Raw genomic sequence first — 46,479 nt, forward strand, 5'->3', positions numbered from 1 at the left:
GCGCAGGCCGTGGCCGCCCTCGCGCGTCAGGTGCAGTCCGCCTGGCTCGGCCGTGAACGCCACGCCCTGCTCTTGCAGCCACGCGATCGCGCCGCATGCGCGGGAAATGATGCCCCGCGTGGCGGGCAGATCGCACAGGCCAGCGCCAGCGACCAGGGTGTCGCGCACGTGCGCCTCTACGCTGTCGTCCGCCGCCAGCGGCGCGGCGATGCCGCCCTGGGCGCGGTTGCTGGCGCTGTCGCGCAGCTCGCCCTTGGATACCAGCGCGACCCGCCGCCGCGGCGCGAGTTCCAGCGCGGCGGCCATGCCGGCCAGCCCGCTGCCGATGATGATGACGTCGAATTCCATGAGCGAACCTCCCGTATTCCCTATGCCGGCCCGACGCTGGCGTACAGCGGCGTGTCTTGCGCCAGGTCGCCGCTGGCCTGCACGCGGCGCTTGCGCCGCTCCGCGAAGTCCAGCATGCGGTCGATCGGCGCCTTGGCGCGCAGGCCGAGCGCCGGATCCAACGTGATTTCGTTGCGGCCGTGCGCCAGCGCCTCGGCCAGATTGGTCAAGGCATTCATGGCCATCCAGGGGCACTGCGCGCAGCTCTTGCAGCTGGCGCTGTCGCCGGCCGTGGGCGCGGCCAGGAAGGTCTTGCCGGGCGCCAGCGCCCGCATCTTGTGCAGGATGCCCTGGTCGGTCGCCACGATCAGCAAGCCGGTATCGAATTTGCGCGCGGCCTCGATCAGCTGCGTGGTCGAGCCCACCACGTCCGCCTGCGCCAGCACCGCCGCGGGCGACTCCGGATGCGCCAGCACCTTGGCCTGCGGATGTTCGGCGCGCAGCAGCTCCAGTTCGACGCCCTTGAACTCGTCATGCACCAGGCATGAACCTTGCCACAGCAGCATGTCGGCGCCGGTCTGGCGCTGCACGTAATCGCCCAGGTGCCGGTCCGGCGCCCAGAGGATTTTCTCACCGCGCGCATGCAGATCGGCGATCACGTCCAGCGCGATGGAAGAGGTCACGACCCAATCCGCGCGCGCCTTCACTTCGGCGCTGGTGTTGGCGTAGACCACCACCGTCCGGTCCGGATGGGCATCGCACCAGGCCGCGAAATCGGCGGCGGGACAGCCCAGATCCAGCGAACACGTGGCGTCCAGGTCCGGCATCAGGATGCGCTTGTCCGGGCTCAGTATCTTGGCCGTCTCGCCCATGAAGCGCACGCCGGCCACTACCAGCGTGCGGGCCTCGTGATCGCGCCCGAAGCGTGCCATCTCCAGCGAATCGCCGACGCAGCCGCCGGTCTGTTCGGCCAGTTCCTGCAGTTCCGCGTCGACGTAATAGTGGGCGACCAGCACGGCGCGCTCCCGCGCCAGCAGTTCGCGTATGCGCGCCACGCAGGCTGCGCGCCCGGCGGCTGGCAGGGGTTCGGGCACGCGGGCCCAGGCCTGGCCGACGGCGCTGGGGCAGCTGGGCGTGGCAGGCAGATCGAATTCGACATACCGGCGGTTGGGGGTATCCATGGACGCGTCTCCTCGCGGAATTATTATGCTCATTTTGAGCATTTAATGGTCAAAAAAAGGGCACGATTTATGCTAGTGTTGAGCATAAATCGTGTCAATCTCTTTTTTTGTCGGAGACCCCGCGTCCGTCCGGCCGCTCTCAGATAAAGATCGAACCGCGCATATATAGCGCCGCGTGGCCGCTGATGATCACCCGGCCGTTGTCCAGCACCTCGCAATGCAGCTGGCCCTTGCGCGCGCCGCCCTGCTGCGCGCTCAGGCTGCGCTTGCCCAGGCGTCGGGCCCAGTATGGCGCCAGCGAGGTATGCGCCGATCCGGTCACCGGATCCTCGTTCACGCCCACGCGCGGCCCGAACCAGCGCGACACGAAATCGAATTTCCCCGACGGCGCCGTCACCGCCACGCCACGCGTATCGAAGGCCGCCAGCGCGGCGAAGTCCGGTTTCAAGGCATCGATCAGCGCTTCATCATCGATTGCCACCAGATAATCGTCCGTCTTGCAAAACGCCTGCGCGCCCGGCAGGCCCAACGCCTGCAGCAAGCCCGGCGGGATTTCCTGCGCTTCGGGCTGCTTGGCCGGGAAATCCATCGCCAGCCGGTCGCCCGCGCGGCGCACCTGCAATTCGCCGCTGCGCGTGGCAAAGCGCAACACGTCATCTGTTGCGCCCAGTTGCTCGAACAGCACCCAGGCCGACGCCAGCGTGGCATGGCCGCACAAGTCCACCTCCACCGCGGGCGTGAACCAGCGCAGTTCGTAGACATCGCCCTTGCGCACGAAGTAGGCGGTTTCGGACAAATTGTTCTCTTCGGCGATGCGCTGCAGCGTTTCGTCCGGCAGCCAAGCCTGCAGCGGCACCACCGCGGCGGGATTGCCGCCGAAGGGCGCGGCGGTGAAAGCGTCTACCTGATAGATGTCGAGTTGCGGCATGGCGGATCCTGGTTGAGGGTTGAGGTTGCGCGTTGCAACGCAAGCCGGCATTTTCCTATGAAAACGCCGGCGCCGATCCGGCAGTCCTCTCCGCTACACCGTGCGCACGAACAATCCCCTCAGCTTGCTCCAGAAGTCTCCGCCCAGCACGAAGAAACTTGCGATTAGCATGATGTCTCCGGCCAGCTGGGCCTGCCACAGATTGGGCCGCAAGCCCGGCCACATTTCGTCGATGTACGGTTCCAGCACCGAAGTCAGGATGGGCAGGAAGAACATGACCAGGCCGATGGCGTGGCGCACGGGGCCGACCTTCTGCGCGGGAGCGAGTTTCCTGGCATGGCCGAACACCATGGACTTCAGCCGCTGAAAGCCCTCCTTGCCCATGACGGCGATGCAGCTCAGCAGCAGCACCTTGTTGGCGATGAACACCGTGCCGGTGAGCGCCGCGATGCGCGGGCCGGGCACGTCCAGGTAACCCGCCACCGGGATGAGAAACCACAGGGCGAAGGCGATGATGAACAATCCTATCCCGCATTTGAAGCGCCATCCCGCCGCGGGCGCGGGTTGGGCTGGTTCGTCTGGCAATGACATGGCTGCCTCCTGGTTCAAGCGTCTGAAGGGACTGCGGTTGAAGGATTCTGCTCCGGCTCCTGGCCGCCCGAGGCACGGACGCGCGGTTCGAGCAGGCGCAGCATCAGGCAGGCGTAGAGCGTGACGCCGATGAACAAGCCCATGCGCACCGCGAATGCGGTGTAGACGTCCTTGCCGGCGGCGCTGTCCTGCACCGATTGGCCCAGCAGGATGACCAGCGTCACCAGCGTGTTCAGCCAGAAGCTGGGCGGATGCCGGGTCGGGCTCAGCCGGTAGAGCTTGCGTGCGGCCACGAGGCCGAACAGCAGCATCCAGAGAAAGAACATCCACAGGCTCACGAACAGGCTCAGGGCGCACCAGAAAGCGACCGCCAGCGCGCCGCCCAGCAGGGTCGAGCCCAGCAGTTCGCGGGCCGCGCCGTGCGCGGCGGTGACGCAACTCTGCCGCCCCAGGCTGACCGACTTCAGGATGATGGGCATATAGCCCAGCGGGTCGGTCAAGGCCAGCAGGAAGGCAGGCATCACCACCAGCGAGGCGCGCAGGGCCATGCGGCTAGCCTCGTCCGGCGGCAGGACCGGAGCCGCGGGCGGCGCGGGCGCGGCCGACGGCTCAGGGAACAACAGGTGGCAGCCGCCCAGCGCCAGGACGGCCACCAGCAATCCTTTGCCGAGCGCCTCGATCACCAGGGCGGCCAGCGCGAAATCGACCGTGCCGGCGGCGGAAATCATGGTCAGGCCGATGATGAGAAAAGTCGACAGCAGGTTATTGCCGCCGCGCAGCCCATGGCGGAAAGCGAAGTAAAGGCAAAGGGCGACCAGCAGCACGCCGCTCAAGGGGTAGTAGCGCAGCAAGGGGCTCAGCAGCAGGCCGATGGCAGTGGCGAGCAGCGCCATCAGCATCAGACCCAGGCCGCTCTTGAACGACAGGGGCCGGTTCATCGAAGCCAGCAGCAACACGCCCAGCACCGGCGCGACCATGGGAATGGGCAGGTCCAGGCCGAAGCTGATAGCCGTGCAGCAGGCGGTGCCCACGCCCACGCGCAATGCGCGCCGGCCACGGGGATCGGGATCAGTATGCATAGGAAAGCCAGCTCATCAGCCGCATATACCCGCGACCGAGTAGATTGAGCGGATTGCCGGAATTGGGAAAGGCCATGACCTCGGCTTGCCCGCCCACGCGCACACCGCTCAAGGGCGGCAGGTCGCCGGGATCGAATTCGACGATGACGGGAAAGCGCTGCGCCGGCCGCAGCCAGTCGCGGCTGTTCTGCACCGTGGGCAGGGAGCCCGGCGGCGTGCCCGGCCCCACGTTGACGCCATATCCGACGCTGCGCACGCGGCCCTTGAAGATCTGTCCGGGCAGCGCGTCCAGAATGATCGCCACCGGCGTGCCCGATTCCACATGGCCCAGGTTGTTCTCCGTCATTTCCGCACTGATCCAGACGTCATGGATGGCGATCAGCGTCATGACCGGGTTGCCGGCGGCGGCGAACTGCCCGGCATCGGTGCGCAGGTCGGTGATCAGTCCCGCCGAACGCGCCCGCACCTGCGTGTTGGCCAGGTCCAGTTCGGCCTTTTCCAGGGCGGCGGCGGCGCTGCGCAGCTTGGCATTGTCTTCCTCGCTGCCGCCTTCCTGCTCGCGCGCGCGCTGCACCTCGGCGCGCGCCGCCGCGACCTGGCTGATGGCTTGCGCCAGGTTCGCCCGCGCGATTTCCAACCGGCGCAGCGAGACGGTGCCCTGATCCTCGCGGTACAGGCGTTCGAGACGGGTGCTGTCCTGGCGCGCCTTCAGTTCATTGGCTTGGGCGGCGCGCAGGGAGGCCTGCGCCGAATCGATGCCCGCAGTGCTGGCGCCGATCTGCCTGCGCGTGGACTCCAGGTCGGCGCGGGCGCGGTCGACGGCAATGCGGTAGTGCTCGGGGTCGACGTCGAACAGGACCGCGCCGGCCTGGACGTCCTGGTTGTTGCGCACGTGCACCCGCGTCACGCGCCCCGCAACCTCCGACGCCACCGGCACGACAAAGGCCTGCACCCGCGCCTGCTGGGTGTACGGCGTGTAGCGGTCGGCCAGCAGATACCAGGCCAGGCTCAGGACGATGAACAGGACAACCCATCGGACGCCCTTTTTCGCGGGATCCGGCGCAGGCGCGGTGGCGGGCGGGGATTTCGAGTCACTCATCGGATCGCACCTTTTGCGCGGACAAGGCGGCGTCGGAGGCAGGCGCCGGTTCGGACAGCAGATCGCCCCAGTCGGTGCGCTGCCGCATCTGCTCGCGGGTCGCCGGGTCGAGCACCGGTTCCGCGCTGTACCAGCCGCCGCCCAGCGCCTTGTACAGGGCGATGAGGTCGCTCACCGCGCCGCCGCGGTTCACCACGTAGGCGTCCTGCTGGACCGCCAGCGCCTGCTGCGCGTCCAGCACGCGCTGGAAATCGGTATAGCCCTCGCGGTAGAGCGCGTTGGCCAGCGTGAGCGAGCGCCCGGCGGCCTGCGCCGACTGCTGCAGGATGCCGTCGCGCTCCAGGGCCTTGATCAGGCCGCTGGCCGCATCATCGGCTTCGCGCGCCGCCTGCCGCACGTCATCCTGGTAGGCCACGATCAACTGCTGCAGCCGCGCGTCCTGCACGCGCACATTGTTCTGCAAGCGGCCGTGGTCGAACACGTTCCAGCTGAGGGCGGGGCCGGCCAGCAGCGCCATGCCGCCCGCCGTGCCCGCCAGCGACGTGGCGGACCAGGCGATGCTGCCCAGCAGGGTCAGCGCAGGATAGAGGTCGGCCGCAGCCACGCCCACTTGCGCCGACTGCGCGGCGATGCGCAGTTCCGCGGCGCGGATGTCGGGACGCCGCAGCAGCAGGTTGGCGGGCACGTCCTGCAGCACCGCCCGGCCGATCAGCGGGACCACCGCCGTCTTGTCCTCCAGTTCCGGCATGGGGCCGGGCGGGCGGCCGACCAGGACCGCCAGGGCGTTGCGGGTCCGCATGATCTGGCTTTCGAATTCGGGGATGGTACCCAGGGTGCTCAGGTACTGCGTCCTGGCCTGCTGCAGGTCCAGTTCATCGGTCTCGCCGCTGCGGAACAGCTTTTGCGTGATCTCGTAGCTGCGTTTCTGGATGCCGGCATTGTCGCGGGCGATCCGCAGCCGCGCCTCGGCGGTGCGCAGCGCGTAGTAGCTCTCCGCCACCTGGGCATGCAGCAGCACCAGCACGTCATCGCGATTGGCCTGGGCTTCGAAGTAAAGCGCGTCGGCGGACTCGATGGCTCGGCTGAAGCGGCCCCAGAAATCGAGTTCCCAGCCGATGTCAAAGCCGGCACTGTACTGCCAGAAGCTGCTGGGCCGCGGATTGCCTTCGGCCGAGCGCGAGGACCGATGCTGGTACAGGGCGTTCGCCCCGACCACCTGAGTTTGCGGATAGCGTCCGCTCTGGGCAATGCCGAGCTGCGCGCGCGCTTCCATGATGCGCAGGCCCGCGATGCGCAGGCCCGCGTTGTTCGCGTCGGCCTGGGCGATCAGCGTTTCCAGGACAGGATCGCCGAAGACCCGCCACCACTGGCGGGCATCCGGCTGCAACTGCTGGCGGCTGGCCTGCTGCAGCGCAGGCGTGCTCCAATCCGCGGCCCAACCGGTGCGCTGGGGCTCGAAGTCCGGCCCGACACGCATGCAGCCGCCCAGGCAAAGCATGCCGATCAGCAACAGCCGGTTCGAACAGGTCAGCGGCGACATCGGGTATCGGGTCCGTGCAGAGCCTAACCGCCATGGTCCACCAGGCAGCTCCGATCCTGCTGGAGCGCAGTGTGCGAATTGATTCTATTGGCCTTTTCCGCTTCAAGCCAGAGGATCATTTTTCGGAGGAAGCACTAGGTAAAAAGCACTGCTGCGGCCTGCCCGTGTACAAGCGCCAACGGTCGGCGCTACAGTAAAAGATTCGAACGCTTCGACCGTTTTCCCGCAGCATATTCTGGAGTGACGTCATGACCGCTCGGAAGAAGGCAGCAGCAGAAGAAAAGCCACCAGTACAAGCCAAGCTCTCGGGAAAAAAATACGCGGAAGAACTGGCGAGGCTGCACGTGGAGCTGGTCAAGCTCCAGGAATGGGTCAGCCAGACCGGCGCCAAGGTCTGCATTCTTTTCGAAGGACGCGACGGCGCCGGCAAGGGCGGAACGATCAAGGCCATCACCGAACGTGTCAGCCCGCGCGTCTTCCGTGTGATCGCCCTGCCCGCCCCATCGGACCGCGAAAAAACCCAGATGTACATGCAGCGCTACCTGCCTTACCTGCCGGCGGCGGGCGAGGTCGTGATCTTCGACCGCAGCTGGTACAACCGCGCCGGGGTCGAACGGGTGATGGGTTTCTGCACCAAGGACGAGGTCAAGATCTTCCTGAAAGGCGTGCCGCTGGTCGAACGCGCCATCGTCGGTTCGGGCATCATCCTGCTCAAGTACTGGCTGGAAGTCAGCGAAGAAGAACAGACCCACCGGCTGCAGGCCCGCATCACGGATGAGCGCAAGATCTGGAAGCTGACCAGGATGGACCTCGATTCGTACGGCCGCTGGTATGACTACTCGCGCGCCCGCGACGATATGTTCGCGGCCACCGACACCAGCGTGTCGCCCTGGTTCGTCGCGCAGTCGGACGACAAGAAAAAGGTGCGCCTGAACATCATCAGCCACCTGCTCGCCCACATTCCATACAAGCGCATGCCGCGGGCCAAGGTGAAGCTGCCCAAGCGACAGAAGGCCGGCGGCTACCGTGATCCCGGACATCCCTTGAGGATGGTGCCCGCGAAATTCTGAGCGGCCCGCGCCTCTGTCGCCCACAAACTCCCTAGGAGAACGATCTTGGCTGCCCTGCTGATCAACCACGTGGAAGCAAGCACCTCCGACGAAGATATCCGGAGCTTTCTCATGAAGTACGGCTTTCCGTCCTTCGACCGCATCCAGCGCGTCCCGAGCGAGGGCGAGCGGCCCGCCGTCCTGGTGACATTCGACGGCGCCGGCCCCGAAGAGCTGCGCGTGCTGGCGCCCCGCATACATCAGGTGTTCTGGAAGAACCACACGATCGCCGTGCTGGTGATGCGGGAGCCCATTGAATAAGTGGCTGCATCGGAAGGCCCCCGCTCCCAAATCGTGACCAGATGTGCTTTTTAAGGGTTTCCCCCAGGATTTCTGCTGTCGATTTCCGGTCCACTGGTACGTCGTGTCAGTACGCACAACTTTTTTCAAAGGCGGACTTACCATGACTACCGGAACCGTAACCCTGCATCGCGTCATGCGCGCGCCGGCTGAACGCATCTACCGGGCCTTCCTGGAGCCCGACGCGATCGCGCGCTGGCTTCCCCCTTACGGCTACACCTGCCTGGTCCACCAGCTGGACGCCAAGGTCGGCGGCATGCACAAGATGTCGTTCCGCAACTTCGGCACCGGCCACAGCCACGACTTCGGCGGCGAATACCTGGAGCTGGTGCCGGGCCAGAAGATCCGCTACTCCGACCAGTTCGACGATCCCAACCTGCCCGGCCGCATGCAGACCACCGTCACCCTGCGCCAGGTTTCCTGCGGCACGGAGGTGAACATCGTGCAGGAAGGCATACCGGCGGCGATACCGCCAGAAATGTGCTACCTGGGCTGGCAGGAATCGCTGGCGCAGTTGATGCGGCTGGTCGAACCGGAAATTCCCGAGTGAGCGGCGGAACGTAGCGGACCAGGCTTGCCCGGCTTCACTTTTTTCTTGCGATGAACTGGACCACGCATGCCGGCCCCGTGTGGAATGTTCCCTCGACCACGTCGCGTTCGATTTCCTGCGCAAGCAGCACCTCGCAATTCGGGAAGTCCTGCTCCAGGTCCGCGCGCGCCATGAGCATGTCGGCATCCGGGGGGCCGCCCGTGCCCCGGCCGAGCTGGGCCTTCCGGTATGCCTCCAGCAGGATGATGCCGCCCGGCTTGAGGGACAGTTCGGCCAGGCGGTGCACTCTCCTGCGCAAGCCGCCGGGCATGTGGGCGAAGATCGACACGACGGCGCCGAAGGATCCTGGCGGCGGTTCGTACTCGGCGAAGTCCGCGGTTTCGGTGCGGATCGACACGCCCTTCGCGGCCGCCAGCCGGCGCGCCTTGGCGAGCCCGACGGCGGAACCGTCCACGCCGAGCACGTCCAGGCCCAGCGAGGCCAGGAAGACGGCGTTGCGTCCCTCCCCCTCGGCCACGCTGAGCACCGGCCCGGAAAGCAGGCCCGCGTGCTCAGCCAGGAAGGCGTTCGGTTCGGTCCCGTACACATACTCGTCAACGGCGTAGCGTTCATCCCACATATGCTTGAACTCCCTGATGTCTCGTCATGGCCCGCAGCAAGGGAACATATCCTGTCCGCCTTTTGCCGGAATGCAGATAGTCTTCCACTTCAAGTCGACTTGAAGTCAAGCGAATCACGTGGCCGGACCGACCGCGCGCCCTCCCACCAACGAAGGAGCCCATGCATGGCAGAAAAACCCTCGCTCAAGTCGGCAAAAACCCTCAAGAAAGCCGGCTCGCAACCCGTTTTGCTATCCGGCGGCAATCCACAAATTGCCAAGGGCGCGGGCGACGCGCCGGTGCAGGCCTACATCGCGGCCATGCCGGGCTGGAAGCGCGACCTCGGACGCCGCCTGGACGCGCTGATCGAGCACGCCGCGCCCGGCGTGCAGAAGGCGGTGAAGTGGAACTCGCCGCTGTATGGCATGGAAGGCCAAGGCTGGTTCCTTAGCGTTCACTGCTTTACCAAGTACGTGAAGGTGGCGTTCTTCCGCGGCGCAAGGCTGCTGCCCGAGCCGCCGGGACCGTCCAAGAGCGAGGACACGCGCTATCTCGACATCCGCGAGGACGACGAGCTGGACGAGGCGCAGTTCTCGGACTGGGTGAAGCAGGCCAGCGCGTTGCCGGGCGAGCGGATGTAAAAGCGGCGGCTGGAGCCCTGCCCGACCCGGCAGTTGCCGTGGGACAGGACGTTAGCGCCGGGGCTGGCGCTTCCTCCCGGAGGCGGCGCGCGGCGCTGCCGCGCCCGACAGCAGATCCTGCACCAGTTCGATGACCCGCTCCGCGGTCGGGGAAAGCGTGCGGCGCGCTCGGTGGATGACGCTGTAGGTCAGCGGGCCGGCGGCCGGATAGGACAGCGGCAGCGGCTCCAGCACGCCCTGCGCCAGTTCGGCCGCGATGGCCTCGCGCGTGCAGAACAGCACCACGTCGCTACCCAGCGCCACGTCGCGCAGCGTGGCGACGCTATCGCATTCGAAGGCGATGGGCAGGTCTTCCGGCCGCGCCACCTGATACAGCCGGGCCAGGTACTCGCGCGCCCGCAGCGGCAGGTCGGTGGCGGCCAGGCGGTACTGCGCCAGCGCCGCGCGCAGGCGCGGCTTGCCCAGGCCCTGCAGCGGATGGCCGGCGCGGGTGAACAGGCCGCCATGCTGCGGCGGCAAGGGCCGCACGGTGAAATCGCCGGGCGGCGGCAGGCTGTGCGTCACCGCCACGGCCAGATCCAGCTTGTCCTGCTGCAGCTTGTCCAGCAGGCGCTGCCAGCTTTCGATCTCGACGTGCACGCTCAGGCCCGGATGCTCGCGCGCGATGCGCACCAGCAGCGGCGACAGGAAGCCGGCCGCCGGAAACGCCCCCACGCCCAGGTTCACGCGGCCCGTGTCGTGGCCGCGGATCAGTTCGGCTTCGCGCCGCAGGTCGCGGGTTTCTCCCAGGATGCGCTGCGCGCGCTCCAGCACCATGCGCCCGGCCTGCGTGGGCGTGACGCCCGTGGAGGCCCGGTCCACCAGCACCAGCCCCAGCGAGTCTTCCAGCGACTGGATGCTGCGCGTGAGCGCGGACTGCGTCAGATGCAGCCTTTGCGCCGCGCGGGAGTAGTGCTTTTCCTCGGCGAGCACGGCGTAGTGCTGGAGCGACCGTATTGTGAGGCTCATGTATTTTTCTCATCAATATTGGGCTAAATATGCATTTGATTGCGCGCAAACGCAAGACTACAAAAGACTTGCCGCGACGGAAAAATGCAGCACCGGCCGCCCTGTGGTGAACCTCATTCCAGAGCAATGCAAGACATTGCCTACCCCCCCGGGAGGAGACAACATGAACCGCAAGTCGTTTTTGAAGCTGTTGGGTAGCAGCGGGGCTGCGATGCTGGGCGCCCTGGCCTGTCTTTCGGCGGCTGCCGCCCCCGTTACCCAGGCGCCGCCCTGGCCGGGCGGCGGCAAGCCCATCCGCCTGGTGGTGCCGTTTCCGGCCGGATCCGGGTCGGACGCGCTGGCGCGCATGTTGGCGATGAAGGTCACGCAGCGCACCGGCGCGCCGGTCATCGTCGACAACAAGCCCGGCGCCGGCACCATGATAGGCGCGCAGGAAGTGGCCCGCGCCAACCCCGACGGCTACACCCTGCTCTACACCATCGTCGTCACCCACACGCAGAATCCGCATCTCTACAAGAAGCTGCCCTACGACCCGGTGAAGGACTTCACTCCGGTCATCCAGGTGGTGCGCTCGGCCACCGTGCTGGTCGCCAACAAGGACGCGCCGTTCTCGACCACGGCGCAGATGATCGACTATGCCCGAGCCCATCCGGGCAAGCTGAATTTCGCTTCCTACAGCCCGGGGTCCACCTCGCATCTGAACGGCGAGATCCTGAAGCAGCAAACCGGCATCGACATCGTGCACGTGCCCTACAAGGGCACCGCCGACGCCAGCCGCGCGCTGCTGGCGGGCGAGGTCCAGGTCTACTTCGACGGCACGGCCACCGCCGTGGAGAACGCGCGCGCCGGCAAGGTCAAGCTGCTGGGCCCCGCCACCGACCGCCGCCTGAGCGTGCTGCCGGACCTGCCCACCCTGAAGGAGCAAGGCATACCCGGCCTGGACATCGTCGGCTGGCAAGGCATCTTCGGCCCCGGCGACATGCCGCCGGCGCTGGCCGAGCGCGTGGCCCAGGTCTTCCGCGAAGCGCTGGACTCGCCCGAGGTGACCCAGAGCATCGTGTCCCAGGGCAACGAAGTCAGCGGCGCGGGTCCCAAGGAATTCGCGCAGATCGTCCAGCAGGACAGCGAACGCTGGGGCGCCGTGATCAAGCGCATCGGCCTGGTCCTTCAATAGCTCCGGCGCGTATCGAAAGGAGAACGCAATGCATGATCTGGTCATACGCGGCGGCACGATCGTCGATGGCTCGGGCCAGCCCCGCTACCAGGCCGACCTGGCCATAGAAGACGGACGCGTGGTCCAGGCCGAAGGCCGGGCCGGCGCCGCGCGCCGCGAGATCCGCGCGGACGGCTGCCTGGTGGCGCCGGGCTGGGTCGACATCCACACCCACTACGACGGCCAGGCCACCTGGGACCCCTATCTCAGCCCCTCCACCTGGCATGGCGTCACCACCGCCATCATGGGCAATTGCGGCGTGGGCTTCGCCCCCGTCAAGCCCGAGCGGCGCGAATGGCTGATCAAGGTCATGGAAGGCGTCGAGGACATCCCCGGCTCGGTGCTGTCCGAAGGCATCCAGTGGGACTGGGAGACCTTTCCCGAATACCTGGACGCGCTGGACCGCCGCCCCAAGGCGTTGGACGTGGGCGCGCAGATCCCCCACAGCGCGGTGCGCGCCTACGTGATGGGCGAGCGCGCCATCCACCACGACGAAGCCTCGCCCGCCGACCTGATCGCCATGCGCGAAGTTGTGCGCGAAGCGCTGGTCGCGGGCGCGGTCGGTTTCTCCACCTCGCGTACCTTCCTGCACAAGTACGACGAGCGCAAGTATCCGCCCGGCACCTTCGCCACCGGCGAGGAAATCACCGCGCTCGGCTCGGTCATGGGCGAGGTCGGGCACGGCGTGTTCCAGATGACGGCCAACCATCCCGCCATGGAAGGCGAAATGCCCTGGCTGGAGCAGCTGGCGCGCCACAACCGCCTGCCCGTGCTGTTCAACCTGCAGCAGACCGACGGCGCGCCCGACGTCTGGAAGCAGATCGCCAGCAGCCTGGACCGCGCGCACCGCGAAGGCGTGCCGCTGCTGGCCGGCATCAGCGGCCGGCCGCTAGGCATACTGTTTTCGTGGCAGAGCACGCTGCACCCGTTCATCGCGCATCCCAGCTACCAGCCGCTGCATGCTCTGCCGCTGGCGGAAAAACTGGCCCATCTGCGCGACCCCGCCACGCGCAGCCGCATCATGAACGAACAGCGCGGCCTGCTGGATCGCCGCGCCGAAACGCTGTTCAGCAGCTTCCACAAGATCTACCGCCTGGGCAGCAATCCCGACTACGAGCCGCTGCCCGAGGAAAGCGTGGCCGCCATGGCGCAGCGCGACGGCCGCGCGCCGCTGGAAATCGTGTACGACCTGATGCTGGAGAACGATGGCCAGGCGATCCTGTACTACCCGTCCTTCAACTATTCGTACGAGAACCTGGACCATCTGCACCAGCTCATGCAGCACCCCAACACCGTCAACAGCCTGTCCGACGGCGGCGCGCATTGCGGCTACATCTGCGACGTGAGCATGCCCACGTTCATGCTCAGCCACTGGACCCGCGACCGCCGCCGCGGCCCGCTGCTGGAACTGGAACACGTGGTCAAGCGGCAGACGCGCGACACCGCCAGCGTGTACGGGCTGGTGGACCGCGGCCTGCTGCAGCCCGGCTACAAGGCCGACGTCAACATCATCGATCCCGCTGCCGTACGCGTGCATTGTCCGGAAATGGTGTTCGACCTGCCGGGCGGCGGCCGCCGCCTGATCCAGCGCGCCGACGGCTATGTGGCCACGTTGGTCAATGGGGTTCCGATCTTCGAGAGCGGCGTAGCCACGGGCGAACTGCCCGGCAAGCTACTGCGCGGGGCAGCGTACCGACCGGCCTGAGCGGCGCTGCGCGCTGACCCGTGCGCGTTCAGAACGCCGCCCGCCCCCGCTCACACCACGCCGACCCGGATCACCCCGGCGATGGTCTGCGCCGCCTGCTGCAAGGCAGGCACCATGTCGGTCTCCAGCCGGTCGCCTTCCACTTCCGGCGCGGCCACCGATATCCCCACCGACAGCAGACGCGAGCCTGCCTGCGGCACCGGCACGGCCACCGACACCTGATTGCTGTCCGGATAGTCGAACCGGGTCCACTGCCCCGGCGCCAGGCGCAAGCCGCCAGCCAGCGCGCTGGCCGGCGGCAACACGCTGCCCACGCGCAGATTCATCACCACCAGGCGGCGGCGCTCGGCCGGCGCCATGGCCCGGCCGATGATGATCACGCCCTCGGGATTCGCCTCGCCCAAATTGGAAGTGCCTGAATAGGCATCAGCCAGGTTCTGCAGGATCTCCTGCACGGCCTCCGTAACCCCCAGGCTTTCCATGGCCGCGAACCCCAGTTCGAAGACCTGCGGCGTGAGGCGCCAGCGGCTGTCTTCGCGCGCGGCATAGCCCTCTTCTTCCAGCGTCTGCAGGAACCGCAGCACGGTCGCGTGCGGCAAGTCGACAGCGCGCGCCAGCTCGGCCAGCGTGGGCCGGCCGTTGCCACGGAAGGCTCGCATGATGGATAGACACCGCTGAATCGATCTATTATTCTTCAATCGTTCACCTAATAAACGTATTGATCACTAGGTGAACAATACACATAAACGATGCTCCCGGCAAGACCGGCGAGCCAGGGAAGGAGATAAATCAATGAAACGCATCGCACTCGCCTTGGCGGCGGGTCTCGTGTTCTGTACGGGATCCGCCGCGGCGCAAGCAACGTGGCCCGCGCAGCCGGTCAAATGGATCGTGCCGTATCCGCCCGGCGGATCGACGGACATGCTGGCCCGGCTGGTCAGCCACAAGCTCGGCGAGCGGCTGGGCCAGCCCGTCATCGTCGAGAACAAGGCCGGGGCCGGCGGCAACATAGGCACCGATTTCGCGGTCAAGCAGCCGGCCGACGGCTACACCATCGTGATGGGCAATATCGGCCCCATCTCCATCAACCCCGCCCTCTATCCAGACCTGCCCTACAAGCCGCAGCGGGACCTGGCGCCCGTCACCATGCTGATGAGCGTGCCCAACCTGCTGGTGGTCAATCCCTCGGTACCGGTGCGCTCGGTGCAGGAACTGATCGCCTACGCCAAAAAGTCGAAAGCGCCGCTGGACTACGCCACGCCCGGCACGGGCACCTCGCTGCACCTGGCGGGCGAATTGTTCGCGTCGTCGGCGGGCCTGCGCCTGACCCACGTGCCCTACCGCGGCAGCGCGCCGGGCCTGAACGACACGGTAGCGGGCCACGTACCCATGATGTTCGACAACATGCCCTCGGCGCTGCAGCTGGTGAAGGCCGGCAAGCTGCGGGCGCTGGCGATCACCAGCACCGCGCGCTCGCCCCAGCTACCCGATGTGCCGACCATGGCCGAGGCCGGCCTGCCGGGCTATGAGATCGCCGGGTGGTTTGGCGTGCTGGCGCCAGCGGCCACGCCCAAGCCCATCATCGAGCGCTTGAACAAGGAACTGCTGGCGGTGCTGGCCATGCCTGACGTGCGCGAACAGATAGGCGCCATGGGCGGCATCATTTCGGCCGAGGGGCCGGCCGACTTCGGCCGCTACATCGCGGCCGAAACCGACAAATGGGGCGCATTGGTCAGCAAGGCGCAGATCAAGCTTCAGTAAGCAAGGAGACAAGCATGAGCACGTATCGCCATCTGGAAACCCAGCCGATAGCCGGCGCGCTGGGCGCCGAAATCCGCGGCATCGATCTGTCGCGGCCGTTGTCGGACGATCAATTCGACGAAGTGCGCGCCGCGCTGCACGAGCATCTGGTGGTGTTCTTCCGCGGCCAGCAACTGACCCCGCAGCAGCACATCGATTTCAGCTCGCGCTTCGGCGAGCTGCTGGAAGTACCGTTCGTGCGGGCGCTGGACGGACACCCGACCATCCTGCCCGTGATGAAAGGCAAGTCGGAAACCACCCGGCGCCTATTCGGCGGCCTGTGGCACACGGACATGAGCTACGCCGAAGAGCCCCCGCTGGGCTCGGCGCTGTATGGCCGCGTCATCCCGCCCTATGGCGGCGACACCATGTGGGCAAACATGTACCGGGCCTATGACGCACTGTCGGACAAGCTGAAGCAGATCCTGGACGGGCTGGGCGCGGTGCACAGCGCGGTCCGCTCCTATGGCGCGGGCGGCGCCGTGGTGAACAATGGCGACCCCGCCCACAAAATGGATGTGCGCACCGACGACCGCGCCGCCGGCGAGGTCATCCACCCGGTGGTGCGCGTGCACCCGGCGACGGGCAAGAAGGCGCTGTATGTGAACGGCACCTACACCCTGCGCTTTGACGGCATGACCCAGGAAGAAAGCGAACCCCTGCTGCAATTCCTGTACCGCCATGCGGCGCGGCCGGAATTCACCTGCCGCTTCCGCTGGACGCCGGGCTCGCTGGCGCTGTGGGACAACCGCTGCACCCAGCATCTGGCGATGAACGATTACGACGGCTTCGACCGCGAGATGCACCGCACCACGATCTCCGGCGACCGGCCGATCGCGGTCGCACGCTAGGCCATCCGGAATGGCTCAGCGCGGCGGCTTCAGCGGCAGCAGCCGCCGATAGCCTGGCGGCAGCGGCTGGGCGGCGTGCTCCGCAACGGTGCGCGCCAGCCGCTGCGCCAATTCCGGCGGGAACGGCTTGGCGCGCCGCGTTTCCAGATCCACGTGCAGCGAAAGCTGCTCCATCGTGGCCGCGACGTAGCCGTCGCGGGTCTGCATCAACTCCATCAGGCACAGCAGGCGCTTGTCGTCGGCTTCCAGCAGGCGGATGCGCAGCGCGAGCGGATCGCCCGCCAGCACTTCGCGCAGGTAGGCCACGTGCACATTCATCGTGTAGATGCCGCAACGCGTGGCCTCGGTGTAGTCCAGCCCCACCCCCACCTCGCGCAGCAGCTGGAAGCCGACGCGGTCGAAGATGCCCACGTAATGGGCCGCGTTCATGTGGCCGTACTCATCGATCCAGGCGGGGTCCACGCTCAGGGTCGTGGACGGAAGTGCTGATGTCATGGTTTCCTCGGGGACAGGGTTTCGCTCAACGCATGACAGTAGCCGAGGCCCGGCGGCGGATCAACGCCGGCGTCTTCGTGCCGGGGATGAAGCCGAAAGCCGCAGGCCCCGCGGGCCGCACGCCATCCTCGCACTAGTTCCTCCTGACCGGCCGGCGCCAGCCAGATGGCTGATACCGCAACAGGCCGCCGGGGTAAGGGTCCATCCGCGCTCCACCATCCAGGCGATAGGCGAACGGCGTCATATGCCGCACCCTGGCGGACAGGCGTAAATAGACAAGTTCGCGTCTTGATTCTCAAGGCGACGCTGCAACCGCGCAGGGGCGCGCGCTCAAGGTCGGGGAACCAAGATGAATATCCTGTTGGCGTTCACGCCATTCATCGTGTTTGTCATTATTGAAAGAACCGTCGGCGTACTGGAAGGACTTGCGGCCGGCGCCTTCGTATCCGCCGGGCTGGTGCTGCGCGACTGGCTCAGCCCCGAGCGGCGCATCAAGATCCTGGAAACCGGCACCCTGCTGCTGTTCTTGGGGCTGACCCTGTATGCCCCGATGGCGGACGGAGATTCCTGGACGATTGCCCAGGCGCGCCTGCGGGTCGACGCCGGAATACTGGTCCTGGTATTGCTGACGCTGGCGCTGCGCCGGCCGTTCGCGCTGGAATACGCGCGGGAAAAAGAACCGGAATATGTCTGGAAGAACCGCCGCTACGCCCGCATGAACTACGCCGTCGCCGCGGCCTGGGCGCTGGCCTTTGCCACCATGGTGGCGGCCGACGCGTTGCTGCTGTACCAGCCGCAGCTGCCGCAGGCGGTCGCGATTGCGGTGACGGTGGCGGCGCTGGCCGGCGCAATGAAATTCACCGCCTGGTATCCGGACAGGGTGGCGGCCACGCCACTCAGGTAGCCAGCCCGGGATCGGCAGGCTTGGAGACGCGCGCACGTACCCGCATCAGACCCGAAGCCTCTACTGGAAGTGGTAGCGTTCCCGGTAGCCCACCGGCGACATGCCGCAGTACTTGCTGAAAATGTCGCGGAAGGCCTTGGTGTCGTTGTAGCCGACTTCGTACATGACTTCCGCCACGCTCTTGCGCGACGTTTCCAGGCGCGTCTTGGCGGCTTCCACGCGCACCCGCTGCACATATTCCACGATGCTGTTGCCCGTGGCCTGGCGAAAGCGCCGTTCCAGGGTGCGGCGGCCCAGGGCGTGGCGGTCCGCCAGTTCCTCGACGGTGATCTTTTCCGTGTAGCGGCCTTCGATGTAGTCCTGCACCGCGCGCACGACCTCGTCGGCATGGGACTTCTGCCCCACGAATACCGCGAATGGCAACTGGCTCTGGCGGCTCCAGTCGAGCTGGAAGTACTTGGCGCACCAGATGGCGGTGTCGCGGTCGGTGTATTTTTCGATCAGGTGCAGCACCAGGTGCGCGGCGGAGAAGGCGCCGCCGCTGGTGTAAATGCCATTGTCCGCCATCACGACGCGGTCGCTGACCCATTGCACATTGGGGAACAGGCTGGCGTAGAGGTTCTGCGCCACCCAATGCACCACCGCCTGCTGGCCGTCCAGGACACCGCCCGCAGCCAGCAGCGCAGCGCCCATGCACAGGCTGGCGACTTCGCCGCCGTCGCGGTGATGGCGCGATAGCCATTCAATCAGTTCGCGGTTGGACAGCACCGCGTCGGACACCGAACCCAGCAGCGGCGGCGCGATGCAGATGTCGATGTCGTGGGCATCGGCCAGGACCATGTCGGCCTGCACCGTGATGCGGCCCTGGTCCAGACGGACTTCGCGGGTCAGGGCCAGCGTGCGCACCGTAAACCTGGGCTCGCGACCGTGCGCGGCCAGGTATTCGTTGGCGACCAGGAAGCCGTGCCTGGCGGTTTCCAGCGAGGCGATATTGGCCCCGAGCGGCAGCAGGAAAGCGACGTTTTTCATCCTGCAAAGCATACGCCTGCCGGCTGTCGCAATCCACCCTCAAGATTGTCGCAATTGCCTATCGGAAATCGCTGCCGATCCCGATACAGTGACACTTACCGGAATGAGATCCGGACTGCGGCAGAGACGGCTTGCGGGCGTCCTGGCGCGGAACAAAACAACGTGGATCCAAGGAGTTACTAATGGAAAAGTATGTAGACGGTTTCCTGCTGCCGGTGCCCAAGGCCAACCTCGAAACCTATCGAAAACTGGCGCAACAGGCCCATTCGATCTGGCTCGAACACGGCGCGCTGGACTACCGCGAATGCGTGGCGGAAGACATCGACAAGGAAGGCTTCGGCTCGTTCAGCGCCGCCGCCGGCGCGCGCGACGGAGAAACCGTGGTGTTCGCCTGGATCACCTACGCCAACAAGGCGGACCGCGACCGGATCAACGCCAAGGTCATGTCCGACCCGCGCCTGTCGGAGAACTGTTGCGAAGGCGTGTTCGATTTCAAACGGATGTGCTGGGGCGGCTTCACCACGCTGGTAGGAAACTGAGGCGATCGGGAATCCTTCCCCGCCCTTTCAAACTGAACATTCTGGAGACACCCCATGGCTAACCCGGCAAGCAAACCCATCCCCGAAGGCATGCACACGCTCACGCCGCACATCGTGTGCGAAGGCGCGGCGCAAGCCATCGACTTCTACAAAAAGGCCTTCAACGCCGAGGAACTGGCCCGGCTGCCCGGCCCCAACGGCAAGATCATGCATGCCGCCATACGCATCGGCGATTCCGTGATGATGCTGATGGACGATTTCCCCGAATGGGGCAGCCTGGGCCCGAAGGCCCTCAAAGGCACGCCCGTTACGCTGCATCTCTACGTCAATGACGTGGACGCCGCCATGAAACAGGCGGTGGCGGCCGGGGCCCAGGTGACCATGCCCGTCGCGGACATGTTCTGGGGCGACCGCTACGGCCAGGTGGTGGACCCTTGTGGGCACCGCTGGTCCATCGCCACGCACAAGTTCGACCTGACGCCGGCAGAGGTGCAGGAGAACATGGCGAAGATGGGCCCGATGGAAGGCTGCGGCGACCAGGCCAAGAAACCGGCTTAAGCGGCAGGCTGCGAGTACGGCCCCAGGAAGTCCAGCTTGCCGATCTTCACTCCCGCGTGGCGCAGGATGGCGTAGGCCGTCGTCACGTGGAAGTAGAAGTTCGGCAGCGCGAACGTCAGCAGATAGTCGTCGCCGCGGAAGTCCTGCTTGAAGTCGCCGAACGCCAGCGTGACCTTGCGGCCTTCGGCGCCTTCCAGCCTGTCCGCCGCCACCTCCTGCAAATACGCGATGGTGGCGGCGATGCGCTGCTGCAATTGCTCGAAGGTCGTTTCCTCGTCAGGGAATTTGGGCGCTTCCACCCGCGACAGGCGCTGCACGGCGAACTTGGACGCATCGCTGGCGCGCTGGACCTGGCCGCTCAGCGGATACATGTCGGGCGCCAGGCGGGCATTGACCAGTTCGGCCGGGTCGATGCCGGCGGCCGCGGCGTGATCGGCGGCCTTTTGCAGCAGCGCGGCCAATACGTTGAGGCCGCGGACAAAGGCAGGCACGCTGGCCTGATACATGGAAAGAGACATGGCTGGGACTCCGGACAGGAACTGGGCGGCCCGCGCGGGACGCGTCGGCGCGCCGGGAATACGCTGATCTTACCGCCGTGCCGGTGGCCGGGCTCCGGCCCCCTATGCGCTCGAAAACACGGCGCCTGGGCCCTGATCTATTCCGCCTGCCCTCGGGCCACGCGGCGCTGTCCCTGGAAGAAGCGCCAGATCAGCGCCGAGGCGTCCGGCCCGCTACGGGCGTGATACCGCACTGAGGCATCGCCGCCGCTCCAGGCGTGCTCCACGAGCGTGATTTCGCATAGCCGCAGCACCGTCCGGCTGCCGCGCAGCATGTCCACGCGGCGGTAGGACTTGTCGGTGCCCAGGCCCAGCACGCGCTCGACCGGCACGCTTTCCGGCGGCAGGTCGTTCACGGCGCGGAACTGTTCGAACAACTGCCTGGCGTTGCGCGGCGCCACTGTGGGGTCCAGTTGCCCTTGCAGAATCATGGCGGGCATGCCAAGCCGGAACACCGCCGGGTCCGCGACCTTTTCCAGCAGGGGCAGCAGCGGCTTGAGCGCGCCGCGCCTCATGGTGCCGATGCCGCCGGTGGCGCTATGGGCGTCGCCTGCCACCGGCCCGGAATGCATGGCCACGGCGGCAATCAGCCGCGGATGCCGCAAGGCCACCAGCGCGGCCATGCCCGCGCCCGCGGACAGGCCCGCGATGTAGATGCGTTCGGGGTCCAGCGCATGCCTGGCGCACTCCGCGCGGATCAGCGCGGCGATCAGGTCGGCTTCCGCCCCGCCGTGCGCGTCGTCCGGCTGGAACCAGCGCCAGCAGCGCTGCACCTGGCGAGTCATGGATTGCTGCGGATACAGCACCATGAAGCCGCCGGCGTCGGCCCATTGATTCATGCGCGAGCCGCGGGCGAACGAGAGCGAGGTCTGTCTGCAGCCGTGCAGCATCACCACCAGCGGCATGCCGGAGCGTGGCGCGGCAGCGGGCGTGTAGCGCGCGAAGGTGAGACGGCGACCTTGCCCGTCCGAGAATTGCCTGGAGGCTTCCCAGCGGCCTACACCCAACGAAGGCGCGGTGGCGCTGCGGGAAGCGGAGGCTGCCGCAGCCGGCTTGGCCGCCTTGCGCTTGGGCGCGCCAGACTTCTTGGCGGTCTTGGGAACGGCCATGCGCATTGCGGCGCGCTGCAACTTGCCGAACTTCTTCGCGGCCTTGAAAAACAGATTGGTAAAACTGCGCGCCATTGCGAGGCCTCGGCCAGTAAACCTGCGTTTGCTTGCGCGCTGAATGTATCACAGGGTAACTTCCAGACAGTCCTTTTCGGGCGCCGGTCCACGGCGCGATTTGCAGTAGATCAAGCGGACGGTACGCCAGGCGCGCCAAGCCCGCTTGCCGGCTTGAGCCGCCGCGCCAAAGCGCCTAAGGTGTACACCTGAACCAACCAAGACGCATTCATGTTCCCCAACGACAGACCTCAGACCCTGGGCGAGGAAATCGCCAACGCCATCAGCCACGGCGTCGGCGCCGCCGGCGCTTTGGCCTCCGCCCCGATCCTGATCCTGGCCGCCGTGCGCCAAGGCGACGCCGCATTCATCGCGGGCGCAGCGGTCTTCGCCGCGACGATGTGCCTGCTATACCTGGCATCCACCATCTATCACGCGCTGCCCAAGAGTCGCGCCAAGCAGCTGTTCAACGTGCTGGACCATTCCGCCATCTATCTGCTGATCGCGGGCACCTACACTCCCTTCGCCCTGGGCGCCTTGCGCGGGCCCTGGGGCTGGACCCTGTTCGGCCTGGTCTGGGGCATGGCGCTGCTGGGCGTAGGGCTGAAAGCCAGCAAGCGGCTCAACCGTCCCGCCATCTCCACCGGCCTGTACCTGGCGATGGGCTGGCTGGTGATCATCGCGGTCAATCCCCTGATCGAGCGCGTACCCACCGGCGGGCTGTGGTGGCTGGTGGCGGGCGGGCTCGCCTACACCGGCGGCGTGGTCTTCTTCGTGCTCGACAACCGCTGGCGCTACAGCCACTTCGTTTGGCATTTGTTCGTGCTCGCCGGCACGGTCTGCCACTTCTTCGCCGTGCTCTGGTACGCGGCCTGAGCGCCGTCCCGCATCGTTCAGCCGCGGCCGGATCCGCCCGGCTGCGGCATGGCCAGCAGGCCGCGCTTCATCAGCGCCTTCATGCCGGGCACCAGCAGCCCGCCGCCGAACAGCAGATCGCGCCATAGTCCCGGCCCCGAGGCCTGGAAACAAGGCGTCAGGGCGCGGCTGAGCGTCTGGTACATGCGCGACGGCAGCAGCCGGCTACGGGCGTAGCGCGCCGGCCCTGCGGCGGCGCCATGCTGCGCCAGGGCCCCTGCCAACGCCAGCGCATCCAGCACGGCCAGGGTCGTGCCCAGGCCCAGCTGCGGGCTCATCGCGTGGCCCGCGTCTCCCACGGCGCAGTACGGGCCCGCGGCCAATCCGCGTGGCCAGGTGTGCCGGTAGGTGGCCACCGCCAGATCGTCGTGCCGCGAGATCTGCTCCACCACGGGCGCGGCCTCGGGCCACAGGGACAGCATGCGATCCTTCCAGGCGCCGATGGGCGCGGCGCGCCAGGCCGGCAAGGCATCGTGGCGGATGCTCCAGAACAGCGACAGGCGCACGCCCTGCGGGCCGATTTCGGTGGGCAGCAGGCCCATCATTTCGCGGGTCCCGCGAAAACGCTGCAGCAGCTGCGTCGCGCCGGCCCACCCTGGCGTCCAGAACTGGCCCCACAACGCGCCCCAGGCGTAGACCCGCGAACTCGCCGCCAGCCCGACCTGCTCGCGCAGCGCGGAGGCCGCGCCGTCAGCCACCACGAACACGTCGAAACTCGATTCGGCCCGGGCATCGCCCGCGCCGTGAGTCACCTGCGCCCTGCCCCCGCGCGTGTCCAGCGTCGTGACCGGACAGCCGAACGAGAACTCCGCGCCCGCGCGCCGGGCCGCCTCGAACAACACCCCGCCCAACGCCGCCCGCGTCACTGCCCGCGCGCCGTCGCCGACGTAATCGATATCCACGACCCGCCAGCCGCGATGCGACAGGCCCAGCAGGCGGTCGATCGGCGCGCCCACATTCAGCCCCGCCACGTCCACGCCCAGCGAGGCGAGCGCGCGCACTCCCGGCGGCTGCAGCAGCAGTCCTGCGCCCTGCGTGGTGAAACCCTGGTGCTTTTCGAACACGCGCACCTGATGGCCGGCTTGCGCCAGCGCCAGGGCGGCAGCCAGTCCGGCGCTGCCAGCGCCGGCGATGCCGATGGATAGCGGCGGTTGTGTAGTAGTCATGGAATGGCGTAGGCCGGCTGCGGGAAGGGGCAGCCATGGGTGCCGGCATAGTACCAACAGCCTTCAGCCCTCGCGCAGGTACTCCGTGGGCGGGCGGCCCAGTACCCGCCGGAACATCGTCGAGAACGCCGCCGGACTCTGGTAGCCGAAATCCAGCGCGATGGCGGTCACCGACTTGCCCGAGGCCAGCCGCGCCAAGGCCAGCACCACGCAGGCGCGCTGGCGCCACTCCGAAAACGCCATGCCCGTCTGCTGGCGGAAATGGCGGCTGAACGTGCGCGGGCTCATGTGCAGGCGCTCTGCCCAGGCCTGCGGCGCGGCGCGCGCGTCCGGCGCGGCGATGAAGGCCTTGCACAAGGGCGCCAGGCGCTTGTCGCGCGGCAGCGGGATATGCAGGGGCAGCACCGGCGCGCGCTCGACCTCATGCAGCAGCAGGGCCGCCAGCGCGCCGTCGCGCCCCGCCAGGTCGTACTGGGCCGGCATGTCCACCGCGTCCAGCAGCAACTGCCGCAACAGCGGCGACACTTCGATCACCTCGCAGGCGTCCCGGTCCGCGCGCGCCGCCCCGGGCTCGATGTAGGCGCTGCGCGTGCTGACGTCCAGCATGCGCACCTGATGCGTCACGCCCGCCGGAATCCACACCGCGCGCTGCGGCGGCACCACCCAGTTGCCATCGCGGGTGACGACATGCATGACGCCGGTGGCGCCGTAAAGCAATTGGGCGCGGCGGTGCGCATGGGCCGGCAGCAGCCGGCCAGGCGGATAGTCGTTGCCGATGGCGACGACGGCGCGGTCCAGATGGTCGTAGCGGTCGATGTGGGTATTGTGCATAGCCTGGAGGGGGAGCCGCCAGCGCGGCGACGCGTCGATTGGCTGAAACTCGAACATTATTGTCCAATCCTCGAAAGCGGGCCATGGCCCGCGGCCGTATCGTGACTGCTTTCCCTGGAAGGACGCAGCATGCTCTATCTGATTCTGGCCCTGTTCGGCTGCCTGAGCGGCGTGACCACCGTGCTGTTCGGTTTCGGCGGCGGTTTCGTCGTGGTGCCCGTGCTGTACGCGGTATTGACAGCCGCGCACGGCGCGCACGACGCCATCGGCCTGGCGGCCATGCACATCGCGGTGGCCACGTCCACCTGCGTCATGATCGTGAATTCGATCGCGGCCACGCGCAAGCACCAGCGCGCCGGCAATATCCTGCGCGCCTACGTCTGGCCCCTGGCCGGCTTCATCGCCGTGGGCGCGGCGCTGGGCGCGCTGGCCGCCACCCGCGCCAGCGGCGAACTGGTGCGCTATGCCTTCATCGGCTACCTGGGCGTGACCATCCTGGATTGCCTGCTGCGGCAGGGCTTCATGGCGCAGGGGGACGAGCGCCCCCGAACGCTGGACCGCGGCACCCTGGTGGGCGGCGGCGTGCTCATAGGCGCAGTCGCAGCCTTCCTTGGCGTGGGCGGCAGCGTCATGACCGTGCCGCTGCTGCGGCGCCGCGGCCTGCCCATGGCCAAGGCGGCGGCGATGGCCAATCCGCTGACGCTGCCCGTGGCGGTGGTGGGCACGCTGGCCTACATGGCGGCGGCCGGCGGCCTGGCCGCGCCCCTGGCGCCGTGGATCGTGGGCTATGTGGACCTGCTGGCCTTCGCCGCGCTGGCGCTGGGCTCGTTGGCGGGCATCCGCCTGGCCGCGCCGCTGATCCCGCGCATCCCGGACCATCTGCACGCCCGCGTCTACGTGCTGCTGCTGGCGCTGGTGATGTTGAGCATGTTGCTCATCTAGGACCCGTCCCGCAAAAACCTAAGGAAACATCGCAGCCAGCAGCGACTACGAAACCGCGCAAAACGTTTCCGCCGCGCCCTTGGGGGGCTCCCTCCCAGGGCGCTTGCGCATCCCGTGGCCTGCCGACACAGGAAAACACATCGCGAAACTTGCCCCGGAGCGGTGCGGGTCGTCATCATGGCCCGACATTCAACCGGAACAAGGAGGTTTCATGCAGCGTTCCACTTATGCATTCCTGTCCGCCGCCGTGCTGGCGACGGCGCTGTCCGGTGCTCCCGCCCTTGCGCAGCAAGCCAGCCAGCCGCAAGGCCAAACCCAGGCCCAGCCGCGCATGGCGCCCCCGCCCGCGATCCAGCCGACCGACCAGCAATTGCAGCGTTTCGCTTCGGCATCGCAGAAGATTTCCGGCGTCGTCGACGAATACCGTCCCAAGGTCGACGCCGCCAAGACGGATCAGGCCAAGCAGAAGGTCGTCGAGGAAGCCGACGCCAAGATGGTGAAGCTGGTGCAGGCCGACGGCCTGAGCGTCGAGGAATTCAACGGCATCGGCCAGGCGATACAGCAGGACCCCCAGCTCAAGCAGCGCGTGATGAGCATGAGCAAGGGCGCCCCCGCCGCGAAGTAAGGCTCTCCGAGAGCTAGCCCTGGCGCCATCCGTCCTTCGCTGGACGGGTGGCGTTTTTTTGTTTTGCCGTCGCCGTCCTGCCCTGCTTCACCCTGCCCGCCGCGGCCTTGAGCAGGCGCTGGAAAGTCGGGCATTGCGCATGGTTGGGGGCCGGGCATACCGCCGCATGGCGCAAGCCCTGGCTCATGGCCCGCAGGCGCTTGATGGTCGCTTCTATGCTGTCGGCCTTGTCCAGCAACAACTGCCTGTCCACCTGCGGCGCTCCGTCGGGAGTCAGCATGGCCCGGATCTCGTCCAGCGACAGGCCGCCTTCCTGTCCCAGCGCAATCAACGCCAGTTGATCCAGCACGCCGGGCGCGAAGCGCCGACGCTCGCCGGCGGCGCTGACCGCGGCGATCAAACCCTTGTTTTCATAGAAACGCAGCGTGGAGGCCGGCAGGCCTGTGCGCCGGGCCACTTCCGAAATATCCATGGCGCCCTCCTTGACTTGAAGTTGACTTCAACTTTTATCATGCCCGCATACGATGAATTCAGCAATGGGAGGACCGGACATGATATCGATGGAAATAGCGGCAAAAGTGGTACTGATCGGAATCGGCGCGACGGTCGTGATGGACCTGTGGGCCCTGATCCAGAAGGCCCTGGGCATGCCCACGCTGGGCTACGCGATGGTTGGCCGCTGGGCCGGCCACTTGTGCCGGGGAACATACGCGCACGCCAATATCGGCCGGGCCGCGCCCATACCGGGCGAATCGCCGCTGGGGTGGACGATCCATTACGCCGTGGGTCTCGCTTTCGCCGCTCTGCTGATCGGCGTCCAGGGCGCGGCGTGGCTGCGCGATCCCACCTGGCTGCCTGCCGTGGCCGTGGGCCTGGCCACCGTCGTCATGCCCTTCTTCCTGATGCAGCCCGCCATGGGCGCGGGCATCGCCGCATCCCGCACGCCTACGCCCTGGAAGAACCGCCTGCGCAGCCTGGTGACGCATGCGGTGTTCGGGTACGGCCTTTATCTGTCCGCCGCCTTGCTCAAGCTGGTGTGGGACTGACGCCTCCCAGGCATGCTCCACCAGGCCATGCCTCTAAGATGGAGCCGAGCAGGAATCCCCTGAACGACCCAGACCCGGAGGAATTTTGACCTTGACAGCAAAACCCACTGACGAACTGACGATCCGCCGCGCGAGCGTGGAGGATGCTCCCGCCGTATTGCAGATCTTCGACGAAGTGATCGCCTGGTTCGTCAGCATGGGCAACGAGGGCCAATGGGGAAGCGAGCCTTGGTCGGCTTTGCCCCTGCGCATCGCGCGCGTGACCGAGTCCTGCGCGCTGCCCGGGGCCTGGGTCGCCGAGGGGCCGGAAGGCGGCATCCATGGCGCGCTGGTACTGGGCGACGCCATGCCTTATGTGCCCGCGGCAACCGGCCCGGAAGTCTACGTGAGACTGCTGGTCGCCTCCCGGGATGCGCGGGCGCGCGGCATCGGCAGGCGCCTGCTGGCCTTTGCCGATGACCAGGCGCGGGCTGCGGGGGTGGACCGCCTGCGCGTGGACTGCTACGGCGGCGGCAGCGAAGCCCTGGTGCGCTTTTATGAATCCTGCGGCTATGCGCGGATCTCGACCTTCGACGTGAACGGTTGGCCGGGCCAATTGTTGGGCCGCAAAATTGGTGACCCTGAATGACGACAATTCCAGATTCTTTCCTTGCAAGCTACTTCGACCGCATCGGCTATCGCGGACCCATCGAGCCCACGCTCGACGTGCTGCGGCAACTCCATCTGCTGCATCCGCAAGCCATCCCGTTCGAAAACCTGGCGCCGTACACCGGCCAGCGCGTTCCACTGGACCTGGACGCCGTTGCGGAAAAGATGATCGCGCGGCGGCGCGGCGGCTACTGCTTCGAGCACAACACGCTGCTGCTTGCCGTACTGCGGCAGATGGGCTTTCAGGTCACCCCGTTGATCGCGCGGGTGCGTTGGCAGGTGCCCGCGGAAATCCACACGGGACTGACCCATATGCTGTTGCGCGTGGAACTGGAGGGCCGCAGCTGGTTCGCCGACGTGGCCTTCGGATCCACCACGCAGACCGCTCCTCTGGAGTTCCTGCCCGGCGTCGCGCAAACCACTCCCCACGGCGTGTTCCGTATCACACAGGCGGCAGATGAGCTAAGCCTGGAATTCCGGACGTCCGCCGGCTGGCAGACGGTATATCGCTATACGCTGGAACCCGTCGCCGATGTGGATTTTGAAATCGGCAACTGGTACACGTCGAGCCATCCCCAGTCGGTGTTCCTGAACAGCCTGCTCGTCAGCCGCACCCAGCCCGGCGCCCGCGAACTGATGGTGAACGATACCTACACCCGCCGCGACAACGACGGCAGCCTGCAGAAACACCAACATGCCGACGCCTCGGCCTGGGCGGATTGCCTGCGGCAACGCTTCGACCTCGATCTTGGCCTTGATGAAGCCGTCAGCCTGTTCCGGCGTGTCGCGGCGCGCGGCAATGACGCTGGCATCGCCGAACTCGCACCAAGCTGATCCCGCCGAACGGCCAGCGCCCGCGTTGTCGGGCGCCAGTCAGCCTTGCTGCCTGCGCAACCGGTTATCCTGTTCCGGATTCCCTCACCGACACGTAGAAGGAGCGCAGTATCTTGACCCCGGAACTCACCCTCTATGAGCTGGCGGGCGCCGACGCCTCGCTGCGCTTCAGCCCGCATTGCTGGAAGACCCACATGGCACTGGCCCACAAGGGCCTGAGCGCCACGACCGTGCCCTGGCGCTTCACGGAAAAGGAAGCGATCGACTTTTCCGGCCAGAAGCTGGTGCCGGTGCTGGTAAACGGCACGCATGTGGTCAGCGATTCCTGGCAGATCGCCTGCTACCTGGAAGACACCTTCCCCGAACGGCCTTCCCTGTTCGGTGGCGCCAGCGGCCGCGCGCTGAGCCTGTTCGCGAATGCATGGGCCGACACCACGCTGGTGCCCACGCTGGCGCGGCTGCTGCTGCCCAGCATCCACGGCCTGATCCACGAAAAAGACCGGGACTATTTCCGCGCCACGCGGGAAAAGCGCTTCGGCAAGCTGGAAGACCTGCCTGCGGGCTACGAGGACCAGGTTGCCGCATTGCGTTCCGCGCTGCTGCCCTTGCGGCAGATGCTGGGCAAGCAGCCCTATCTGGCGGGCGAGCAGCCGGCCTATGCGGACTATGCCGTGTTCGGCATGTTCATGTGGGCGCGCTGCACCAGCCCGCTGGAACTGCTGGCCGAGGACGATCCGGTCCATGCCTGGCGCGAGCGGCTGCTCGACGCCTATGACGGCATGGCGCGCCGCGCGCCGACGGCGCAATCCTGAGGCGCCTGCTCCGCGTTGGCGGGCGTCAGGTCTTCAGCCGGTAGCCGGTCTTGAAGATCCAGCGCACGCCGACCAGGCAGGCCAGCAGGAACACCAGCGTCATGCCCACGCTGACGCCGACGCTGACGTCCGACACGCCATAGAAGGCCCAGCGGAATCCGCTGACCAGGTAGACCACCGGGTTGAACAAGGTGGCGGTCTGCCAGAACGGCGGCAGCATCTTGATCGAATAGAAGGTGCCGCCCAGGAAGGTCAGCGGCGTGACGATCATCAGCGGAATGATCTGCAGTTTCTCGAAACCGTCGGCCCAGATGCCGATGATGAAGCCGAACAGGCTGAAGGTCACCGCCGTCAGCACCAGGAAGCCCAGCATCCAGAACGGATGCGCGACCTCGAACGACACGAACAGGCGCGCCGTGGCCAGCATGATGAGCCCCAGGATGATGGACTTGCTGGCGGCGGCCCCGACGTAGCCCATGACGATCTCCACGTAGGAAATAGGCGCCGAGTGGATTTCGTAGATGGTGCCCGAGAAGCGCGGCATGTAGATGCCGAAGGACGCGTTGGCGATGCTTTGCGTCAGCAGCGCCAGCATGATCATGCCCGGCACGATGAAGGCCCCATAGCTCACGCCGTCGATCTCGACCATGTGCGAGCCGATGGCGGAGCCGAACACCACGAAGTACAGCGAGGTGGAGATCACGGGCGACAGCACGCTTTGCATCAGCGTGCGCCAGGCGCGGGCCATTTCAAACAGGTAGATAGCGCGGATCGCGTAGAAGTTCATGATTAGCTGTGCACCAGGCTGACAAAGATATCCTCGAGCGAGCTTTCCGACGAATTCAGGTCGGTGAATTCGATCTCCAGCCGGGCGAGTTCATGCAGCAGCCGGGAAATCTCCCCGCCGCCCTGGTTATCGTAGGTGTAGACCAGCTTGTGGCCGTTGTCGGACAGGTCCAGCTGGAAGGCGTCCAGCGCCGTGGGGATGCCCGGCAGCGGCGCCTTCAGCGTCAATGCCAACTGGCGCTTGCCCAGCTTGGCCATCAGCGCGTGCTTTTCCTCGACCAGGATGATCTCGCCCTTGCGGATCACGCCGATGCGGTCGGCCATTTCCTGGGCTTCCTCGATGTAGTGCGTGGTCAGGATGATGGTGACACCGTTTTCGCGCAGCTGCCGCACCATTTCCCACATGCCGCGCCGCAGTTCGACGTCCACGCCGGCGGTGGGTTCGTCCAGGAACAGGATGGCGGGTTCGTGCGACAGCGCCTTGGCGATCATGACGCGGCGCTTCATGCCGCCCGACAGCGCCATGATGCGGCTGTCCTTCTTGTCCCACAGGGACAGGTCGCGCAACACTTTCTCGACGTAGGCGTGGTCCGCCGGCTTGCCGAACAGGCCGCGGCTGAAGTTGACGGTGTTCCAGACGCTTTCGAACGCGTCGGTGGAGATCTCTTGCGGCACCAGGCCGATCTTGGCGCGGGCCGCGCGGAATTCCGAGACGATGTCGTGGCCGTCGGCCAGCACGCGGCCGGCGGTGGGATTGACGATGCCGCAGATGATGCTGATCAACGTCGTCTTGCCCGCACCGTTCGGCCCGAGCAGGGCGAAGATCTCGCCGCGCTGGATGTCCAGGTTTACGCTCTTGAGCGCCTGGAACCCCGATGCGTACCGTTTGGATAGATCCTGGACTGAAATGACCGGCTGCACACGCGCCCCCGACGAGATGGATAGCCGGGGATTTTAACCGTCACGCCTGACAAGCTTGTTCAGCGTGACGGAACAGTGTGTTTGGCGGCCTGCGCAGTCCTTGCTCAACGCCCCCAGCGCAACACCAGCGGGTCCAGGCGGCGGGCGGTCTCCAGCAAGCCCTGGCGGACCTCCTCGCGCATGGCCGGCAACGGGTGCCGCGGCGCCTCGCAGGCGATCACGCCACCGGCCTTCATCAGGGCCTTGGCGCTGAGAATGCCGCCCTGCCGGTTCTCGTAATTGATCAGGGGCAGCCAGCGCTCGTACAGGCGGTAGGCTTCATCCCGGTTGCCGGCGCGGTGGGCCTCGATGATGGGCCGCAGTCCGTCGGCGAAGCCCCCGCCGGTCATGGAGCCGGTCGCACCGGCGTCCAGGTCGGGCAGGAGGGTGATGGCTTCCTCGCCGTCCCAGGGGCCTTCCACGGCCTCGCCGCCCAGCGCGATCAGGTCGCGCAGCTTGGAGGCCGCGCCCGCCGTCTCGATCTTGAAGTAGGCCACGTGCTCGATCTCGCGCGCCATCCGCGCCAGCGCCGCCGCCGACAGCGGCGTGCCGGCCACCGGCGCGTCCTGGATCATGATGGGGATGTCCACCGCATCGGACACGCGCTGGAAGAACCCCGTCACCTGCTCCTCCGACACGCGGATCGTGGCGCCGTGGTACGGCGGCATGATCATCAGCATCGCGGCGCCCTGCTGCTGAGCGCGGCGGCTGCGCGCGGCGCAGACCTGGGTGCTGAAGTGCGTGGTCGTCACGATGACCGGCACGCGGCCGGCGACGTGCTCCAGGATGGTCCGCGTCAGGATTTCGCGCTCGTCGTCCGACAGCACGAACTGCTCGGAAAAGTTGGCCAGGATGCAGAGGCCGTCGACGCCGGAGTCGATCATGAAATCCACCGCCCGCTTCTGGCTGGGCAGGTCCAGCTCGCCGGATTCGGTGAAGGTGGTGGGGACGACCGGGAATATGCCGCGATAGCGCGGGTTCTGGTAGGTGGCCATGGTTATTCGATGATGTTGAAGTGCTTGAGGTATTCGGTCTTCAGCGTCAGGCCCAGCCCGGGCTTGTCGTCGTCCAGGTCGATGAAGCCTTCCTTGGCCACCGGCTCGCCGTCGAAGATGTAATAGAACAGCTCGTTGCCGACTTCCACGTCGAACATGGGGAAGTATTCGCTCATGGGCGAGGCCAGCGTGCTCATCGTCAAGTGGTAGTTGTGCATCTGGCCGGCATGCGGCACGACCGGCACGCTGTAGGCCTCGCACAGCGCGTTGATCTTGTGCGCCGCCGTGATGCCGCCGACGCGGTTGGTGTCGTACTGCACCACCGACACCGCCTTGCGGTCCAGCAGCTGCTTGAAGCCGTAGAGCGAGAATTCATGCTCGCCGCCCGAAATCGGAATCGAGGTCAGCTGGTTCAGTTCCGCATAGCCGTCGATGTCGTCGGCAATGACGGGCTCTTCCAGCCAGCGCGGCTCGAATTTCTCCAGCTTGGGCAGGATGCGCTTGGCGTACTCCAGGTTCCAGCCCATGTAGCACTCCAGCATCAGGTCGGTGTCGTAGCCGATCACCTCGCGCACCGCCGCCACCGATTTCAGGTTTTCCGACACGCCTTTCTGCAGATGCGCGGGGCCATAGCCGAAACGCATCTTGAAGGCGGTGAAGCCCTGGTCCAGATAGGTTTGTGCCTCTTCCTGCATGGCCTTCAGGTCGGTGCGGTACAGCTTGGAGTAGTAGACCGGGATCTTTTCCTTGGTGCGGCCGCCCAGCAGCTTGAAGACAGGCTTGTTCACCGACTTGCCCAGGATGTCCCAGATCGCCAGGTCGATGGCCGAGATCGCGGCCATGGTCACGCCCTTGCGGCCCCAGGCGTGGGTGGAGCGGTACATGCGCTGCCACAGGTATTCGTAGTCCCAGGGATCCTGCCCGATCACCAGCGGGGCCAGGTACTGGTCGATGATGGCCTTGGCCACGCGCGGCGCCAGCGCCACGTTGCCCAGGCCCACGATGCCGTCGTCCGTCTCCACCTCGACCACGGTCCAGCCATGGAAGCGGAAGGTGCTCATGGTTTCCTGCTTGGAATACAGCAGGTCCATGGCGTTGGAGCAGAAGTTGCCCTGGGGCGGCACGGTCTTGCCGGTCCATTCGTAGACGCGGGCGCGGACGGATTTGATCTTCATGAGGATTTCCTGCTTGGGATTCTAGGTATGGAATGACTGCGGCGGATCAGCCCGCCAGCGCGCGCGAGGCGCGGTGCGACAGGCCCATGCGGCAGGCGATGAGAAAGGCCTGCCAGGTGGCGTCCAGGTTGGCGCGGCCCTGGCCGGCGATGTCGTAGGCGGTGCCGTGGGCCGGCGTGGTGATGGGGATGGGCAGGCCGCCCTGCACCGTCACGCCGCGCGAGAAGCCCAGCAGCTTGATCGCGATCTGGCCCTGGTCGTGATACATGGTGACGATGGCCTGGAACTCGCCGGCCTGCGCCTTCAGGAAGATGGTGTCGGCGGGGAACGGCCCCTGCACCGGCAGGCCCTCTGCGTTGAGCTGGCGTACGGCCGGCGCGATGATGTCCACCTCTTCACGGCCGCAGGTGCCGCCGTCGCCGCCATGCGGATTGAACGCAGCCACCGCCACGCGCGGCTCGGCCACGCCGTTGGCCTGCAGCGAACGGTAGATCAGCCGGGTCGCGGCCTTGATGCCGTCGATGCTGAGCGCCGCCGCCGCGTCCTTCAGCGGGATGTGCGAGGACACGCGCGAGGTCCACAGGTCTCCCAGGGTGTTGAATTCGCAGAAGTAGCCGGTCACGCCCAGGTACTGCGCGAAGTGGTGCAGTTCGTCGTCGTGGCCCAGGCCGCCCAGCTTCATGGCGTACTTGTTCAAGGGCGCGAAACAGATGGCGTCGACGTGGCCGTCGCGCGCCGCGTCCATGCAGGCGTTGAGCACGCGCAGCACCGATGCCCCCCCCGCCGCCTCGGCCTGGCCGACGCGCACCTGGCCGGGTTGGATGGTGTCCATTGCCAGCCAGGCGGGCGCGCCGCTGTCAGGCCGGCCGCGCACCGCCTCGATGCTGGCCACGGGCTGGGTCGCGACCTGCACGCCCGCCACCCGCTGGCCTTCGCGCCAGAGCCACTCATCGCCCACCAGCACGATGTTCGCCCGCTGCGTGGCTTCGGGCCTGGCCAGCAGGCGGGCGATCAGTTCGGCGCCGATGCCGGCCGGGTCGCCCAGGGTCAGGGCGATGACGGGTTTCTGCTGCGTGCTCATGTCTGGGTCATTCCACGGAAATGTTGTTCTTCTTGATGACGCCGGCGTAGCGCTGGTTCTCGGCTTTGTGGAACTGCGCGAACTGCTCCTGGGTCATCGGGTTGATATCGGCGCCGATCGCCTGCAGGCGGGCCTGGGTGTCGGGCAGCGCCAGAATGCCGTTGACGGCGTCATGGATGCGCTTCTGGTTGGCGGCCGGCGTGGCGCTGGGCATGTAGATGCCGTACCAGGCGCTCATTTCCACGCCGGGCACGCCGGCCTCGGCCATGGTCGGCACGTCGGGCAGCTGGGCGTTGCGCTTGGCGCTCAGCACGGCCAGCGCGCGCACCTTGCCGCTCTTGATGTGCGGAATCACGGAGGACGCGGTCTCGAACGCGATCTGCACCTGGCCGCCCATCAGGTCCACCAGCGCCGGGCCGCTGCCGCGGTAGGGAATGTGGATCATCTCCACGCCGGTGGCGTCCTTGAACAGCTCGGCGGCAATGTGCTGGGTGCTGCCCGAGCCGCTGCTGGCGAAGTTGTAGGTGCCGGGCTTGCTCTTGAGCAGCGCGATCAGCTCCTGCACCGATTTGGCCGGCACGTCGTTGTTGACCACCAGGATGTTGGGCACGGCGCCCACGAACACCACCGGCGTCAGGTCGCGGTCGTTGTCGTAGCCCAGCTTCAGCAGATGCGGCGCGATGGCATGGGCGGTCGAGACCCCCATCACCATGGTGTGGCCGTCCGAGGACTTGGCCGCCAGGTCGGCCGCCAGCGTATTGGACGCGCCGGGCTTGTTCTCCACCACCACGGTTTGCTTGAGCAAAGGCCCCAGCTTGTCGGCCACCGCGCGCGCCATGGCGTCGGTGCCGCCGCCCGGGGCTGACCCTACCAGCAGGCGCATGGGCTTGTTGGGCCAGTCGGCGCTTTGCGCCTGGACGGGCGCCAGGGCCGACAGGCACAGCGCGCCGGCCGCCATCGCGGCCAATAGCCGAGTCTTCATGGTTGTCTCCTTGGTTGATGTTCTTTGCCCTCGGACGGGCAATCTTTTGTAGGTCCATCTTAGAAAGAAGCTCCGTTTCCGTAAAATGAAACTTTTGCACCAATTGTTTACCTGAGGCGATCAATCATGGAACGCGCCATCCACGTCCCCACCCTGCTGGCCCGGCTGCGCATGCGGCAGATCGTCCTGCTGCTGGCGATCGAAGAGCGCGGCACGCTGCGCGCGGCCGCCAGCCAGCTCAATATGACCCAGTCCGCCGCCAGCAAGATGCTGCACGAACTGGAGCTGGCCATCGGCCAGCCGCTGTACGGAAGGATCGGCCGCGGCCTGGCGCTGACCGCGGCCGGCGAGTGCGTGATGGGATATTTCCGGGGCATGCGCGGGACGGTCTCGTCCCTGGCCCGCGAACTGGAGGAACTGCGCCTGGGCAGCGCGGGCAAGCTGTTCATCGGCAGCATCATGGCGGCATCGCCCGGCCACCTGACCGACGCCCTACTGCGCCTGAAGCAAACCTATCCGCTGCTGGCGGTGGAAATCTCCACCGGCACCAGCGACCTGCTGATCGGCCGCATGAACGAGGGCAAGCTGGACGTGGTGATCGGCCGCATGCTGACCCTGTCGGACAGCCAGTACGTCTTTCGCCCGATCGGCGACGAGGCGCTGTCGGTGATCGCGGCGGTGGACCATCCGCTGGCCGGCCGCAAGCGCGTGACGTTCGAGGCCATGCTGGCCTATCCCTGGGTCCTGCAGCCGCACGGCAGCCCGATGCGCGATGTGATCGAACAGGAGTTCCGTTCGCACAACGCCTCCACCCCCAAGGGACTGATCGAGTCGGCCTCCATCCTGACCACCACCAACCTGGCGATGAAATCAACGATGCTAGGCGTGATACCGGAATCGGTGGCGAGCCGCTACGCGGCGCATGGCCTGCTCGCGATACTGCCCTACCAGATCCGGCAGAGCCTCACGGCCTTTGGCAGCATCGTGCCCCGGGACCGGCCGCTGAGCGCGGCAGCGCGTGATTTCGTGGGCTTGCTGCATGGCGACGAACTGGCTTGAGGCCGCGCAAGGCAAGGGGGAAAACGGCCCGCGACACGGGGAAAAGCAGGTGTGGCGCAGTACAATCGCGTGTTGCGCATCGCGCGTTTTTTACATCGAGGTCCACACGTGAGCGCATTGCCCGCCTGTCCCAAGTGCCAGTCCGAATACACCTATGAAGACGGCGCCGTCTACGTCTGCCCGGAATGCGCGCATGAATGGTCGCCGCAGGCCGCCGCATCCTCCGACGAGGCTGCCAAGGTCTATCGCGATTCAGCCGGCAACGTGCTGCAGGACGGCGATACCGTCACCGTCATCAAGGACCTGAAGCTCAAGGGATCGGGCGGCGTGATCAAGATGGGCACCAAGGTCAAGGGCATCCGCCTGGTCGACAGCGACCACGACATCGACTGCAAGATCGACGGCTTCGGGCCGATGAGCCTGAAGTCGGAATTCGTGAAGAAGGTATAGGCGGCCTCCCTGCCAGGCCCCAGGGGCGCGACGCCGCAGCGCCCCGCCCCTACAGATCCTCGTTTTCGTCCGGCTTGGGCATCAGGTAGGCGGTCAGCGTGCTGGACAGTCCTGCCATCACCCACAGCACGAAGAAAGACACAGTGTAGAAGCCCGTGCGTCCCGTCGGGACATGGCCGAAGATCGCCACGTCCAGGGGATCGATCAGGGCGAAGATCAGCGCGCTCCCCGCCGCGGCCGCCATGAAGGACGGCCACAGGATCCACATCAATGATCGCAAGCCCATCTGTTGTTCTCCCGGGTTACGGATTGGCGCTGGGCGCTACCTGCTCGATGACCAGGCCGCGCTTGACCACGCCCTCCTGGATCGGCTGATTGCTGAAGTTCGAGAAAGCGAAGTAGATCGTGATGAAGCAGCCTATCATGGCCGCGAACGGGCCAGCCATCAGGATCCAGGGCCAGGGTTCGCGGTACCAGGGCTTGGCGGCTTTGGCGGGTTGGGCGGGATTCATGGGCATGTCCTCTTCAGTGCTCAGTCGGGTACGTAGAAGCTGGCGGGTTCGTCGGTCTCGACCGGACGGTTCTCGCCGTCCTGGCCGCGCGCGCGCAGCGTGATGGCATGGGCGCCGGGCTGGGCGCCGGCCGGCGCGCGGATGACCATGGGCACCAGCTTGTTGGCCGCGGCCTCGACGTCGACCATGTCGGAGTCCTGCCGCCCCGCCATCACCTTCAGGTCCGGCATGCCTTCGGCGGAAAGCTGCAGGCGCATCGGCTTGTCGGAAGTATTGATGATCTGCAGGCGGTACACGTTTTCGATCATGCCGCCGGCCACTTCGCGTCCCAGCGCGCCTCGGTCGCGGATCACGTCCACCCGCAAGGGGTTGCGCATGGCCAGCGAGACCACGAAGGCGATGGCCAGCCCCAGGATCAGCGTGCCGTAGATCAGCACGCGAGGACGCAGCAAATGCGAGCGGGCGCTCTTCGTGGATAGCCCGTCCAGCATGGCACGTTCCGAGGTATAGCGGATCAGGCCCGGCTCGTACTGCATCTTGTCCATGACCTGTTCGCAGGCGTCGATACAGGCGCCGCAGCCTATGCACATGTATTGCAGGCCGTCGCGGATGTCGATGCCGGTCGGGCAGACCTGCACGCACAGGCTGCAATCGACGCAGTCGCCCAGCCCGGCGGCCTTGTGGTCCACCTTGCGCGAACGGCCGCCTCGCGGATCGCCACGGCGCTTGTCGTAGGTGACCACGAAGGTGTCGGGGTCCACCATCACGCTCTGGAAGCGCGCATAGGGGCACATGTACTTGCACACGGATTCGCGCATGAAGCCGGCGTTGCCCCAGGTGGCGAAGCCGTAGAACAGCATCCAGAACCACTGCCAGGGACCCAGTTGCAGCGCGAACAGCTCGTGGCCCAGTTCGCGGATGGGAGCGAAATAGCCGATGAAGGTGGAACCGGTCCACCAGGCCAGCGCGATCCACAGGAAATGCTTGGTGACCTTCAGGCGCGCCTTGCGCCAGGTCCAGGGCGATTCGTCCAGGCGGATGCGCGCGACGCGGTCGCCTTCGACCTTGCGCTCGATCCACATGAAGATTTCGGTATAGACGGTTTGCGGACAGGCGTAGCCGCAGAACAACCGCCCCGCCACCGCGGTAAACAGGAACAGCGCCAGCGCCGAGATCACCAGCAGCACGGCCAGATAGACCACGTCCTGCGGCCACAGCACCAGGCCGAAGAGGTAGAACTTGCGCGCGCCCAGGTCGAACAGCACGGCCTGGCGGCCATTCCACTGCAGCCAGGGCAGACCGTAGAAAATCAGCTGGGTGAGAAAGACAAAGGCGATGCGCCAGCGAGCGAAGATGCCGCTGACGGACCGCGGGTAGATCTTGCTGCGCACGCCCGCCAGCGTCTGTTCCAGGGTTTCCGTCCCGGGACGCGGCGGCCTCACGTGCGGCCGCCAGGGCGGCGGGTCACCGTCAGGCGAATTGCCGACCCTTGCGGCTGACCCATCTTCCATTTGCTGCTCCCTGCTGTAAGTCCAGTGATATGGGGGCCGCGCCACGCGCGGCCCCCATCCAAGCTCGATACTGCCTTTACTTCGCTGCCGTGTCCGGCGCGGCGCTCGCGGTCGCTTCCGGTTTGTTCGACAGGCCCCATACCCATGCCGTCAGGATCTTGATCTGCTCGGGCGTCAGGATGTCGCCGTGCGCCGGCATGCGGTTGTCGCGGCCGTCGAGGATGGTCTTGACGATGGTGGCCTCGGAACTGCCGTAGAGCCAGACGTCGTCCGTCAGGTTGGGCGCGCCCAGCGCCTGGTTGCCCTTGCCATCGACGCCGTGACAGGCCACGCAGTAGTTGGCGAATTCGCGCTTGCCGCGGAACACGCGTACCGGATCGGCCGTCAGGCCCGACAGCGAACGCACGTATTGCGCGATGTCGCCCGCGGTCTTGGCGTCGATCGCGGCCTTCCACGGCGGCATGACGCCGACGCGGCCCTGCGTGATGGTCTGCGTGATGGCTTCAGGCGAGCCGCCGTGCAGCCAGTCGCCGTCGGCCAGGTTGGGAAAGCTGGGGCCGCCCTTGGCGTCCGAGCCATGGCACTGCGCGCAGGTGTTCAGGAACAGGCGCTGGCCGATTTCGCGGGCGCCCGGATCCTGGGCGATCTGCGGAATGTCCATGGTTTCGAAGCGCGCATAGATCGGACGCACGGCCTCGGCCATCTTGGCTTGCTGCTTGGCGACTTCCTCCGTGCTGCTGTAGCCCAGCTGGCCCTTGAATTCGCCCAGGCCCGGCATGAAGAACAGGTAGCCCAGCGCGAAGGCGCAGGCCAGCAGGTACATCCAGGTCCACCAGCCCGGCACCGGGTTGTTCAGCTCGGTCAGGTCGCCGTCCCAGACGTGGCCCGTGTCCTCGACCTTGCCGTTGGCCGGCTTGGTGCTGAGCCAGCGGCGCTGCGTGTACAGCAGCCAGACGCACCAGACCACGCCGCCCACGGCGACGATCGAGATGAAATACCCCCAGAAGCCATTGACGAAATCGCTCATGACCGATTCGCTCCATCTTGTTGTCCCTGCCCGAACTCATCGGGCAGTGCGAACGGCAGCATGGCCGATTCGCGGTTGGCGCTCTGGCGGCCGCGCGAGCAGGCCCACCAGACGATGCCGAAGAAAGTTGCCATCGAGATGGCGGTGACGATTGCGCTCAGGTAGCCCAGCATGGTCAGCCTCCCGCAGCCGCAGGAGCGGCCGGTTGGCCGGCCGGCTGCGCGGCGGACTGGGCGGCCTGCTTGGCAGCTTCCGCCTGCTTCGCCGCTTCCGCCTGCTTGGCCTTGCGCACGCCCACGCCCAGCCCCTGCAGGTAGGCGACCAGCGCGTCTTCCTCGGTCTTGCCTTCGATGGCCTGGGGCGCCGCGGCGATTTCCTCGTCCGAGTAGGGCACGCCCAGCTTGCGCAGGGCGCGCATGCGGTCGCTCACGTTCTCGCCGGTGATGACGGTCTTTTCCAGCCAGGGATAGGCCGGCATGTTGGACTCCGGCACCACCTTGCGCGGGTCGCGCAGGTGGATGCGGTGCCAGTCGTCGGAGTAGCGTTCGCCCACGCGCGCCAGGTCGGGACCGGTGCGCTTGGAGCCCCACAGGAACGGATGGTCGAACACCGATTCCGCGGCGATCGAATACGAACCGTAGCGCTGCACTTCGGCAGCCAGCACCCGCACCTGCTGCGAGTGGCAGCCGACGCAGCCTTCGCGAATGTAGACGTCGCGGCCCATCAGGCGCAGCGCGCTGTAGGGTTCGACGCCCGCGACGGGCTGGGTCGTGCTGTGCTGGAAGAACAGCGGCACGATCTGGACCAGGCCCGCGAAGGACACCACCAGGATGCTGGCGATGATCATCCAGCCGATGTTCTTCTCGAGCGTCTGGTGGGAAAAGAAACCAGATTTCTTGTTGGCCATGATGTCCTCGTCAAACAGTGGCCGGCGCGGCGGTCACGGCGACCGGCTGGCGTGCGGCATGGGGATCGTCTTGCGGAATGGCGGGGTTGACCGGCTGCGCGCCGCGCACCGTCATCCACACGTTCCAGGCCATGACGAACACACCCGACAGGAACAAAGTGCCACCCAGCAAACGGATCAGGTAGTACGGGACGCGCGTCTTCAGTTCTTCCACGAAGCTGTAGACCAGGGTGCCGTCGCTGGCGGTATCGCGCCACATCAGACCCTGCTGCACGCCGGCGATCCACATGGCGGCGATGTACAGCACCACGCCTATGGTCGCGATCCAGAAGTGCAGTTCGATGGCCTTGACGCTGTACATCTTTTCGCGGCCATACAGGCGCGGGATCAGGTAGTAGAGCGAGCCGAAGGAGATCATGGCAACCCAGCCCAACGCGCCCGAATGCACGTGGCCGATGGTCCAGTCCGTGTAGTGCGACAGCGCGTTGACCGTGCGGATCGACATCATCGAGCCCTCGAAGGTCGACATGCCGTAGAACGACAGCGCCGTCACCATGAACTTCAGGATCGGGTCGGTGCGCAGCTTGTACCAGGCGCCCTGCAAGGTCATGATGCCGTTGATCATGCCGCCCCAGGACGGCGCCAGCAGAATCAGCGAGAAGGTCATGCCCAGCGACTGGGTCCAGTCCGGCAGCGAGGTGTACAGCAGGTGGTGCGGGCCCGCCCACATGTACGTGAAGGCCAGCGCCCAGAAGTGGACGATGGACAGGCGGTAGGAATAGATGGGGCGGCCGGCCTGCTTGGGCACGAAGTAATACATCATGCCCAGGAAGCTGGTGGTCAGGAAGAAGCCCACCGCGTTGTGGCCGTACCACCACTGCACCATGGCGTCCTGCACGCCGGAGTAGGCGGAATAGGACTTCCACATCGACACCGGCATTTCGATGTTATTGAAGATGTGCAGGATGGCGATGGTCAGGATGTACGAGCCGAAGAACCAGTTGGCCACGTAGATGTGCTTGGAACGGCGCTTGATGATGGTGCCGAAGAACACGATGGCGTAGGCCACCCAGACCAGCGTGATCAGGATGTCGATGGGCCATTCCAGTTCGGCGTATTCCTTGCTGCTGGTGAAACCCATGGGCAAGGTGATGGCGGCGGCGACGATGACGATCTGCCAGCCCCAGAACGTGAACGCGGCCAGCGGGCCGCAGAACAGGCGCGCCTGACAGGTGCGCTGGACCACGTAGTAAGACGTCGTGAACAGCGCGCTGCCGCCGAAGGCGAAAATCACCGCGTTGGTGTGCAGCGGGCGCAGGCGGCCATAGCTCAGCCATGCGGTGTCAAAGTTCAACTGCGGCCAGATAAGCTGCGCAGCGAGAAAAACGCCCACAGCCATGCCGACGATGCCCCACACTACCGTCATGAGCGCGAACTGCCTCACGATCTTGTAGTTGAAGGTGTCGGCCTTGCTTGCGATTGCGGCGCAATCGTTCATCGCCCTTCCCCTAAAGTAACAAATAGCTCCAGACTGCAATGATGGGACTAGTCACTAGGGGCAGCGTTGATCTGGATCAAGCATCTGGCTGCGCGCAGGGGAACGCGGCATCAGCGCAACGGGTCACGGCGCAATATCAAGCGCGCGGCTCAGCCGCGGCTGGCCGGTCCGCTGTCGTCATCGAGCAGGATGGCTCGCCCCGCGTCGTCGGTATCGTCGTACTGGCCGTTGAAAACGGCCCACCACAAGGACACGCCGATGGCCAGCACGAACAGCAGGGACAAGGGCAACAGCAGGTAGAGGATGGTCATTGCGCCGCTTCCAGCGCGGCGCCAGGCGCCAGGCCGCCGGACCAGTCGCGGCGGCACAAGCGCCACGAGTTGTAGGCGACCGCTAGCGAGGACACCAGCATGGTGATCGCGGCCAGCCACGGCGTGACCCAGCCGACCAGCGCCAGCGGCGTCATCAGCAGATGCCAGATCAGCGAACCGTACAGGTTCTGGCGCGCGCGCCGCCGCGCCTCGCCCAGCAACTCGTCCAGCGCCGCGTCGGACATGTGGGGATGGGCGGCCAGCGCCGAATGGGCGGAGGCCATGGCGGTAGGCACCGCCATCGACATGGCGCAGGGACAGCTCATCACCAGCAGCGCCACCATCACCGGGATGCTGTGCGCGGGATCGATGTAGGCCCAGGCGGCCGCGGCGGCCAGCGCCAGCGCGACCTGGGCCATGACGAAGCGCGAGGCCAGCCGGTAGGCGCGCGCGCCCAGCTCCAGGCGCTGCGCCTCCACGCGCTCGTGGCGCAAGCCGCCCGCCGCGCCGCCGAAGGACTGGCGGGCGCACAGTTCCAGGTAGCGCGCGGTCAGCAGAAAAGCCACGAACATCGTGACCGAGTCGAAGTAGACCTCGCCCCGCCCCGTGTAGGTGGCGTGGACGCTGGGAATGAAGGCGGCGACGATGCCCAGGGCCACCGGCACGTCCATGCCGGCGCGGCCGTGGCGCAGGTTGTCGCCGGCGTGGCGCCAGATCGGCCAGGCCGAATACACCACCACCGGCACGGTCAGCGCGAAGCTGGCCCAGTTCATCAGCACGATGGCCCAGTCCAGCGTTTCCAGCGCATCGGCGGGCATGCTCTCGTGCCGCAGGTAGCCGGGCCAGGCGAACATCATCACCTGCATCATCGCCAGCCACGCCAGCGACAGGCGCACCAGCGCATGGCGGCGCTGTTGGCGGTCAGCGTCGGACAGGCTGGCCGGGACGGCGAAGATTGATTTTGCTCGCATGCGCCGATGTTACTCAGCGCGTTACAAGACCGCCTTGATCTGGATCAAGGCGGGTCCGGCCGGTTTGCCCCGGCAACGCGGGCGGGCTCGGCCCCGCCGGGATCAGAGGAGCCCGGCCCAGATGAGTCCGCTTCTGGGGAGGCCCGGCTCAGGAGCGCCTGGCTCAGGGCCGCTGCTGGCGCAGCACGTCCACCACCGCCCGCATCAGGCTGGCCAGTTCGTCCTCGGCGATGGTCAGCGCCGGGGTCAGGTAGACCACATTGCCGAAAGGCCGCACCCAGACGCCGGCCTCGACCAGGCGCCGCTTCAGGCTCTCGCGGTCGGCAATGCCGTCCAGCTCGACCACGCCGATCGCGCCCAGCACCCGCACGTCGCGCACCCAGGGCAGCTCGCGGCAGGGCTCCAAGCCCGCCGCCAGGGCCGTCGAGATCGCCTGCGCCTGCGCCAGCCGCGGTTCGGATTCGAAGAGATCCAGCGAGGCGTTAGCCGCCGCGCAGGCCAGCGCGTTGCCCATGAAGGTGGGGCCGTGCATCAACGCGTGCGACGGATCGTCGGACCAGAAGGCCTCGAACACCCGGTTGCTGGCCACCGTGGCCGCCAGCGGCAAGGTGCCGCCGGTCAGCGCCTTGGACAAGGTCACGATGTCCGGACGGATGCCGGCCTGCTCGAAGGCGAACATCGTGCCCGTGCGCCCGAAGCCGGTGAAGATCTCGTCGAAGATCAGCAGCAGGCCGTGGCGGTCGGCCAGGCGGCGCAGGCGCCGCAGCACGTCCGGGTCATGCAGCAGCATGCCGCCCGCGCCCTGCACCAGCGGCTCGACCAGGATGCCGGCCAGCCGGGATCCATGGACTTCCAGGTGCGCCTCCAGCGCGGCCAGCTCCGCCTCGCTGCGCGGCAGGTCGACGATGTCGTGCTCCGCCAGCATGCCGCGGTACAGGCTGTGCATGCCCTCATCCGGATCGCAAACCGCCATGGTGCCGAAGGTGTCGCCGTGATAGCCGCCGCGGAACGCCAGGAAGCGGCTGCGGCCCCGCTCGCCTTGGTTCAGCCAGTACTGCAGCGCCATCTTCATGGCGACTTCCACTGCCACCGAGCCGGAATCGGTATAGAAGACACGGTCCAGTCCCGGCCCCAGCATGGCGGCCAGGCGGCGCGCCAGGTTCAGCGCCGGCTCATGGGTCAGCCCGCCAAACATGACGTGCGGCATGGCGTCCAGCTGGGCGCGCACCGCCTGGGCGATATGCGGATGGTTATAGCCGTGGCATGCCGTCCACCAGGACGCCACGCCGTCGATCAGGCTGCGGCCGTCGGCCAGTTCAAGCCGGCTGCCGTGACTGCGCACCACCGGCAGCGGCGGCGTCGCCGTCTTCATTTGGGCATAGGGTAGCCAGATATGGGGCTGGCCCTGGGCCACCCAGTCGGGCGTGTGCATGATTCACCTCTCGATACCGGCGGCGCGCCTGGCGTCCGTCCGGCGGATCCGGCCAGGACAGGGGCGGCGCCCGCCTCCACTACAATGGCTCGCATTCTACGGCCTGGCGCGGGCACGCCCGCCGCTTGGCCGCTGCCGGAAATATTGATGTCCAAGCTGGATCCGCTTTTCTCCTCCGAATTGGCGCGCGCCGAAACGCGCCGCGTGCGCCGCCGCCTGCGCACGGCCACTGCCGCCGCCCCGGGACGCCTGGTCCTCGAGGGCGAACCGGTCCTGAACTTCTCCAGCAACGATTACCTCGGCCTGTCGCGGCATCCGCTGCTGGTCGAGCGTTCGCGCGAATGGGCGGCCCGCCACGGCGCGGGCGCCCAGGCCTCGCGCCTGGTGACCGGCAACCTGGACCTGCACGAACAGGTGGAAGCCAAGCTGGCCCGGCTCAAGGGTACCGAAGCCGCGCTGCTGCTGGCCTCGGGCTGGCAGGCCAATGCGGCCGTGCTGCCCGCCCTGCTGCGCGCCGCCGCCAGCCAGGGCGAGGTCGAGCTGTACGCCGACAAGCTCAACCACGCCAGCCTGCACCACGGTTGCCAGGCGGCGGGCGTGAAGCAGATCCGTTTCCGGCACAACGACCTGGCCCATCTGGAAAGCCTGCTGGCGGCCAAGGCGCAAGCCGAGGTCGGCGGCCAACCCGTGACGCGGTTCATCGTCACCGAGAGCGTGTTCAGCATGGACGGCGACCGGACCGACGTGGAACGGCTGGCAACACTGGCCGACCGCTACCGCGCCTTCGTCTACCTGGACGAGGCGCACGCCACCGGCGTGCTGGGCCCCCGCGGCATGGGGCTGGCGGGCATGGCGCCCGGCCGCATCGACCTGGCCATGGGCACCTTCAGCAAGGCGCTGGGCGGGTTCGGCGCCTATGTGGCCGGTTCGCGCGCGCTGTGCGACTACCTGATCAACGCCTGCTCAGGCTTCATCTACACGACGGCGCTGCCGCCCGCGGTGCTGGGCGCCATGGACGCCGCGCTGGATCTGGTGCCCACGCTGGACGCCGAACGCGCCCGGCTGGCGACCGCGGGCGACAACCTGCGCGCCGCGCTGCGCTGCATGGGGCTGGACACGGGGGCCTCCTCCACCCAGATCGTGCCCGCCATCGTGGGCGACGAAAGCCGCGCCCTGGCGCTGGCAGCCGGACTGGAGCAGCGCGGCCTGCTGGCCGTGGCGATCCGCCCGCCCACCG

Annotated in this window: 54 protein-coding genes; 21 read left to right on the plus strand and 33 right to left on the minus strand. The window is 66.8% G+C overall.

Features of this window, described 5'->3' with window-relative positions:
* The 7 genes from WBB14_RS20565 to WBB14_RS20595 all read right to left on the minus strand — a co-directional run.
* A partial coding sequence (locus WBB14_RS20565) for an FAD-dependent oxidoreductase (RefSeq protein ID WP_424241480.1) occupies positions 1–348 on the minus strand: 348 nt, incomplete at its 3' end.
* A 20-nt stretch (positions 349–368) separates the two neighbouring features.
* A complete protein-coding gene (nadA, locus tag WBB14_RS20570) occupies positions 369–1,508 on the minus strand; it encodes a quinolinate synthase NadA (RefSeq protein WP_424241481.1) in 1,140 nt (379 codons plus the stop codon).
* A gap of 139 nt (positions 1,509–1,647) precedes the next feature.
* On the minus strand, positions 1,648–2,436 hold the full coding sequence (locus WBB14_RS20575) for a PhzF family phenazine biosynthesis protein (protein ID WP_424241482.1): 789 nt from the start codon (positions 2,434–2,436) through the stop codon (positions 1,648–1,650).
* 93 nt (positions 2,437–2,529) lie between these two features.
* Positions 2,530–3,027 carry a transporter suffix domain-containing protein gene (locus WBB14_RS20580; protein ID WP_424241483.1) on the minus strand — a complete coding sequence of 166 codons (498 nt, stop codon included), beginning with the start codon at positions 3,025–3,027 and terminating at the stop codon, positions 2,530–2,532.
* Positions 3,028–3,041: 14 nt separating this feature from the next.
* Entirely contained in the window at positions 3,042–4,106 is a 1,065-nt protein-coding gene (locus WBB14_RS20585) for a DUF2955 domain-containing protein (RefSeq protein ID WP_424241484.1), read from the minus strand.
* The gene (locus WBB14_RS20590) at positions 4,096–5,205 is read right to left on the minus strand and encodes an HlyD family secretion protein (RefSeq protein ID WP_424241485.1); all 1,110 of its coding nucleotides are present in this window, start codon (positions 5,203–5,205) and stop codon (positions 4,096–4,098) included. Before WBB14_RS20590 ends, WBB14_RS20585 begins: the two co-directional genes overlap by 11 nt.
* Positions 5,198–6,745 (minus strand): efflux transporter outer membrane subunit, encoded by a 1,548-nt coding sequence (locus tag WBB14_RS20595; RefSeq protein WP_424241486.1) that lies wholly within the window; start codon positions 6,743–6,745, stop codon positions 5,198–5,200. The genes WBB14_RS20590 and WBB14_RS20595 overlap by 8 nt, the downstream gene beginning before the upstream one ends.
* Positions 6,746–6,993: 248 nt before the next feature.
* Between WBB14_RS20595 and ppk2 the strand changes: the two genes are divergently transcribed.
* From ppk2 to WBB14_RS20610, 3 genes are all read left to right on the plus strand, one after another.
* Entirely contained in the window at positions 6,994–7,815 is an 822-nt protein-coding gene (gene ppk2, locus WBB14_RS20600; RefSeq protein ID WP_424241487.1) for a polyphosphate kinase 2, read from the plus strand.
* A 45-nt stretch (positions 7,816–7,860) separates the two neighbouring features.
* Positions 7,861–8,115, plus strand: a complete 255-nt coding sequence (locus WBB14_RS20605) for an RNA-binding protein (protein ID WP_424241488.1) — start codon at positions 7,861–7,863, stop codon at positions 8,113–8,115.
* 142 nt (positions 8,116–8,257) lie between these two features.
* Positions 8,258–8,704 carry an SRPBCC family protein gene (locus WBB14_RS20610; protein WP_424241489.1) on the plus strand — a complete coding sequence of 149 codons (447 nt, stop codon included), beginning with the start codon at positions 8,258–8,260 and terminating at the stop codon, positions 8,702–8,704.
* A gap of 34 nt (positions 8,705–8,738) precedes the next feature.
* Here the strand turns inward: WBB14_RS20610 and WBB14_RS20615 are convergent, their stop codons facing one another.
* Positions 8,739–9,323 (minus strand): SAM-dependent methyltransferase, encoded by a 585-nt coding sequence (locus WBB14_RS20615; RefSeq protein WP_424241490.1) that lies wholly within the window; start codon positions 9,321–9,323, stop codon positions 8,739–8,741.
* Between the two features lie 165 nt (positions 9,324–9,488).
* Between WBB14_RS20615 and WBB14_RS20620 the strand changes: the two genes are divergently transcribed.
* The gene (locus WBB14_RS20620; RefSeq protein WP_424241491.1) at positions 9,489–9,944 is read left to right on the plus strand and encodes a DUF1801 domain-containing protein; all 456 of its coding nucleotides are present in this window, start codon (positions 9,489–9,491) and stop codon (positions 9,942–9,944) included.
* Between the two features lie 51 nt (positions 9,945–9,995).
* On the opposite strand, the gene WBB14_RS20625 is transcribed toward WBB14_RS20620, so the two are convergent.
* Positions 9,996–10,952, minus strand: coding sequence for a LysR family transcriptional regulator (locus tag WBB14_RS20625; protein WP_424241492.1), 957 nt, complete (start codon positions 10,950–10,952; stop codon positions 9,996–9,998).
* Between the two features lie 163 nt (positions 10,953–11,115).
* Between WBB14_RS20625 and WBB14_RS20630 the strand changes: the two genes are divergently transcribed.
* Positions 11,116–12,126 (plus strand): Bug family tripartite tricarboxylate transporter substrate binding protein, encoded by a 1,011-nt coding sequence (locus WBB14_RS20630; RefSeq protein ID WP_424241493.1) that lies wholly within the window; start codon positions 11,116–11,118, stop codon positions 12,124–12,126.
* A gap of 28 nt (positions 12,127–12,154) precedes the next feature.
* On the plus strand, positions 12,155–13,870 hold the full coding sequence (locus tag WBB14_RS20635) for an N-acyl-D-amino-acid deacylase family protein (RefSeq protein WP_424241494.1): 1,716 nt from the start codon (positions 12,155–12,157) through the stop codon (positions 13,868–13,870).
* A gap of 50 nt (positions 13,871–13,920) precedes the next feature.
* Here WBB14_RS20635 and WBB14_RS20640 read toward each other — a convergent pair whose 3' ends face one another.
* Positions 13,921–14,568, minus strand: a complete 648-nt coding sequence (locus tag WBB14_RS20640; RefSeq protein WP_424241495.1) for an IclR family transcriptional regulator — start codon at positions 14,566–14,568, stop codon at positions 13,921–13,923.
* Positions 14,569–14,662: 94 nt separating this feature from the next.
* On the opposite strand from WBB14_RS20640, the gene WBB14_RS20645 reads away from it, so the two are divergent.
* A complete protein-coding gene (locus WBB14_RS20645) occupies positions 14,663–15,631 on the plus strand; it encodes a Bug family tripartite tricarboxylate transporter substrate binding protein (protein WP_424241496.1) in 969 nt (322 codons plus the stop codon).
* Positions 15,632–15,645: 14 nt separating this feature from the next.
* On the plus strand, positions 15,646–16,521 hold the full coding sequence (locus WBB14_RS20650; protein WP_424241497.1) for a TauD/TfdA dioxygenase family protein: 876 nt from the start codon (positions 15,646–15,648) through the stop codon (positions 16,519–16,521).
* Positions 16,522–16,536: 15 nt separating this feature from the next.
* On the opposite strand, the gene WBB14_RS20655 is transcribed toward WBB14_RS20650, so the two are convergent.
* Positions 16,537–17,016 (minus strand): thioesterase family protein, encoded by a 480-nt coding sequence (locus tag WBB14_RS20655; protein ID WP_424241498.1) that lies wholly within the window; start codon positions 17,014–17,016, stop codon positions 16,537–16,539.
* A gap of 349 nt (positions 17,017–17,365) precedes the next feature.
* Between WBB14_RS20655 and WBB14_RS20660 the strand changes: the two genes are divergently transcribed.
* Positions 17,366–17,920 carry a hypothetical protein gene (locus WBB14_RS20660; RefSeq protein ID WP_424241499.1) on the plus strand — a complete coding sequence of 185 codons (555 nt, stop codon included), beginning with the start codon at positions 17,366–17,368 and terminating at the stop codon, positions 17,918–17,920.
* Between the two features lie 60 nt (positions 17,921–17,980).
* Here the strand turns inward: WBB14_RS20660 and WBB14_RS20665 are convergent, their stop codons facing one another.
* Positions 17,981–18,961, minus strand: coding sequence for a GlxA family transcriptional regulator (locus tag WBB14_RS20665; protein WP_424241500.1), 981 nt, complete (start codon positions 18,959–18,961; stop codon positions 17,981–17,983).
* A 170-nt stretch (positions 18,962–19,131) separates the two neighbouring features.
* On the opposite strand from WBB14_RS20665, the gene WBB14_RS20670 reads away from it, so the two are divergent.
* Together WBB14_RS20670 and WBB14_RS20675 are read left to right on the plus strand one after the other, a co-directional pair.
* The gene (locus WBB14_RS20670) at positions 19,132–19,488 is read left to right on the plus strand and encodes a DUF1428 domain-containing protein (protein ID WP_424241501.1); all 357 of its coding nucleotides are present in this window, start codon (positions 19,132–19,134) and stop codon (positions 19,486–19,488) included.
* Between the two features lie 54 nt (positions 19,489–19,542).
* Positions 19,543–20,046: a VOC family protein gene (locus WBB14_RS20675; protein WP_424241502.1), complete on the plus strand. Its 504-nt coding sequence runs from the start codon at positions 19,543–19,545 to the stop codon at positions 20,044–20,046.
* Here the strand turns inward: WBB14_RS20675 and WBB14_RS20680 are convergent.
* Positions 20,043–20,564, minus strand: a complete 522-nt coding sequence (locus WBB14_RS20680) for a DUF1993 domain-containing protein (RefSeq protein ID WP_424241503.1) — start codon at positions 20,562–20,564, stop codon at positions 20,043–20,045. The two genes, WBB14_RS20675 and WBB14_RS20680, sit on opposite strands and share 4 nt — an antisense overlap.
* Positions 20,565–20,701: 137 nt before the next feature.
* A complete protein-coding gene (locus WBB14_RS20685; protein ID WP_424241504.1) occupies positions 20,702–21,787 on the minus strand; it encodes an alpha/beta hydrolase family esterase in 1,086 nt (361 codons plus the stop codon).
* A 210-nt stretch (positions 21,788–21,997) separates the two neighbouring features.
* On the opposite strand from WBB14_RS20685, the gene trhA reads away from it, so the two are divergent.
* Positions 21,998–22,642, plus strand: a complete 645-nt coding sequence (gene trhA, locus WBB14_RS20690; protein ID WP_424241505.1) for a PAQR family membrane homeostasis protein TrhA — start codon at positions 21,998–22,000, stop codon at positions 22,640–22,642.
* Between the two features lie 17 nt (positions 22,643–22,659).
* Here the strand turns inward: trhA and WBB14_RS20695 are convergent, their stop codons facing one another.
* Entirely contained in the window at positions 22,660–23,847 is a 1,188-nt protein-coding gene (locus tag WBB14_RS20695; protein WP_424241506.1) for an FAD-dependent oxidoreductase, read from the minus strand.
* A 63-nt stretch (positions 23,848–23,910) separates the two neighbouring features.
* Positions 23,911–24,678: an AraC family transcriptional regulator gene (locus WBB14_RS20700; protein ID WP_424241507.1), complete on the minus strand. Its 768-nt coding sequence runs from the start codon at positions 24,676–24,678 to the stop codon at positions 23,911–23,913.
* 129 nt (positions 24,679–24,807) lie between these two features.
* Between WBB14_RS20700 and WBB14_RS20705 the strand changes: the two genes are divergently transcribed.
* The gene (locus WBB14_RS20705; RefSeq protein WP_424241508.1) at positions 24,808–25,620 is read left to right on the plus strand and encodes a sulfite exporter TauE/SafE family protein; all 813 of its coding nucleotides are present in this window, start codon (positions 24,808–24,810) and stop codon (positions 25,618–25,620) included.
* Between the two features lie 211 nt (positions 25,621–25,831).
* Positions 25,832–26,245 (plus strand): DUF4168 domain-containing protein, encoded by a 414-nt coding sequence (locus WBB14_RS20710; RefSeq protein WP_332014953.1) that lies wholly within the window; start codon positions 25,832–25,834, stop codon positions 26,243–26,245.
* Between the two features lie 13 nt (positions 26,246–26,258).
* Here the strand turns inward: WBB14_RS20710 and WBB14_RS20715 are convergent, their stop codons facing one another.
* Entirely contained in the window at positions 26,259–26,717 is a 459-nt protein-coding gene (locus WBB14_RS20715) for a helix-turn-helix domain-containing protein (protein ID WP_424241509.1), read from the minus strand.
* Positions 26,718–26,796: 79 nt separating this feature from the next.
* Between WBB14_RS20715 and WBB14_RS20720 the strand changes: the two genes are divergently transcribed.
* The 4 genes from WBB14_RS20720 (at position 26,797) to WBB14_RS20735 (ending at position 29,585) form a co-directional block, all read left to right on the plus strand.
* Positions 26,797–27,291, plus strand: coding sequence for a DUF2938 domain-containing protein (locus WBB14_RS20720; protein ID WP_424241510.1), 495 nt, complete (start codon positions 26,797–26,799; stop codon positions 27,289–27,291).
* 91 nt (positions 27,292–27,382) lie between these two features.
* Positions 27,383–27,919, plus strand: a complete 537-nt coding sequence (locus WBB14_RS20725) for an N-acetyltransferase family protein (RefSeq protein ID WP_424241511.1) — start codon at positions 27,383–27,385, stop codon at positions 27,917–27,919.
* Positions 27,916–28,773, plus strand: coding sequence for an arylamine N-acetyltransferase family protein (locus WBB14_RS20730; RefSeq protein ID WP_424241512.1), 858 nt, complete (start codon positions 27,916–27,918; stop codon positions 28,771–28,773). Before WBB14_RS20725 ends, WBB14_RS20730 begins: the two co-directional genes overlap by 4 nt.
* A 113-nt stretch (positions 28,774–28,886) precedes the next feature.
* Complete coding sequence (locus WBB14_RS20735; RefSeq protein WP_424241513.1) at positions 28,887–29,585, plus strand: glutathione S-transferase family protein; 699 nt, start codon at positions 28,887–28,889, stop codon at positions 29,583–29,585.
* Positions 29,586–29,610: 25 nt separating this feature from the next.
* On the opposite strand, the gene WBB14_RS20740 is transcribed toward WBB14_RS20735, so the two are convergent.
* From WBB14_RS20740 to WBB14_RS20765, 6 genes are all read right to left on the minus strand, one after another.
* Complete coding sequence (locus WBB14_RS20740; RefSeq protein WP_424241514.1) at positions 29,611–30,372, minus strand: ABC transporter permease; 762 nt, start codon at positions 30,370–30,372, stop codon at positions 29,611–29,613.
* 2 nt (positions 30,373–30,374) lie between these two features.
* Positions 30,375–31,292 carry an ABC transporter ATP-binding protein gene (locus WBB14_RS20745; protein ID WP_332014946.1) on the minus strand — a complete coding sequence of 306 codons (918 nt, stop codon included), beginning with the start codon at positions 31,290–31,292 and terminating at the stop codon, positions 30,375–30,377.
* 104 nt (positions 31,293–31,396) lie between these two features.
* On the minus strand, positions 31,397–32,326 hold the full coding sequence (locus WBB14_RS20750; protein ID WP_424241515.1) for a dihydrodipicolinate synthase family protein: 930 nt from the start codon (positions 32,324–32,326) through the stop codon (positions 31,397–31,399).
* 2 nt (positions 32,327–32,328) lie between these two features.
* Positions 32,329–33,501, minus strand: a complete 1,173-nt coding sequence (locus WBB14_RS20755) for an L-rhamnonate dehydratase (RefSeq protein WP_424241516.1) — start codon at positions 33,499–33,501, stop codon at positions 32,329–32,331.
* A 46-nt stretch (positions 33,502–33,547) separates the two neighbouring features.
* On the minus strand, positions 33,548–34,582 hold the full coding sequence (locus WBB14_RS20760; RefSeq protein ID WP_424241517.1) for a 4-hydroxythreonine-4-phosphate dehydrogenase PdxA: 1,035 nt from the start codon (positions 34,580–34,582) through the stop codon (positions 33,548–33,550).
* Between the two features lie 7 nt (positions 34,583–34,589).
* On the minus strand, positions 34,590–35,564 hold the full coding sequence (locus WBB14_RS20765; protein WP_424241518.1) for a Bug family tripartite tricarboxylate transporter substrate binding protein: 975 nt from the start codon (positions 35,562–35,564) through the stop codon (positions 34,590–34,592).
* Positions 35,565–35,690: 126 nt separating this feature from the next.
* Here WBB14_RS20765 and WBB14_RS20770 point away from each other — a divergent pair, with 126 nt between their 5' ends.
* Together WBB14_RS20770 and WBB14_RS20775 are read left to right on the plus strand one after the other, a co-directional pair.
* Positions 35,691–36,623, plus strand: a complete 933-nt coding sequence (locus WBB14_RS20770) for a LysR family transcriptional regulator (protein ID WP_424241519.1) — start codon at positions 35,691–35,693, stop codon at positions 36,621–36,623.
* 108 nt (positions 36,624–36,731) lie between these two features.
* Positions 36,732–37,073 (plus strand): zinc ribbon domain-containing protein YjdM, encoded by a 342-nt coding sequence (locus WBB14_RS20775; RefSeq protein WP_424241520.1) that lies wholly within the window; start codon positions 36,732–36,734, stop codon positions 37,071–37,073.
* Between the two features lie 49 nt (positions 37,074–37,122).
* On the opposite strand, the gene WBB14_RS20780 is transcribed toward WBB14_RS20775, so the two are convergent.
* From WBB14_RS20780 to WBB14_RS20825, 10 genes are all read right to left on the minus strand, one after another.
* Positions 37,123–37,359, minus strand: a complete 237-nt coding sequence (locus WBB14_RS20780; protein ID WP_424241521.1) for a hypothetical protein — start codon at positions 37,357–37,359, stop codon at positions 37,123–37,125.
* 16 nt (positions 37,360–37,375) lie between these two features.
* Complete coding sequence (locus WBB14_RS20785; RefSeq protein WP_424241522.1) at positions 37,376–37,585, minus strand: FixH family protein; 210 nt, start codon at positions 37,583–37,585, stop codon at positions 37,376–37,378.
* 20 nt (positions 37,586–37,605) lie between these two features.
* Positions 37,606–39,096 (minus strand): cytochrome c oxidase accessory protein CcoG, encoded by a 1,491-nt coding sequence (gene ccoG, locus WBB14_RS20790; RefSeq protein WP_424241523.1) that lies wholly within the window; start codon positions 39,094–39,096, stop codon positions 37,606–37,608.
* Positions 39,097–39,172: 76 nt separating this feature from the next.
* Positions 39,173–40,123, minus strand: coding sequence for a cytochrome-c oxidase, cbb3-type subunit III (gene ccoP / locus WBB14_RS20795; protein WP_424241524.1), 951 nt, complete (start codon positions 40,121–40,123; stop codon positions 39,173–39,175).
* The gene (locus WBB14_RS20800) at positions 40,120–40,296 is read right to left on the minus strand and encodes a cbb3-type cytochrome oxidase subunit 3 (RefSeq protein ID WP_013394988.1); all 177 of its coding nucleotides are present in this window, start codon (positions 40,294–40,296) and stop codon (positions 40,120–40,122) included. Before WBB14_RS20800 ends, ccoP begins: the two co-directional genes overlap by 4 nt.
* A gap of 2 nt (positions 40,297–40,298) precedes the next feature.
* On the minus strand, positions 40,299–41,030 hold the full coding sequence (gene ccoO / locus WBB14_RS20805) for a cytochrome-c oxidase, cbb3-type subunit II (protein WP_424241525.1): 732 nt from the start codon (positions 41,028–41,030) through the stop codon (positions 40,299–40,301).
* Positions 41,031–41,040: 10 nt separating this feature from the next.
* Positions 41,041–42,528 carry a cytochrome-c oxidase, cbb3-type subunit I gene (gene ccoN, locus WBB14_RS20810; protein WP_424241526.1) on the minus strand — a complete coding sequence of 496 codons (1,488 nt, stop codon included), beginning with the start codon at positions 42,526–42,528 and terminating at the stop codon, positions 41,041–41,043.
* Between the two features lie 149 nt (positions 42,529–42,677).
* A complete protein-coding gene (ccoS, locus tag WBB14_RS20815; RefSeq protein ID WP_042794347.1) occupies positions 42,678–42,839 on the minus strand; it encodes a cbb3-type cytochrome oxidase assembly protein CcoS in 162 nt (53 codons plus the stop codon).
* Positions 42,836–43,810, minus strand: coding sequence for a hypothetical protein (locus tag WBB14_RS20820; protein ID WP_424241527.1), 975 nt, complete (start codon positions 43,808–43,810; stop codon positions 42,836–42,838). The genes ccoS and WBB14_RS20820 overlap by 4 nt, the downstream gene beginning before the upstream one ends.
* Before the next feature lie 163 nt (positions 43,811–43,973).
* The gene (locus tag WBB14_RS20825; RefSeq protein ID WP_424241528.1) at positions 43,974–45,242 is read right to left on the minus strand and encodes an adenosylmethionine--8-amino-7-oxononanoate transaminase; all 1,269 of its coding nucleotides are present in this window, start codon (positions 45,240–45,242) and stop codon (positions 43,974–43,976) included.
* Between the two features lie 147 nt (positions 45,243–45,389).
* Here WBB14_RS20825 and WBB14_RS20830 point away from each other — a divergent pair.
* On the plus strand, positions 45,390–46,479 hold a 1,090-nt coding region (locus tag WBB14_RS20830), incomplete at its 3' end, for an aminotransferase class I/II-fold pyridoxal phosphate-dependent enzyme (RefSeq protein ID WP_424241529.1).

It is taken from the genome of Achromobacter sp., from assembly GCF_049647645.1.
Classification (GTDB): Bacteria; Pseudomonadota; Gammaproteobacteria; order Burkholderiales; family Burkholderiaceae_B; genus Achromobacter.

What these genes read in the sequence shown, in the direction of transcription:
- nadA (WP_424241481.1), bottom strand. Translation starts at nt 1,508, where the DNA reads ATGGATACCCCCAACCGCCGGTATGTCGAATTCGATCTGCCTGCCACG.
- WBB14_RS20575 (WP_424241482.1), bottom strand. Translation starts at nt 2,436, where the DNA reads ATGCCGCAACTCGACATCTATCAGGTAGACGCTTTCACCGCCGCGCCC.
- WBB14_RS20580 (WP_424241483.1), bottom strand. Translation starts at nt 3,027, where the DNA reads ATGTCATTGCCAGACGAACCAGCCCAACCCGCGCCCGCGGCGGGATGG.
- WBB14_RS20585 (WP_424241484.1), bottom strand. Translation starts at nt 4,106, where the DNA reads ATGCATACTGATCCCGATCCCCGTGGCCGGCGCGCATTGCGCGTGGGC.
- WBB14_RS20590 (WP_424241485.1), bottom strand. Translation starts at nt 5,205, where the DNA reads ATGAGTGACTCGAAATCCCCGCCCGCCACCGCGCCTGCGCCGGATCCC.
- WBB14_RS20595 (WP_424241486.1), bottom strand. Translation starts at nt 6,745, where the DNA reads ATGTCGCCGCTGACCTGTTCGAACCGGCTGTTGCTGATCGGCATGCTT.
- ppk2 (WP_424241487.1), top strand. Translation starts at nt 6,994, where the DNA reads ATGACCGCTCGGAAGAAGGCAGCAGCAGAAGAAAAGCCACCAGTACAA.
- WBB14_RS20610 (WP_424241489.1), top strand. Translation starts at nt 8,258, where the DNA reads ATGACTACCGGAACCGTAACCCTGCATCGCGTCATGCGCGCGCCGGCT.
- WBB14_RS20615 (WP_424241490.1), bottom strand. Translation starts at nt 9,323, where the DNA reads ATGTGGGATGAACGCTACGCCGTTGACGAGTATGTGTACGGGACCGAA.
- WBB14_RS20620 (WP_424241491.1), top strand. Translation starts at nt 9,489, where the DNA reads ATGGCAGAAAAACCCTCGCTCAAGTCGGCAAAAACCCTCAAGAAAGCC.
- WBB14_RS20625 (WP_424241492.1), bottom strand. Translation starts at nt 10,952, where the DNA reads ATGAGCCTCACAATACGGTCGCTCCAGCACTACGCCGTGCTCGCCGAG.
- WBB14_RS20630 (WP_424241493.1), top strand. Translation starts at nt 11,116, where the DNA reads ATGAACCGCAAGTCGTTTTTGAAGCTGTTGGGTAGCAGCGGGGCTGCG.
- WBB14_RS20635 (WP_424241494.1), top strand. Translation starts at nt 12,155, where the DNA reads ATGCATGATCTGGTCATACGCGGCGGCACGATCGTCGATGGCTCGGGC.
- WBB14_RS20645 (WP_424241496.1), top strand. Translation starts at nt 14,663, where the DNA reads ATGAAACGCATCGCACTCGCCTTGGCGGCGGGTCTCGTGTTCTGTACG.
- WBB14_RS20650 (WP_424241497.1), top strand. Translation starts at nt 15,646, where the DNA reads ATGAGCACGTATCGCCATCTGGAAACCCAGCCGATAGCCGGCGCGCTG.
- WBB14_RS20655 (WP_424241498.1), bottom strand. Translation starts at nt 17,016, where the DNA reads ATGACATCAGCACTTCCGTCCACGACCCTGAGCGTGGACCCCGCCTGG.
- WBB14_RS20660 (WP_424241499.1), top strand. Translation starts at nt 17,366, where the DNA reads ATGAATATCCTGTTGGCGTTCACGCCATTCATCGTGTTTGTCATTATT.
- WBB14_RS20665 (WP_424241500.1), bottom strand. Translation starts at nt 18,961, where the DNA reads ATGCTTTGCAGGATGAAAAACGTCGCTTTCCTGCTGCCGCTCGGGGCC.
- WBB14_RS20670 (WP_424241501.1), top strand. Translation starts at nt 19,132, where the DNA reads ATGGAAAAGTATGTAGACGGTTTCCTGCTGCCGGTGCCCAAGGCCAAC.
- WBB14_RS20675 (WP_424241502.1), top strand. Translation starts at nt 19,543, where the DNA reads ATGGCTAACCCGGCAAGCAAACCCATCCCCGAAGGCATGCACACGCTC.
- WBB14_RS20680 (WP_424241503.1), bottom strand. Translation starts at nt 20,564, where the DNA reads ATGTCTCTTTCCATGTATCAGGCCAGCGTGCCTGCCTTTGTCCGCGGC.
- WBB14_RS20685 (WP_424241504.1), bottom strand. Translation starts at nt 21,787, where the DNA reads ATGGCGCGCAGTTTTACCAATCTGTTTTTCAAGGCCGCGAAGAAGTTC.
- trhA (WP_424241505.1), top strand. Translation starts at nt 21,998, where the DNA reads ATGTTCCCCAACGACAGACCTCAGACCCTGGGCGAGGAAATCGCCAAC.
- WBB14_RS20695 (WP_424241506.1), bottom strand. Translation starts at nt 23,847, where the DNA reads ATGACTACTACACAACCGCCGCTATCCATCGGCATCGCCGGCGCTGGC.
- WBB14_RS20700 (WP_424241507.1), bottom strand. Translation starts at nt 24,678, where the DNA reads ATGCACAATACCCACATCGACCGCTACGACCATCTGGACCGCGCCGTC.
- WBB14_RS20705 (WP_424241508.1), top strand. Translation starts at nt 24,808, where the DNA reads ATGCTCTATCTGATTCTGGCCCTGTTCGGCTGCCTGAGCGGCGTGACC.
- WBB14_RS20710 (WP_332014953.1), top strand. Translation starts at nt 25,832, where the DNA reads ATGCAGCGTTCCACTTATGCATTCCTGTCCGCCGCCGTGCTGGCGACG.
- WBB14_RS20715 (WP_424241509.1), bottom strand. Translation starts at nt 26,717, where the DNA reads ATGGATATTTCGGAAGTGGCCCGGCGCACAGGCCTGCCGGCCTCCACG.
- WBB14_RS20720 (WP_424241510.1), top strand. Translation starts at nt 26,797, where the DNA reads ATGATATCGATGGAAATAGCGGCAAAAGTGGTACTGATCGGAATCGGC.
- WBB14_RS20730 (WP_424241512.1), top strand. Translation starts at nt 27,916, where the DNA reads ATGACGACAATTCCAGATTCTTTCCTTGCAAGCTACTTCGACCGCATC.
- WBB14_RS20740 (WP_424241514.1), bottom strand. Translation starts at nt 30,372, where the DNA reads ATGAACTTCTACGCGATCCGCGCTATCTACCTGTTTGAAATGGCCCGC.
- WBB14_RS20750 (WP_424241515.1), bottom strand. Translation starts at nt 32,326, where the DNA reads ATGGCCACCTACCAGAACCCGCGCTATCGCGGCATATTCCCGGTCGTC.
- WBB14_RS20755 (WP_424241516.1), bottom strand. Translation starts at nt 33,501, where the DNA reads ATGAAGATCAAATCCGTCCGCGCCCGCGTCTACGAATGGACCGGCAAG.
- WBB14_RS20760 (WP_424241517.1), bottom strand. Translation starts at nt 34,582, where the DNA reads ATGAGCACGCAGCAGAAACCCGTCATCGCCCTGACCCTGGGCGACCCG.
- WBB14_RS20765 (WP_424241518.1), bottom strand. Translation starts at nt 35,564, where the DNA reads ATGAAGACTCGGCTATTGGCCGCGATGGCGGCCGGCGCGCTGTGCCTG.
- WBB14_RS20770 (WP_424241519.1), top strand. Translation starts at nt 35,691, where the DNA reads ATGGAACGCGCCATCCACGTCCCCACCCTGCTGGCCCGGCTGCGCATG.
- WBB14_RS20780 (WP_424241521.1), bottom strand. Translation starts at nt 37,359, where the DNA reads ATGGGCTTGCGATCATTGATGTGGATCCTGTGGCCGTCCTTCATGGCG.
- WBB14_RS20785 (WP_424241522.1), bottom strand. Translation starts at nt 37,585, where the DNA reads ATGAATCCCGCCCAACCCGCCAAAGCCGCCAAGCCCTGGTACCGCGAA.
- ccoG (WP_424241523.1), bottom strand. Translation starts at nt 39,096, where the DNA reads ATGGAAGATGGGTCAGCCGCAAGGGTCGGCAATTCGCCTGACGGTGAC.
- ccoP (WP_424241524.1), bottom strand. Translation starts at nt 40,123, where the DNA reads ATGAGCGATTTCGTCAATGGCTTCTGGGGGTATTTCATCTCGATCGTC.
- WBB14_RS20800 (WP_013394988.1), bottom strand. Translation starts at nt 40,296, where the DNA reads ATGCTGGGCTACCTGAGCGCAATCGTCACCGCCATCTCGATGGCAACT.
- ccoO (WP_424241525.1), bottom strand. Translation starts at nt 41,030, where the DNA reads ATGGCCAACAAGAAATCTGGTTTCTTTTCCCACCAGACGCTCGAGAAG.
- ccoN (WP_424241526.1), bottom strand. Translation starts at nt 42,528, where the DNA reads ATGAACGATTGCGCCGCAATCGCAAGCAAGGCCGACACCTTCAACTAC.
- ccoS (WP_042794347.1), bottom strand. Translation starts at nt 42,839, where the DNA reads ATGACCATCCTCTACCTGCTGTTGCCCTTGTCCCTGCTGTTCGTGCTG.
- WBB14_RS20820 (WP_424241527.1), bottom strand. Translation starts at nt 43,810, where the DNA reads ATGCGAGCAAAATCAATCTTCGCCGTCCCGGCCAGCCTGTCCGACGCT.
- WBB14_RS20825 (WP_424241528.1), bottom strand. Translation starts at nt 45,242, where the DNA reads ATGCACACGCCCGACTGGGTGGCCCAGGGCCAGCCCCATATCTGGCTA.